Source organism: Chitinophaga silvisoli (assembly GCF_003412465.1).
GTDB classification, from domain to species: domain Bacteria; phylum Bacteroidota; class Bacteroidia; order Chitinophagales; family Chitinophagaceae; genus Chitinophaga; species Chitinophaga silvisoli.
Genome location: NZ_QTJV01000010.1, coordinates 230,686 through 288,356, shown reverse-complemented (window position 1 = coordinate 288,356; position 57,671 = coordinate 230,686). Strand labels below are relative to the sequence as shown.

General features: G+C 45.4%; 42 protein-coding genes (2 of these 42 only partly in view). 16 read left to right on the top strand and 26 right to left on the bottom strand.

Annotated elements, in window-relative coordinates; translation table 11 throughout:
* From DXN04_RS25510 to DXN04_RS25425, 18 genes are all read right to left on the bottom strand, one after another.
* Positions 1-789: the 5' portion of a LacI family DNA-binding transcriptional regulator gene (locus tag DXN04_RS25510; RefSeq protein WP_116856235.1), read on the bottom strand. 270 nt of this gene lie to the left of the window's left edge; 789 of the gene's 1,059 nt are visible here — the first part of the coding sequence; it begins with the start codon at positions 787-789; its stop codon lies off the left edge, out of view.
* Positions 790-820: 31 nt separating this feature from the next.
* A complete protein-coding gene (locus DXN04_RS25505) occupies positions 821-1,360 on the bottom strand; it encodes a hypothetical protein (RefSeq protein ID WP_116856234.1) in 540 nt (179 codons plus the stop codon).
* 1 nt (position 1,361) lies between these two features.
* The gene (locus tag DXN04_RS25500) at positions 1,362-2,183 is read right to left on the bottom strand and encodes a hypothetical protein (protein WP_116856233.1); all 822 of its coding nucleotides are present in this window, start codon (positions 2,181-2,183) and stop codon (positions 1,362-1,364) included.
* Positions 2,184-2,198: 15 nt separating this feature from the next.
* Positions 2,199-2,594, bottom strand: a complete 396-nt coding sequence (tssD, locus tag DXN04_RS25495) for a type VI secretion system tube protein TssD (RefSeq protein ID WP_116856232.1) — start codon at positions 2,592-2,594, stop codon at positions 2,199-2,201.
* 152 nt (positions 2,595-2,746) lie between these two features.
* Entirely contained in the window at positions 2,747-3,661 is a 915-nt protein-coding gene (locus DXN04_RS25490; RefSeq protein ID WP_116856231.1) for a PorP/SprF family type IX secretion system membrane protein, read from the bottom strand.
* 19 nt (positions 3,662-3,680) lie between these two features.
* Positions 3,681-12,626 carry an Ig-like domain-containing protein gene (locus tag DXN04_RS25485; protein ID WP_116856230.1) on the bottom strand — a complete coding sequence of 2,982 codons (8,946 nt, stop codon included), beginning with the start codon at positions 12,624-12,626 and terminating at the stop codon, positions 3,681-3,683.
* 9 nt (positions 12,627-12,635) lie between these two features.
* Positions 12,636-13,796: an ABC transporter substrate-binding protein gene (locus DXN04_RS25480; protein WP_116856229.1), complete on the bottom strand. Its 1,161-nt coding sequence runs from the start codon at positions 13,794-13,796 to the stop codon at positions 12,636-12,638.
* Position 13,797: 1 nt separating this feature from the next.
* Positions 13,798-14,385, bottom strand: coding sequence for a phage tail protein (locus DXN04_RS25475; protein WP_116856228.1), 588 nt, complete (start codon positions 14,383-14,385; stop codon positions 13,798-13,800).
* Between the two features lie 27 nt (positions 14,386-14,412).
* The gene (locus DXN04_RS25470) at positions 14,413-15,501 is read right to left on the bottom strand and encodes a Gfo/Idh/MocA family protein (protein WP_116856227.1); all 1,089 of its coding nucleotides are present in this window, start codon (positions 15,499-15,501) and stop codon (positions 14,413-14,415) included.
* A 262-nt stretch (positions 15,502-15,763) separates the two neighbouring features.
* Positions 15,764-17,107 carry an MFS transporter gene (locus DXN04_RS25465; RefSeq protein WP_233525684.1) on the bottom strand — a complete coding sequence of 448 codons (1,344 nt, stop codon included), beginning with the start codon at positions 17,105-17,107 and terminating at the stop codon, positions 15,764-15,766.
* 50 nt (positions 17,108-17,157) lie between these two features.
* Positions 17,158-19,455: a glycoside hydrolase family 65 protein gene (locus DXN04_RS25460; RefSeq protein WP_116856226.1), complete on the bottom strand. Its 2,298-nt coding sequence runs from the start codon at positions 19,453-19,455 to the stop codon at positions 17,158-17,160.
* Entirely contained in the window at positions 19,455-20,108 is a 654-nt protein-coding gene (pgmB, locus tag DXN04_RS25455; RefSeq protein WP_116856225.1) for a beta-phosphoglucomutase, read from the bottom strand. Before pgmB ends, DXN04_RS25460 begins: the two co-directional genes overlap by 1 nt.
* Before the next feature lie 22 nt (positions 20,109-20,130).
* Positions 20,131-21,978, bottom strand: coding sequence for a glycoside hydrolase family 13 protein (locus DXN04_RS25450; protein ID WP_116856224.1), 1,848 nt, complete (start codon positions 21,976-21,978; stop codon positions 20,131-20,133).
* A gap of 12 nt (positions 21,979-21,990) precedes the next feature.
* Complete coding sequence (locus DXN04_RS25445; RefSeq protein ID WP_116856223.1) at positions 21,991-23,028, bottom strand: SusE domain-containing protein; 1,038 nt, start codon at positions 23,026-23,028, stop codon at positions 21,991-21,993.
* A 17-nt stretch (positions 23,029-23,045) separates the two neighbouring features.
* Entirely contained in the window at positions 23,046-24,638 is a 1,593-nt protein-coding gene (locus DXN04_RS25440; protein WP_116856222.1) for a RagB/SusD family nutrient uptake outer membrane protein, read from the bottom strand.
* 18 nt (positions 24,639-24,656) lie between these two features.
* A complete protein-coding gene (locus DXN04_RS25435) occupies positions 24,657-27,614 on the bottom strand; it encodes a SusC/RagA family TonB-linked outer membrane protein (protein WP_116856221.1) in 2,958 nt (985 codons plus the stop codon).
* 327 nt (positions 27,615-27,941) lie between these two features.
* A complete protein-coding gene (locus DXN04_RS25430) occupies positions 27,942-28,949 on the bottom strand; it encodes a LacI family DNA-binding transcriptional regulator (protein ID WP_116856220.1) in 1,008 nt (335 codons plus the stop codon).
* Positions 28,950-29,076: 127 nt separating this feature from the next.
* Positions 29,077-29,430, bottom strand: coding sequence for a hypothetical protein (locus DXN04_RS25425; protein WP_116856219.1), 354 nt, complete (start codon positions 29,428-29,430; stop codon positions 29,077-29,079).
* Positions 29,431-29,586: 156 nt separating this feature from the next.
* Between DXN04_RS25425 and nirK the strand changes: the two genes are divergently transcribed.
* The 11 genes from nirK (at position 29,587) to DXN04_RS25370 (ending at position 40,697) form a co-directional block, all read left to right on the top strand.
* Positions 29,587-31,026 (top strand): copper-containing nitrite reductase, encoded by a 1,440-nt coding sequence (gene nirK / locus DXN04_RS25420; RefSeq protein WP_199415134.1) that lies wholly within the window; start codon positions 29,587-29,589, stop codon positions 31,024-31,026.
* On the top strand, positions 31,026-31,847 hold the full coding sequence (locus DXN04_RS25415; protein WP_199415133.1) for a formylglycine-generating enzyme family protein: 822 nt from the start codon (positions 31,026-31,028) through the stop codon (positions 31,845-31,847). Before nirK ends, DXN04_RS25415 begins: the two co-directional genes overlap by 1 nt.
* A 2-nt stretch (positions 31,848-31,849) precedes the next feature.
* Positions 31,850-32,413 carry an SCO family protein gene (locus tag DXN04_RS25410; protein ID WP_116856217.1) on the top strand — a complete coding sequence of 188 codons (564 nt, stop codon included), beginning with the start codon at positions 31,850-31,852 and terminating at the stop codon, positions 32,411-32,413.
* Between the two features lie 224 nt (positions 32,414-32,637).
* Entirely contained in the window at positions 32,638-33,213 is a 576-nt protein-coding gene (locus tag DXN04_RS25405; protein ID WP_116856216.1) for a TerD family protein, read from the top strand.
* 5 nt (positions 33,214-33,218) lie between these two features.
* On the top strand, positions 33,219-33,890 hold the full coding sequence (locus DXN04_RS25400; RefSeq protein ID WP_116856215.1) for a TerD family protein: 672 nt from the start codon (positions 33,219-33,221) through the stop codon (positions 33,888-33,890).
* Between the two features lie 3 nt (positions 33,891-33,893).
* A complete protein-coding gene (locus DXN04_RS25395) occupies positions 33,894-34,535 on the top strand; it encodes a vWA domain-containing protein (RefSeq protein ID WP_116856214.1) in 642 nt (213 codons plus the stop codon).
* An 18-nt stretch (positions 34,536-34,553) separates the two neighbouring features.
* Positions 34,554-35,189: a vWA domain-containing protein gene (locus DXN04_RS25390; RefSeq protein WP_116856213.1), complete on the top strand. Its 636-nt coding sequence runs from the start codon at positions 34,554-34,556 to the stop codon at positions 35,187-35,189.
* A gap of 9 nt (positions 35,190-35,198) precedes the next feature.
* On the top strand, positions 35,199-36,257 hold the full coding sequence (locus DXN04_RS25385; protein ID WP_116856212.1) for a TerY-C metal binding domain-containing protein: 1,059 nt from the start codon (positions 35,199-35,201) through the stop codon (positions 36,255-36,257).
* Positions 36,258-36,260: 3 nt separating this feature from the next.
* Complete coding sequence (locus DXN04_RS25380) at positions 36,261-37,499, top strand: PP2C family serine/threonine-protein phosphatase (RefSeq protein WP_116856211.1); 1,239 nt, start codon at positions 36,261-36,263, stop codon at positions 37,497-37,499.
* A gap of 3 nt (positions 37,500-37,502) precedes the next feature.
* The gene (locus tag DXN04_RS25375) at positions 37,503-39,029 is read left to right on the top strand and encodes a helix-hairpin-helix domain-containing protein (protein WP_116856210.1); all 1,527 of its coding nucleotides are present in this window, start codon (positions 37,503-37,505) and stop codon (positions 39,027-39,029) included.
* A 48-nt stretch (positions 39,030-39,077) separates the two neighbouring features.
* The gene (locus DXN04_RS25370) at positions 39,078-40,697 is read left to right on the top strand and encodes a hypothetical protein (RefSeq protein ID WP_116856209.1); all 1,620 of its coding nucleotides are present in this window, start codon (positions 39,078-39,080) and stop codon (positions 40,695-40,697) included.
* A gap of 15 nt (positions 40,698-40,712) precedes the next feature.
* On the opposite strand, the gene DXN04_RS25365 is transcribed toward DXN04_RS25370, so the two are convergent.
* The 4 genes from DXN04_RS25365 to DXN04_RS25350 form a co-directional block, all read right to left on the bottom strand.
* Complete coding sequence (locus tag DXN04_RS25365) at positions 40,713-43,130, bottom strand: hypothetical protein (protein WP_147320060.1); 2,418 nt, start codon at positions 43,128-43,130, stop codon at positions 40,713-40,715.
* Complete coding sequence (locus tag DXN04_RS25360; protein ID WP_116856207.1) at positions 43,093-44,163, bottom strand: hypothetical protein; 1,071 nt, start codon at positions 44,161-44,163, stop codon at positions 43,093-43,095. The genes DXN04_RS25365 and DXN04_RS25360 overlap by 38 nt, the downstream gene beginning before the upstream one ends.
* Before the next feature lie 79 nt (positions 44,164-44,242).
* Positions 44,243-44,518, bottom strand: coding sequence for a hypothetical protein (locus tag DXN04_RS25355; protein ID WP_116856206.1), 276 nt, complete (start codon positions 44,516-44,518; stop codon positions 44,243-44,245).
* Between the two features lie 211 nt (positions 44,519-44,729).
* Positions 44,730-45,278 carry a putative glycolipid-binding domain-containing protein gene (locus tag DXN04_RS25350; RefSeq protein WP_116856205.1) on the bottom strand — a complete coding sequence of 183 codons (549 nt, stop codon included), beginning with the start codon at positions 45,276-45,278 and terminating at the stop codon, positions 44,730-44,732.
* 124 nt (positions 45,279-45,402) lie between these two features.
* On the opposite strand from DXN04_RS25350, the gene DXN04_RS25345 reads away from it, so the two are divergent.
* The 3 genes from DXN04_RS25345 to DXN04_RS25335 are packed head-to-tail and all read left to right on the top strand — an operon-like array spanning position 45,403 to position 50,289.
* Complete coding sequence (locus tag DXN04_RS25345) at positions 45,403-47,781, top strand: DUF2339 domain-containing protein (RefSeq protein ID WP_116856204.1); 2,379 nt, start codon at positions 45,403-45,405, stop codon at positions 47,779-47,781.
* Positions 47,756-48,964, top strand: coding sequence for a hypothetical protein (locus DXN04_RS25340; protein WP_116856203.1), 1,209 nt, complete (start codon positions 47,756-47,758; stop codon positions 48,962-48,964). The genes DXN04_RS25345 and DXN04_RS25340 overlap by 26 nt, the downstream gene beginning before the upstream one ends.
* Before the next feature lie 53 nt (positions 48,965-49,017).
* Positions 49,018-50,289, top strand: coding sequence for a DUF2130 domain-containing protein (locus DXN04_RS25335; protein ID WP_116856202.1), 1,272 nt, complete (start codon positions 49,018-49,020; stop codon positions 50,287-50,289).
* Positions 50,290-51,021: 732 nt separating this feature from the next.
* Here the strand turns inward: DXN04_RS25335 and DXN04_RS25330 are convergent.
* The 3 genes from DXN04_RS25330 to pyrF form a co-directional block, all read right to left on the bottom strand.
* Positions 51,022-51,987, bottom strand: a complete 966-nt coding sequence (locus DXN04_RS25330; RefSeq protein ID WP_116856201.1) for an FAD:protein FMN transferase — start codon at positions 51,985-51,987, stop codon at positions 51,022-51,024.
* Positions 51,974-53,152, bottom strand: coding sequence for an acyl-CoA dehydrogenase family protein (locus tag DXN04_RS25325; RefSeq protein ID WP_116856200.1), 1,179 nt, complete (start codon positions 53,150-53,152; stop codon positions 51,974-51,976). The genes DXN04_RS25330 and DXN04_RS25325 overlap by 14 nt, the downstream gene beginning before the upstream one ends.
* Positions 53,153-53,272: 120 nt before the next feature.
* Positions 53,273-54,094, bottom strand: a complete 822-nt coding sequence (gene pyrF, locus DXN04_RS25320; RefSeq protein ID WP_116856199.1) for an orotidine-5'-phosphate decarboxylase — start codon at positions 54,092-54,094, stop codon at positions 53,273-53,275.
* A gap of 589 nt (positions 54,095-54,683) precedes the next feature.
* Between pyrF and DXN04_RS25315 the strand changes: the two genes are divergently transcribed.
* The gene (locus DXN04_RS25315) at positions 54,684-55,493 is read left to right on the top strand and encodes a sugar phosphate isomerase/epimerase family protein (RefSeq protein WP_158569141.1); all 810 of its coding nucleotides are present in this window, start codon (positions 54,684-54,686) and stop codon (positions 55,491-55,493) included.
* Between the two features lie 14 nt (positions 55,494-55,507).
* Positions 55,508-56,863, top strand: coding sequence for a Gfo/Idh/MocA family protein (locus DXN04_RS25310; RefSeq protein ID WP_116856197.1), 1,356 nt, complete (start codon positions 55,508-55,510; stop codon positions 56,861-56,863).
* A gap of 84 nt (positions 56,864-56,947) precedes the next feature.
* On the opposite strand, the gene DXN04_RS25305 is transcribed toward DXN04_RS25310, so the two are convergent.
* Positions 56,948-57,671, bottom strand: the 3' portion of a protein-coding gene (locus tag DXN04_RS25305) for an Mrp/NBP35 family ATP-binding protein (protein ID WP_116856196.1). The gene runs 374 nt beyond the window's last position; the window shows 724 of its 1,098 coding nt (coding positions 375-1,098); the start codon falls outside the window, past its right edge; the stop codon is at positions 56,948-56,950.

Sequence of the window (57,671 nt, the reverse complement as noted above, 5' to 3'; positions counted from 1 at the left end):
GGAAACGAAGACTACATCAAACTGATGCTTACGGAAAAGCTTCTTTAGTTCCGCTTGTATGGATTCATAGTCCGGCTCCCGTATATCCGTCTTCACGATATTTACGTCCGCGTGATGATTTTTAAAATAAGCCCTGAATCCCTCTTCTTTTACCAGCAGATGATGGTGCTGATCCATTTCCCTGGAAATATTTACGATCAGCACAGCCGATTGGGGAGGAAGGAGATACTTTGTCAGATGAGCTGCGAGATATCCACTTTTATGCAGATCCGGGCCTATATAGCACACCCTGTCACTATCCTTCAGATCAGAATTTATCAGTACGTAAGGGATTTGTTTTTCTGCACACTTTGCCACAAAGGCCTGTGCCTCCTGCTCAAACATAGGAGCCAGTAGTACACCATCATAATCTGTGCGCAGGATTTCTTTTGCCTTTTTGGTAAAGGTCTTCTTGTCGTTCTGGTTAAAGAAATAATGGTCTACGACTACGCCAAATGCCCTGATCTCATCAGCAGCCTGTTTGATTCCATTCAGGGGAGCCTCCCAGTAACCAGTCTCCCTGGACGATGAAGGGATCAGGGAAGCGATCCGCAATACCTTCTTGGATGCCAGGCGGCGGGCAATGACATTGGGCTGGTAGTCAAGTTCTTTAATGATCTCCAGGATCTTTTCTTTCGTGCTGGCAGATACGCCTGTTCTATTGTTCAATACACGATCTACTGTACCTATTGATACGTTTGCCCTGCGGGCAATTTCCTTTACGCCTACCGGACTTTCCTGTTTTTTCATCAAGGGGATTTATATAGCAAATGTATAATTATTAGAAATCATTTGCCACTACCCTGATTTCCCTGATCTCCTGATTTTGTGCCAGGTCGGATATAACGGGCCCCATCACCTCTATTTTCTTTTTCCGGTGCTGCTGATCTGTATACCAGCCCATCACCCCAGGAGGAGGTTCCTTTATTTCCAGCCGCATATTATATTCCTGCCAGGCACTATCCAGTTTTACCTCCAGCTCTTTCAATGGTATATTCAAACTGGTGCCATGAGCAGGCCACATTTCCACTCTTTCTACACTGCTATCAGGATTGTAGATCACCAGGCTAAAATCTTTACCTGTGAAGTGCTTAAAATCTCCATCCATCGTCACTTTCATACTATCTCCAGGAATGAACAGACCTGTGAGGAAATTGGTGGCACTATCCTTTGACAATGGAAGTGCTTCTGCTATTTTAAATACCTTTTCTGAAAGACTTAAGGGAGCCACCGGCGCTTTTTCCGTGCTGGCAGTTTTGCTATTGCTGCTACCGCAGGCAATGAGCAATACACAGCTCATAATGATCAGTAAACGCTTCATATCAACTTAATTTTGAGACCCTGTACACGGCCAGTTTACCACCACCATCCAGGCTGCTCATATTCGGACTTTTAGTTGGGAAAAAATGAAGTTCATGTGGTCCTTTAGCTGTATCACTTGTAAAAGATACCGGCACATTCACGACTGCGGCATAAGGGTGAATCTGAATGATAATACCTTTACGCACATATCCTAAACTGATAAGCCGGTCAATATCATTTGGCTTGATATGGATACATCCATGAGAATAAGCCAGGCTAATATTGTCCGGGAGTTTATTCCTGGTGTTATATGCAGTGGCGGCTTCATCCGGGGGCGTAGTATGAATAAAGTCACTCATGAGTTCGTCTTTATTCTTTTCGTAGACCCCGTTGTTATTATTGTCACGATAATATTTTACGGAGATGTGCCCGAAATCATTGAAGACCCAGGTGCCTGGTGTTGAACTGCCAAAACTGGAAGCCATGCCCTTATAATAATCCAGAATCGTCTTTCTTAACTGCAATTCCCATTCTGACCTTGGATAGCTCTTTTTATACGGCTCCAGCCATTGAGGGTTCAGTTCGCTCAGTTTCTTCCATGTTCCACCCCGGTTGATGTATACAGCATCTTTATCCACCCTCATGGGAGTACCCCATGGAATGGTAGAAAAGATCCATCGCCCTCCACTTACATGTTTTTCCACGCTGAGTATTGTGAATCTGCCTGCACGGGTAGGTGTATGTGCGCTTGCAGCCTTGTCCGGATGTTTGGTAATGTTTTCCTGAGAAAGTCCCCCGCGTGCATCTACTTCTAGTAGTCTTGTCAGCTGAAATCTAGCCATACGTAACAGTTTAGATTATGCAGTAGCAGGCCATGGGTTGTCGAAAGTAGACCCGCCCAGTTTTAGCTGTCTTGCGGACAAGGTAAGCTGAATCTCCATGGGCAGCTCACCTCTTGAAGAAAAGCTTTCATGATATTCTATACAGTAGGCATCCTCAAAAGCCAGTTCTTTCATCTTGGAGAGCGCATCGCGCCGGTAGAATATGATCTTGCCACTCTTTGTTTTGGTATTGGAGATCATCCATTCAAACAGGTCGGTGCTGCCGTCTGATTCAAGGGTGACAGTGACAAGACCTCCGATCGGACGGGCGGCTGGTTTACCATTATGATCTATGCTTTGGGTAAATGAGAAGTGGCAGTTGAGTACATTGATTTCTTCGCCATCTATTTGCAATACAGACTTGAATGACATAATCTACAGGTTTTTTAATTAATATGGTGAGTTTTAGGGTTGATTATGGGTTAAATGAGTACGAATTTAATGAATAATTTCATATTTCGGGTTTTCAAACTTTAAGCACTTGATATAAAAAAACCGGTTCCTTTCAGAACCGGTTTTTCCATTTATTTAAAGAGTCTTATGGTCGCCCCTATTTCAAACGCTCCGTCTACATAAGTCTTTATCCCTCCCGTTTGCGTTGTATACATGGCCTGCACCGTTACCGTTTGCCAGGCATTCACACCCATTCCTATTGTTACGCTTTTAGTACTATGGTACATCCCCATAATATTCGCAACATTGTTCAGGAAACTTACATTCACACCTGCATCCAGGATATTATCATACCCTTTCACGCCCCTGTATGCCAGCTTGGGTTCAATGGAAGTCACTTCATCTGTCTCCGGCAGGAATTTATAAGATACTGCCGTAAAGAAGATACCACCACCATCAGTACCCAGGTTATTCCCGGTAAACATGTTACGCACGTTAGGCAAAGCAGCCTGTATATTCAGGTGCCTGTCCGTATACCCCACCCCGAATTCTGCTTCAAAATAGTTATCCCTGCGGTTGAATGCACCGATAGATGGATCATTGGCATCACCATTCATTGCCTTTACATCCAGGCGTTGCACATTCCATACTGCCGATAAGCCGAAATGCAACTGCTGCTCTTCCAGACCTAAAGGAATGCGGTATGCATAAGTTAACGCAACTCGGCTGCGATTTATTAATCCTGCTTTATCACTCATTACCTGGGCACCGACTCCTACCCTGCTATTCACCTTGTAATCGGCAGAAGCGAATGCGGTGACAGGGGATCCGGAGATGCCGCCCAACTGACGGCGATAGGTTGCATTCAGGCGTAGCCCCTCTTCCAGGCCAGCCATGGCCGGGTTGGCCAGGTACTGGTTCTGGAAATATTGTGTGCCGGAGGGCTCCAGCAATGATTGAGAATTACCCAATGACTGTGCCTTACTTTCATGGGCCATGCAAAGACCTCCAAGTAAGAATAAGCATATATATTTCTGTAAGCTCATAACCTAAATGTTAATGGGATCAATGCTGGTCCCTGATGATTGTAATAAATCCTTTGGCAGGAGTGTTATAACCATCTGCTTTCAGGATGTAATAATAGGTACCTTCTGCAAGCGGACTACCATTGTAAGTCGCATCCCAGTTATTGCTGTAGTTCTTTGTATGATATACAACACGACCGGTACGGTCATAGATAGTCAGGTCATTGTTTGGATAGCGGCTCAGATCATTGATGATCCACTTATCATTCTTACCATCACCATTTGGTGAGAGCAGGTTGATAGCATCTATCTTAAATTCATTGACTACTGTGATAGTCATTGCCCCTTCATTCATACAACCATTATTATCAGTTACAGTCACAGTATATACAGTGTTCTCTATCGGTTTGATCTGGAGTGTAGCTGTTTGCTGACCACTTACTATACCGCTGGCATTTGACCATTCGTAGCTGTTACCACCGGTAGCTGTCAGGTTCATCGCCGTTCCTTTGGAGATCACGGTATCCTGATCTGCTGTAATGGTGACTGCTGGCAGGGCATTTACTTTGATGGCAAATGTTTGCGCCAGGGTATCTACACCTCCGTAGGCAGTACCACCGTTATCTTTCACGGTGACGGTTACATGGACTGTACCACTAATGCCTGGATTCAGTTGATAAGTGATCAGACCATTCGCATTTACTACCAGGGAGCTAAAGAACGGCTGATCGGCCCTTATTGCATAGCTCAGTGTTTGACCGTCTTCTACAGCAGAAGCACCGCTTGTCTGGATATTTTGCGCAGTAGTGATATCACATACTTCCTGATCAGCAACCGGATTCAGCGTTGGTGCCTGGTTTACCTGGCCTAATTGAACTGTAAAGGTCTTCTCTGTATAAAGACCATTACCCAGGGTAGCCCGGATTCTCACATTATACAGGTTCTTCACAGCGTAGTCCAGAATAGCGGCGGTAAGCAGCTGATCGCCGGAGATCGTGAAGGATGTATTGTCAGTGCTGCCGGCACCTGTTACCAATGTATAAGTATACACTGGATTTGGTTCTGCTGTCACAGCGGAAAGATGACCGACCAGTGTATTGACAGGCGTATTCTCAACGATGGTATTATTATCCAGGCTGATATCGGTCGGTGGCAGTGGTACATATATAACTGTTACAGCTACAGTATTCGCATTGCTCACATTGAGGCCGTCACTTACAGTAATGGTCAGCGATACTGTTGTATGAACGTTCGCATTCAGGGCTGCTTCGTCTTTTACTGAGAGTTCGCCCGTAGCTGAGTTGATGGCAAAGGCACCTGATGGATCATTCGTAATGGTCCAGTTTTGCAGGGCACCAATGGCATCAGTAGCGGTAACACTACCCAGCGTGGTACCTGCCGGGCTGTATTCATTAATACTGAATGTCTGGCCGTTGGCGATAAGCGGTGCTGTTACATCTGAAACTACTGTCAGTGTATCGGAAGCGCTGTTACCATTATCACCGATGTTCACCGCAACATCTGCAGGTAGATTGATGCTTACATTCCCATCAGCAGCCGGAGTGATTGTTAGGGTATAAGTGATGTTGTTACTTGTTTGAAGGTTGCTGGCCGTACCGTTTGTTACATTAAAGTCAGCAGCAGTTAATCCCGTTACTGCTTCGCTAAAGGTGGCTGTTGCACTGAATGCAGCATTCACCAGGGAAGGCGCATTATCAAGCGTAACTGTAGGATGAACTGTGTAGACATATACACCAGCGGTGCTTCCTATATTATTCAGGGTCTTCACCGCATCATTACCAAATATATCCCTGATGGTTCCTGTGATTGCTGCAAGCGCTATACCATCCAGGTCATTTTCTCCATCCTGTACGGTGTAAGAGAAGCTCAGTATATTAGTGCCTGTGCCTCCCGTATAAGTAGCATTTACTGTTGTATTACCAATTGTTACCGGTAAAACAGGTGTACCTGTCACATTTACAACCGCATTAAATTGAGCTGTAAAGTCAAGCGTCTGGGTAGCATGATAGTACGCATTTGCGGGAACGCTTACCTGGGTAATAACCGGTGCAATTGTGTTCACTAATACACCAGTCGTAGCAGGTGCTGCGAAGGTAAGTACTGCATCATTTCCGGCTGCATCTTTAATAGTACCACTGCTCAAAGCGCCGGTTACTATACCATCCAGATCCTGATCACCATTCACTACTGTATAAGAGAAGCTTAATGCAGATGTACCTGTACCGCCATTATAATCAGCATATACGGTACTGCTGCCCATCATAATCGCAATATGTGGTGTACCTGTTACCGTTACGGCTTCTCCAAATCTCACCTCAAAGTTCAATACATCTCCTGCCTTATAATAATCATTTGGTGGCACTGCTACACTCGTAACAACAGGTGCTGTCACATCAGCGACTACCGTCAGGATATTAGATGCCGTATTACCATTATCTCCTATGTTCACTGCCTTATCAGCAGGCAGCGTCACGGTTACATTACCATCAGCAGAAGGTGTAACAGTGAAGGTATAAGTAATATTATCACTTGTGTGCAGGTTGCCGGCTGTACCATTTGCAACCGTAAAGTCAGCAAGTGTCAGGCCAGTCACTGCTTCGCTAAAGGTAGCAGTTACTATATAAGGAGCGTTGACATTTAAACTGGATGTAGACAATGTGACTGTCGGATGTACAGTATAAACATATACACCAGCAGTGCTACCTGCATTATTCAGTGCCTTCACCGCCTCATTCCCAAATTCATCCTGGATTGTTCCTGTGATTGCAGCCAGTGAAATGCCGTCCCGATCATTCTCACCATCCTGTACTGTATAAGAGAATGCCAGTGTATTGGTACCGGTTCCACCAGTATAGGCTGCATTTACAACCGTACTACCAATGGTTATCGGCAACACAGGTGTACCTGTTACATTTACAATAGCATTAAATGTTACTGAGAAATCAAGCGTTTGACCAGCATTATAATAACCATTCGCAGGAACTGATACCGAAGTAACCACCGGCGCGATTGCATTAACCAATACGCCAGGTGTAGACGGTGCAGTGAAATTAAGGAGAGCAGCATTACCTGCCACATCCGTCATCGTACCGCTTAAAATACCTATTGCAATACCATCCAGATCCTGATCACCATTCACCACCTCGTAAGAGAAGCTCAGTGTAGAGGTACCTGTACCGCTCACGTAATCAGCATATACCGTTCTGCTACCCATTGTAATCGCAAGGCGTGGTGTACCTGTTACCGTTACGGCTTCTCCAAATCTCACCTCAAAGTTTAATACATCTCCTGCATTATAATAATCATTTGGTGGCACTGCTACACTCGTAACAACAGGTGCTGTCACATCAGCGACTACCGTCAGGGTATTAGATGCCGTATTACCATTATCTCCTATGTTCACTGCCTTATCAGCAGGCAGCGTCACGGTTACATTACCATCAGCAGAAGGTGTAACAGTGAAGGTATAAGTAATATTATCACTTGTGTGCAGGTTGCCGGCTGTACCATTTGTAACCGTAAAGTCAGCAAGTGTCAGGCCAGTCACTGCTTCGCTAAAGGTAGCAGTTACTGTATAAGGTGCGTTGACATTTAAACTAGATGTAGATAAGGTAACTGTCGGATGTACAGTATAAACATATACACCAGCAGTGCTACCTGCATTATTCAGTGTCTTCACCGCCTCATTACCAAATTCATCCTGGATTGTTCCTGTGATTGCAGCAAGTGAAATGCCGTCCCGATCATTTTCACCATCCTGTACTGTATAAGAGAAGCTCAGTGTATTGGTACCGGTACCTCCCGTATAAGTAGCATTTACCGTTGTATTACCAATTGTTACGGGTAAAACAGGTGTACCTGTTACATTAACAACCCCATCAAATTGAACTGAGAAGTTCAGTGTTTGAGCGGCATTATAATAACCATTCGCAGGAACTGATACCGAAGTAACCACCGGCGCGATTGCATTAACCAATACGCCAGGTGTAGACGGTGCAGTGAAATTAAGGAGAGCAGCATTACCTGCCACATCCGTCATCGTACCGCTTAAAATGCCTATTGCAATACCATCCAGATCCTGATCACCATTCACCACCTCGTAAGAGAAGCTCAGTGTAGATGTACCTGTACCGCTCACGTAATCAGCATATACCGTTCTGCTACCCATTGTAATCGCAAGACGTGGTGTACCTGTTACCGTTACGGCTTCTCCAAATCTCACCTCAAAGTTCAATACATCTCCTGCCTTATAATAATCATTTGGTGGCACTGCTACACTCGTAACAACAGGTGCTGTCACATCAGCGACTACCGTCAGGGTACTAGATGCCGTATTACCATTATTTCCTATGTTCACTGCCATATCAGCAGGCAGCGTCACGGTTACATTACCATCAGCAGAAGGTGTAACAGTGAAGGTATAAGTAATATTATCACTTGTGTGCAGGTTGCTGGCTGTACCATTATTTACAGTAAAGTCTCCTGCAGCTACACCTGTAACAGCTTCACTAAATGTAGCGCTTACCTCAAAGCCTTCTTTCACCAGAGTAGCAGCAGTAGCCAGTGTCACTGTTGGATGTACTGTATTAACAAATATGCCGACAGTTGACGGTGCTGTATAGGTCTTCACCGCCTCATTACCATATTCATCCTGAATAGTACCTGTGAGCGCTGAGACAGCAATACCATCCCGGTCGTTATCACCATCCACTACTGTATAAGTAAAGGTCAGAGTGGAAGTACCTGTACCCCCGGAATAAACGGCATCCACAATGGTATTACCGATCGTTACCGGCAATACAGGGCTACCTGTTACATTTACAATAGCATTAAATGTTACTGAGAAATCAAGCGTTTGACCAGCATTATAAAATCCGTTTGGCGGAACATTTACTGAACTGATAACCGGCGCTATTGTATTTACTAAAACACCGGCTGTAGAAGGAGCCGTGAATGTACGGACTGCAGCATTGCCCGCGGCATCCTTAATAGTACCATTACTTAATGTACCCACAACAATCCCATCCAGATCCTGATCTCCATCTGCAACTGTATAAGAGAAGCTCAGTGTAGATGTACCGCTACCACTTACATAATCAGCATATACGGTACTACTACCCATCGTGATAGCAAGACGTGGGGTACCGCTTACATTCACCGTTTCGTTGAATGTTACCGTGAAGTTTAGTACCGCACCGGATTTGCTATAACCAGCAGCTGGCACTGTTACACCCGTCACCACAGGCGCTGTAAAATCAGCCAGGGTGGACAAAGTATTAGAAGCAGCATTTCCATTACGCGCAATATTCTCAGCAGCACCTGCCGGTAAGCTTACTGATACTGTTCCATCCGTAAGCGGGGTGATGGTCACTGTATAAACGATGCTATCGCTTGTCTGTACATCACTGGCTGCACCATTGACAACGGTAAAGTCACTGGCAGACAAACCTCTTACCGCTTCTGCGAAGGTGGCTGTTACCTGATAAGCACCATTCACCAATGTAGCGGCGGACAAAGTCACTGTTGTATGTGTTGTATTCACCTTCACGCCAGGGAATGCCGGTGCAGGGTTAATATATACAAGTGCCGGATTACCCGCCTTATCCGTTAGCAATAAATTACTTAATGCAACGCCGGCTCCCATTTCTATACCATCTCCATCATCATCTCCGTCCGCTACCGTGTAAGTAAAGATCATTCCATTGTTACTATCCCTACCTGTATAGTAAACAGGCATGACACCAGAATTCAGATTCAAAGCCATGTATGGCTGCTCAGTTGTAATATTAAATACCAGCTCCTCACTAAAATGAACGACGAATTTCAACTGATCACCAGTATGATAATAACCATCTGCAGGTCCATCCAAACTCACGATTGCCGGAGGTGTAAAATCTGCTGTCACCTGCAGTTCATTCGAAACCGAATTGCCATTATCCCCAATATTCGCCGAAGCATCAGCAGGTAACTGAATTGAGACTGCTCCATCTACTGAAGGAGTCACTTCTATTGAATAAACAATATTGTCGCTTGTTGTTACACCGGATACCAGACCGTTTGAAATGGTAAAATCACCAGCCGTCAGTCCTGTCACCGCCTCACTAAAGGTAGCGGTCACATAGAATACGCTATTTACCACCGTACTACCAGAAGATAATACCACAGATGGAATAACCGTATTCACCAGTACACCATTTGTACTTCCCGCACCATTGATAGTAGTATTAGCTTCGTTACCATAACTATCTTTCAGCATGCCGGCATCTGCCGTCAGTGCTGTTCCGATCTGGATACCATTATTATCGTTATCACCGGCTACTACTGTGTAACTGAAAGTGAGATTCTTTGTACCACTACCACTTACATATGCAGCATGCACCACAGAACTACCAATTGTAACTGGCAGGTAAAGGTTTCCTGCAGCAGTTGAAACAGTGATTTCCTTATCAAAGCCCACTGTAAATTCCAGGGTAGTACCTGCCTTGTAATAAGCATTTGCAGGCACACTTACACTGGTAATCACCGGCGCTGTATTATCATAGTCTACATCAACGGCAGTGGCAGCATTCGTATTTCCACTCTGGTAGGCGGCCGCCGCATCAGCATTCAATGCAATATGCAGGGTACCTATGCTATTAGCAGGCACCGAAATGCTGATTGTATAGGAAGAAGTATAACCTGCTCCCGGAGAAACAGCAGTTACTGCCGCACCTGCAATTCCAGTCAATGAGAACGAAGAGGCATTCACACCATTCACAGATTTATCAAAATTCAGCGTCACCGTCATCGTTGTTTCATTGGATGTAGCTGGCGCCGTCAGGGTCCCTACCGGGCGAATACCATCTACCCGGATTGCCGTAGCACCGGATGTAAATAACGAATCCAGCAGATTACCTGCCTGATCTGTCAATACATTATTATTTACCCGGATGGAAGCACCTAATTTTATGCCGTCGTTGTCCAGATCACCTTCCTGTATTGTATAAGTGAATGTCCATTGGTTTGTGCCGGCACCGGATGCATATACTGCTTTCCTGCTGGTAGTACCAATAGTCAGATCGATATAAGGTAACCCTGTTCCGGCATTATCTGAGTACACAGGCTCACTTGCGGTCGCCGTCAGCGAGATGACCTGTCCTATATAATAGGTACCATTTGCCGAAGCACCGACGGTTTGGATGACAGGGCTTATATAATCCACATTCCAGGAATAGGAAGCAGAAAGCCCGGTATTATCTGCAAGATCTTTTGCCCGGATCTGAATAGTATGCATACCTGTAGACAGTCCACTCAATGTAAGCGGAGAAGTGGCCGCTACAAAAGGACCTCCATCTATACTGGCGGCATAACTACTCACCGGTTCATCCGCTTCAAAACTAAAGGTAGCAGACGACTGATTAGAAGGGTCTGCTGGCTTGCCCGTAATTAAAACAGTAGGTGCTGTCTGGTCCAGCGTTATTGAAGCACTGGTTCCCTTCACATTGCCTGCATTGTCTTTCACCTGCATATATACCTTCTTCACACCATCTCCTGTACCCAGTGTATATGATTTGCCGGAGGCAAACGTTTCATAAGTACTCCAGTTACTGCTATCTGCAGAGAATCTCATTTGCAAAGGGGTACTTGCATCTGTAGTCGTTGCTGACAATGTCACAGCTACCGCATTGGTCATGGTAGCTCCGCTATTAATAGCCAGTGAAATTGCAGGCGGCGTTTTATCAATAGTGGCTAAATCGCCGGTAGTGAATGGCACATTTAACAAAGCAGGTGTAATACCTGCACCTGTAACCACCAGGTTCATAACACCATCTCCTGTACCCGTATTTACAGTTACAGTATATGTCGTAGCATCCACCTGGGATACGCCTGCAACACCAGCTCCTGTCAGACCAGACGTTGACAGCGAAAATGCATTCGTAGTAACACCTGATACACTTGTATTGAATACCACGGTATAGCTCACTGAGCTATTATTGGTAGGTGAAGCACCATTTCTCGTTACACTCATCACCTTGGGTTCTGCCATTCTGATAAGGCGACCATTTCCACTGGCAAAAGGATCTGTTGCATATATCACCCCATTGCTGGTAACAGTCAACCCTGTAGGATATCCAACACCAGAAATTGTTAAAGAGGAATCCAGGATCGTACTGGCTATTCCCGGGTAGCCATAGGGATATTTTACAATGGCCGCCTTACCTTTACTCACCGCTTCAATCGTATAAAGATTATTGCCAGCATCTGATGCAATGGCAGAAAATTCTTTGCCTGTTGCCAGCGTAGATACAGAATAAGTGGGATAATCCAGCTTCAGGAAAGCCCCGGCAGGATGAGCGGCGCTCTCCATGAAGTCAGTAATATAAACGTTGTTATAAGAATCTGTAGCCAGCCCCCAGGGGTAAGAAGTACCTGCTGCCGGCACGCTAAGACCATCGTATATAGTTGTACCAGGATTGTTTTCCGCTCCCGGAAAATACTTTACAACATCAAACTTGGCGGTAGAACTGTTATATTCTATCGCGTGCAGGTAACCAAATCTGTCTACCGTAATAGCAGAAAAATACCTACCCGATTGTACCACGATTGGTATATATGAAGGGCTTAACAGTTTGATGATCTGGCCATTCCCTGTTTCAAAGGAGTTCAGTACAAACACATCTCCGGTTGAGTTCACAGCCAGGCCCCAGGGATTATCACCCTGAATGGCAGTACCATGGCTCAACCCTGAGTAAATCACAGTAGGGGTACCTGTGCCTCCTGTAAACTTCACTACATCATACTTGTTTGTAGTACTGTTCAGTTTAGTGGCATAGACATTATTAGCGGCATCTCTTGCAGTAGCTGTATAGACACCCCCTGTTTCTACAGTGGACAGAACGGCCTGTGCCTTACCCGAAAGGAAGGTGATTACAGCTACGATGATCAAGAGTAAAACCCGGATACATCGTGTAAAGGTAGAATTCATATAAACCTGTTAAATACAGAGAAAAGGGTTCTGCCAACCGGACACATTCTCTTTGTGAATGATCTGTAAGCTGGCATCGTCATGACGAATTCCTTCGCCCTGGTCAAGAATGATTTTATTTATCTTTAGGGTAGTAGTATGTAGCTTCACAATATTGGACACAGGCAATCCTAATCCACTGGAAGGATGGAAGCCTTTCTCTCCCCTGGGGCCACGTATCGTGTTTGTGAACAGTTGTGCCTTTACCTTGTCCCAGTCCCCTGTTTGTGCATAGGGCAATAATTCTTTCCACACCAGCCCTGCTTCATAACCCATCAATCCATAAATATTTGCAGGCTGTTGTGCTTTGCTTTCAAATGTCTTTACAAACAACTTGTTCTCTTTGCGCTCATCTTCCTTCATCCACGTGAGTGCACTATAGAGTTCCAGTTCCAGGTGCTTTACATCGTCCAGGATATCTTCATAAGCCATTGTCTCTACAACTGTCAATGGTACTTTCTTGTGGAAACGGCTTTCCTTCCATGCATGCAGAAAACGTGTTCCCATATCTCCTACAAAAATTGCATGTACATAGGGAGGTGGATTTCGCTCTATCTCTGCAAAAAATTCAGTGAGGTCCAGGGCACTTGTATTTCCTGGATTATCAGGCAGGATGGTCACCCTGAGCTCCTGTGCACCTGCACCGAATGCGCCCTGCTGAAAGGAATTGGCTAAATGATATCCTGATTCATAGATTGGCATCACGATATGGCCTGCATTACCAAAACGCTTTTGCGCCCAGCGCCCCAGGGCATACTCTGACTGCCAGATCTGATGAGAAGCATAAAAAATATCAGGGCTAATCGCCGAATGATCAGGAATCAATTCTCCCATGTCGAAGAAGAAACCTAATTTTCGCTGTGCCTCTACCACCGGCATAAGCGATGGTAGTGATTTATAATTTATTAGTCCGGACAAGACATCTGCCTGATTAAAAAATAACAACTTTTTAGCTGCCTCGGTGGTGGCCTTAGGACCACCACCTTTGGTAAACTCAGGCAGAACCTGCACCGTACGCTGACGGGCAGGATCCAGTCCCATACCCACCATCCAGCCTGTCACCAGGTGTGCTGAGTAAAAAGGATATACACCACTATAAGGTGTTAAAAAACCAAGATTCAGTTGCTTCATACTATGAACGGGAAGGATAGATCCCCTGCATTGCAATACAATAGTTGACTGTCAGGTACGGCTGAAGAATAGAATGGGGCTGACTGCCTCCGGACACTCCTGCCACAATACCGCCAGATACATCAGCAGGCATTAAAGTCACATCCGATACAGTATTATATCCATTTACAGTGAAGGTGTTTACGCCGGCACCGATGGTTGGTAATGCCGCAGGCACCTTAGTTGCCGCAGGTACATTGCTGGTAGCAGCCTGTGTACTCGCTTTGGGAGCAGCTGTCAATGTATGTGTCATATTATGCGTATGCATAGGCATCTGGCCGGCCGTAAGGGTGATTGATTCTACTCCTCCAAACTGGCCCAAATCGTATTGAGAAAGTCCAGGACCTTGTCCCATACCTATAGGAGCCCTGCCACGCAGATCAGGTATGCCAAAAGTCGTTTGACCATTGCCACCATAGGTGGTACCCAACAATGCAAATACGGCTGTATTCTGGGCAATTGATAAAAAAGTACCATTGCATATTTGCCAGCCATTAGGTGCAAAATTAAAAGCGAAAACGCATATCATCGCTAAATATGGTTCATCCATTCTACAGGAAATTTATGTGGTGATTAATTAAATAAGACGATAATCAGGAAATGCAAAGATCTTCCCTCCCTGAGTGGCAGACTGCCGGCCCAATAAAGCTATCAGGCTACTATTAGCTGCTGTATGCACAGACTGTTGAGGTACGGAAGACTTTAAAATTTTAAATAGTTCATTTAATGCTGATGCAACCGGAGAAGCTGCATGTTGTTGTAGGTGTAGTTGATCTTCCTCCCATTGGTTATCACTCATCCGCATAGATCGTGTATAATCAATCCAGCTACCGCCAGTACCATGAATATGCGTACCTGTAGTATATCCCTTTTCAGTCTGGAGATACACCTGCTGTCCATTTGTAGTAGTAAGACAAATCAACGGAATCTCCCCTTTTTTTACAAGCATCTTATGCTTACCCGTTTTAGGATTTACTTTGTGCACTACATAATCCATTTGCTTTGTAGTAGCAGCAACCGTTTTAATTTGATTGCCGGGGCCTAACAGCCCTTGTAAAAACAAAGAAGGATATAAGGGGTAGGTGTCTGCCTGGGGTGGCAATACATCATAAGGTGCACCTGCAATCACTTGATCCAATGTTCCGAAATCGACATCAGCAATCGCCTGCAGGTCATGCCGATAGCTTTGCTCATCCAGTGTAAAGTAATGACGACCAGTTTGTTGACTGGTCTTTACAATGTCTTTGTGCTCTTCTACCGTCTCTCCCATTACAGGACCACAAGCCACATGCTTACCTGCCAGCATAGCTGCTTTGGCAATAGTGTAATGTGTATGTGCCGGGGTAGCAATGATCACGACATCCACCTCATCACTGGCCAGCAGCTGCTGCCATGAATCAAATACCAGCGGACGGTGAAATCCTTTAAATAATTGTAGGCCTTCCTGTAAGGAAGCTTTGTCTGCATCACATATGGCAGTGATAGTCAGATCTTTTTGTGTAAGTGCTGCTGACAGATACAGGCGGCCCCAGATACCAGTGCCTATAAATCCGATACGCAAACCTTTACATACATTTTTAGAGAACAGAGACGACGGCATGACGGCAAGTGCGGGCACGATCAATGCGACGTTTCTGAAAAATTCTCTCCTTTTTTGATTGTGCATTCGACAATTAGGGATAATGATTCAAATCGTTTACTACTTATGGTTTTTCCAGGAATGAGGTTAAAAATCGAATTACTATAGTAAGAAATGGTCCGCAAATTTATATAGAAATAATTCAAATATTAAAATATTTTTTTTGAGGCGGGTGTATCCAATTGAATTTCATTTCTAAACCATTCGAATCCCCATTCCCGGCGGCACCCCTCATAAAAAAACCGGGACCCGCTTACGCAAATCCCGGTCAAACTTTAGGTTATTGTATTTAGGCTCTCTGTTCTTTCACATTCAACACCGCTACCGCTGCTATTATCATAAATACGCCCCCCATCACCAACGCATAAATAGGCTGATCGTGAAAACAATACCTGACGATGAGGCCACCGAACAAGCCATTCACTATCTGTGGGAATGTGATAAAGAAATTAAAGATACCCATGTACACCCCCGTCTTATGCGGAGGTATCACACCAGATAGGATAGCATAAGGAGTTGATAAAATGCTTCCCCACGCAAAACCAATACCGATCATAGGCAGTACCAGCAGGTCGGGAGATTGTATAAAAAAGATGGAGATCAGTGATACCCCACCCGCTATCAGCGAGAAGGCATGCGTGACCCGACGATTTGTTTTACGCGCTATAGTAGGCAGGATCAGTGAATACACCGCAGATACCGCACTGTAAATACTGAATAAAAAGCCTACCTTATTGCCCGCATCTGCATAGCTGGATGATGAAGTATCACCCGGCATCACATGATAGATGTGCTCTGCCACCGCGGGCGTGGTAAACACCCACATAGAGAACAAGGCAAACCAGCTACAAAATTGCACTAACCCTAACTGCCGCATTGCTGAAGGCATCGCTGCAAAGTCTTTCACAATGGTCCCCAACCCGGAAGAAGCAGCTCCCTCTTCTGATCCGGGATTAAACTGCGCAAACTCCTCCGGACTATATTCCTTACTCATGAAGATGGACCAGAGGATGGTGGCAATCAATACCACCGCACCTATGTAAAAAGAATAGATCACATTATCAGGCACTACCCCGGGTGCCGCAACCTTGGATATATTAAAATACTCCGCCAGCAGGTAAGGTAGGGAGGAACCCAATACTGCACCTGCACCTATCAGGAAAGTTTGTACTGAAAAGCCCATACTCCGCTGCTCATCCGGCAAATTATCAGATACCAGTGCACGGAAAGGTTCCATCGCCACATTGATACTCGCATCCATCAGGGTCAGCATCCCTGCTCCTATCAGCATTGGTGGTAACAAATATGCCAGCATAGACGAATTCGGTAACAGGATCAGTGCCATCGCTGTCAGCAATGCACCCACCAGAAAGTAAGGACGCCGCCGCCCCAACCTGTTCCAGGTACGATCACTGTAATGCCCTATGATAGGCTGTACAATCATTCCGGTCACCGGTGCGGCCAACCAGAATAGGGATAAATGTTCTACCTCTGCGCCATAGGTCTGTAGGATACGGGATGCATTCCCATTCTGTAATGCAAAACCAAACTGTATTCCGAAAAACCCCATGCTCATGTTCCAGATCCTGGCCGCAGATAAACGTGGCTTCGTCATGCCTTTCATGGAATTCATATTTTTCTGAAAGCGGTGCTTTCACGCAATGGAATTCACCGCTTTCATCATTATTTGTTTCTGTTGTTCAACTGTACAACAGTACCTGCTTTCACTATATATGTCTCATCATATACCTTCACAGCTACATCGCCTCCTTCTTTGTTCTCTATCACCACACGGTGCTGGTTGATCTCTACCTTCAGGATATTCGTTCTGAAACGAATACTGAATGCAAAGGATTGCCACTTGCCCGGCAGGAAGGGTGTAAACTGTAACTGACCATCACGTACACGCATACCTGCAAATCCTTCTACCACACTCATCCAGGTACCTGCCATGGAAGTGATGTGCAGCCCATCTTCTGTATCGTTGTTATAATCATCCAGGTCCAGGCGTGAAGTACGCAGGTAAAACTCATATGCTCTCTCACCATCGCCCAGCTTCGCCGCCAGGATCGCGTGAATACAGGGAGACAATGAACTTTCATGCACCGTACGTGGTTCATAGAAATCAAAGTTCCTGCGCAGCGTATCCATGTCAAACCTGTCTTCCAGGAAATAAAATCCCTGCAATACGTCTGCCTGCTTGATAAAGCAACTGCGCAATATTCTATCCCAGCTCCACTTCTGGTTCAACGGCCTTTGTGCCGGATCCAGGTCTTTTACGAGAATCTGTTCTTTATCCAAATAACCATCCTGCTGCAGGAAAATACCACGTTCAGCATCTTCAGGATAGTACATATTATCTATGATATGTTGCCATTGCTTCACTTCGGTACCAGCATCAAATGCCGTTTTTTTAATTATTGCATCTGTTGCATGCGCCAGTGATTCAATCGTATACTGTAAACACCAGGTCGCCATGGTACTCGTATACCAGTTGTTGTTGATATTGTTCTCGTACTCATTCGGACCTGTTACACCCAGCATTACATATTGCCTGCGGGCCTCACTCCAGTTCACTCTCTGTGCCCAGAAGCGTGCTATACCAATCAGTACTTCCAGTCCATATTCAGCCAGGTAAGCTGTATCTCCGGTATAACGGATGTAATTGTAAATCGCAAAAGCGATCGCTGCATTCCTGTGAATTTCCTCGAAGGTGATCTCCCACTCATTATGACATTCCTCTCCATTCATAGTCACCATCGGGTACAAGGCAGCCCCTTTGCCAAAGCCTAACTTCGCCGCATTTTCTATCGCTTTATCCAGCTGGTTATAACGGTACACCAGCAGGTTCCTCGCTACCTGCTGCTCTGCAGTAGCCAGGTAGAAAGGTATGCAATATGCTTCTGTATCCCAGTAAGTAGACCCGCCGTACTTCTCACCCGTAAATCCTTTGGGTCCTATATTCAAACGTGCATCTTCGCCTGTGTATGTCTGGTTGAGCTGGAAGATATTGAAACGGATCCCCTGCTGTGCAGCAGCATCTCCGGTAATCACAATATCACTCTCCTGCCACTTGGCCGCCCATGCAGCAGCCTGTTCCTCCAATAGTCGCTCAAATCCTTTTGCGGCAACTGCAGCTACTACCTTTTTACATGCAGTCACCAGGTCAGCCCGGGAATGATTCTCTGAACTCAGATTGGCCGCATACTTCACGATCACAGTCGCCTGATCACGCTTTGCTGCCACCGTCACCTTAGCACCTACAAATTTATCTTTTTGTACAGGTGAAACGGCTGATGCCAGTTGGTTGCCTCCCTGATATACATGGAACAGCATGCCGGTACACACATCAAAACCTGTCTTCCTGGTACGTAATGTAAGGTAAGCACTATTATCCTGTACACTTCCCTCTACCAGGTCCCAGAATCCCTCGTCATAATTTGAGTCCTGGTTCCTGATAGCTCCGTCTATAAAAGAAACGATTTCAATTTGGCCGTCAAAGTTTAATGGTGTGATGCTATAACGCAATGCTCCCGCCTCATCATCAACAATACTGCAAAAGCGGGTAGCGCGAACAGCCAGCTTTTTACCTGAAGATAAAGTAGCTGTAAACGTACGCTCCAGGTAACCTTCCTTCATATTCAACACACGACGGAATTCACTCACTGTTGCATGATGTAAATCCAGTACCTCGCCGTCAATACGAATCTCCAATCCTATCCAGTTTGCAGCATTCAACACCTTGGCAAAATATTCAGGGTAACCATTTTTCCACCAACCCACACGTGTCTTGTCAGGATAATAAATCCCTGCTACATAGCTACCCTGCAATGTTTCGCCTGAATAAGTCTCTTCAAAATTGCCCCGCTGCCCCATACGGCCATTGCCAAGGCTGAAGATACTTTCTGAGATTTTGTTGTAACCCGGTATAAATCCTTCTTCGATGATATTCCACTCATCTACCTTTATATACTGCTTCATTATTTTAAATTTTTTAAACGCTGGAGGCTCATGTCTCCAAGGCTACTGACAATCATATCTGCATCCTGCAAAACATCTGCGGACCCGATACCTACAGCTTTCATGCCTCCCGCCTTTGCTGCCTGTACACCTGCTACTGCATCTTCAAATACCACACAATAAGCAGGATCTGCATGCAAACCTGCCGCCCCTTTCAGGAATACTTCCGGATCCGGCTTGGAAGCTGTTACAGCATTCCCGTCTACCACTACGTCAAACAATGCAGCCAAACCAACTTTTTCAAGAATAGTACCTGCATTCTTACTCGCTGACCCCAATGCCGTCTTCACCCCTGCTTCCCGCAGACTTTCAAGAAATTCCCTTGCTCCCGGTAACACTTCGTCCGGCTGCATATGACGGATCATATCTACATACCAGTCATTCTTCCGCTTCGCCAGCACAGCCTGCTCTTCGGCAGACTTCTGCACACCACCGATTTCAAGTATGATTTCGAGGGAGCGGGTACGGCTAAGGCCTTTGAGTAATTCATTTTGTTCCTCTGTGAAGTCAAATCCCATTTCATTTGCCAGGCGTTTCCAGGCTATATAATGGTATTTGGCGGTATCCACTATTACTCCGTCAAGGTCGAAAATACATGCGTCTATTCTGTCCATATCATCCGTTTAAGTTGGTTGCTCAGTGCGCCAGTTCCAGTACCAGTGTCGTGGTAGCTGGTACATGCAGGCTATCTGAAAGGCTATAGTTTTTTTCAGTTACTATATCGTGCGCGTTGGAAAATCCGTTGGTTCTTTCTTTGAATCTGCTTACATCAATGGTGACAGGATCAGTGTTTGGATTGAGCACGATCATCACTGTCTTGTCAGCATTGTACCTGAAATAGGTATATACATTGTTCTGCGGAATGTATTGCATCAGTTTCCCGGTTTGTACTACAGGATTATTCTTCCTGTAGTTCGCCAGTTTCTGAACATAATCATGCAGTTCATTTTCTTCTTCATTACGACCTGCTGCGGTAAACTTGTTTACCTTATCATTCTTCCAGCCGCCCTTGAAATCTTCACGTACCAATCCATCAGGTGCACTGAAATTCTTCATACCAATTTCATTGCCGTAATACAACTGGGGAATACCGCGGGTAGTCAGCAGCCACGCCAGCGCAGCTTTGTACTTACCCTTGTTCTCTCCGATTACTGAATAGAAACGGCTCAGGTCATGGTTGTCCAGGAAGACCACATTACGCATTGGATCCTGGTATTGGTAATCAGATGCCAGTGTCGTGTACAATTTTACAGCCCCATCATCCCATGCGGCTTTGTCATTCATGGCACCCGTGATGGCCCAGAGTGAATTGAAATCTGTCAGGCCGGGCAATTGCGTATCCAAATGCTGGTTCACCGTTTTACCCTGTGTAAAATAAACCTGGTCTGCTACACCTTTCACCCATACTTCTCCAAAGAAGGTAAAGGCCGGATAAGCATCCTTGATGGCCTTACCCCATGCCGCCATAAATTCACCATCATTGTAAGGATAGGTATCCAGGCGGAATGCATCTACACCTGCATACTCGATCCACCAGATATGACTTTGTGTGAAATAATTGCGTACAAAAGGATTGCTCTGATCCAGATCCGGCATGTGGTTATCAAACCAACCGTTGGTCATGATGTCCTTATCATATTGTGATGCATAAGGATCAAAGTCAGGCTGCGCCCTGAAACTGGAACGGGTGAACTCAGGCCACTGGTGTACCCAGTTTTTCATCGGCATATCTTTCATGGTCCAGTGCTGGCTTCCAATATGATTATGCACCAGGTCCATGACTAATTTCATCCCGCGTTTGTGCAGACTATCAGCCAGTGTTTTGTATAATTCATTTGTACCATAGCGGGGATCTGTACGGTATTGTTCCGTAGCAGCATAACCATGGTAAGAAGCCTGCGGCTGATCGTTGGTGATCATAGGTGTCATCCACAAAGCAGTGGCACCCAGCTCCTGCAGGTAACCCAGATGATTGATGATCCCCTGCATATCACCACCATGGCGATAATACATAGAGTCCCTGTTCAGGGTCGTCTCCTGCATTCCTTTGATCACATCATTGGTAGTGTCCCCGTTTGCGAAGCGATCCGGCATAATAAGATATATCAGATCGCCCGCAGTGAGGCCCTGTGCTTTCGTGCCAGTATTCCTGGCTTTCAGCTCGTAACTAAACACCAGATCCTTGCTCCCCTTCTTCACGAATCTGATCGGGAAGGTACCCGGGGCAGTGGAAGGATCAATATTAAGATCAAGAAACAGGTAGTTCGGGTTTTCCACTTTATTCACCTTCAGGAGTGTTACCCCGGGATATTCCAGTTTGACGTCTCTTTCTGCGATCTTATTACCATGTACTATCAGTTGTAAAAAGGGCTGTTGCATTTTCACCCACCAGTTAGCAGGTTCAATACGCTCCAGGCTGGGAATTTGTGCCATTGATGTACCTGCCATCAGCAGCAACATCGTGATCCACCGAATCTGTTTCATGCTGTTATTCTATTATTGAGCTTTGAGAGAATAAGTATAGTTACCCGGGTTGCTTAAGTTGATACTTATAGTATAAGTACCCGCTGCATCTACAGTAATAGCGCCTGTGGTACCAGTTGCCAGTGTACCATTGTTACTTACATCACTCAGGGTAATGGCATCTGCATTATTGGCTCTGAAGTAGAAGGTACCCGCACCCAGTGTGGTTGTTACAGACCATGTACCGGTACTGCTGCTGTAGGTCATTGCTGCATCTGAACCACCAGATACTGCGCTGCCATACACACTCCAGCTCGTATTGGTCATTGTGTATTTCATCTGGTTGATGTCCACCGTCAGGCGATAATAACCACCTGCTGCCACAGCAATATTGCCACCACTGGAAGAGAGTGTTCCGCTGCCACCATCCCCATAATTCACATCCCAGCTCTTGGCGGTAGTCACCTTAAATTCGGTAGCACCGGTCAGGTACATATAACCTTCATAAGTACCATCATTCTTTACAGAAGCTACGCTATCCAGACCAGCATTGTCAAATGCCCAACCTTCGTATGCACCCGGCAGGTACAGGTAAGTATACACCTTAGGTACATAGTAAGGAGTTACAGTCAGGGAAATACTATCTGAATACACCTCATCTCCTACGGCATCTACCGCTGCTTTTACACGGATTACGAGCTCATGCTCACGACCTGCTGCCAGGCCCAGGTTATTGATCACCTGGTTCAGACCAGCTACTGTATAAGCTTTCGTCAGTGTACCGGTACCAATAGTTACATCTGTAGCATGCTTAAAACCATTGCCTTTTTCATCTATCTGCAGATAGTAAGTCACGATGGATTTGTACCCCCAATCCTCAGAGGCTGTCCATTTATAAGTCACTGCTGCTTTGGAAGCATCTGCTTCCGTAAATACGAATACGGAATCAGTGGCAGTAAACGCCGGTTTAGTACCGCTCTTCACCTGGGTGAAGCTGCCGTCCTTTTTACAGGAGAACAGGGCCAGCATACTAAAGCTGAGGATGTATATATTTTTGAAACGGAACTTCATGATAGAAAATGTTTTGATTAGTAACCACTGTTCTGTTTGAGATTAGGATTAGCCACCAGTTCTGTAGCAGGAATCGGGTACAGGTTACGGAAGTCACCTACCGCTGCACCAGCTGCTACCCCTCCTTTCCATGGCCATACATATGTACTGCCGGTAAATAAACCGTAACGGATCAGATCTGTTCTGCGATAACCTTCCCAGTAGAATTCACGGCCTCTTTCATCCAGGATGAATTGCAGGGTGAGCTGCCCACTGGTAATATTGCCGCTGGCATCACCATAAGCTCTTGTACGAAGGGCGTTTACATAAGTCAGCGCATCGCCGGTGTTGCCACCACTACCACCTCTTAATACAGCTTCTGCATAGTTCAGGTAAGCTTCCGGTAAACGGAACAGCGGGAAGTCAGTATCTACGAACGTAGTGCTGGAACCTCTACCACCGGTAGATGTTTTGTTGCTCCACTTGGTGACAGCATAACCATCTGTGAAGGTGGCCAGGTCATTGATTTCCAGGTTTTGTCCGCTGGTGTAAAACATCGCACGACTATCCGTAGCACCTGTTACATCAGGGAACAATTTTACCAGTGCACTGGTAGTACGTAAACCTGCCCATGCACTGCTTACACCATGATCAGCAGGAGTCATCGTACCGCCTATTGATGCGCAGGTCAGGTATGTAGTACCACCATAAGTCTGTGTTCTGGCACCGTCATAGTTGGAAGTAAGCAGGAACTCTGTTCTGGAAGTAGCATTATTATCTGCCATGAACATGTTTGCATAGTTGTTCACCAGTGAGAAACCTGCGTTGATCACTTTGGAACTATAGGTGATAGCATCCGTATAACGGTCAGTACCGGTATATACTGCTGCATTCAGGTACAACCTGGATAAGAGCATCCATACACAAGCCTTGTCCGCACGACCATACTCATTCGCTCCAGGATCTACCAGCTGGCTTTCGAGGTCTTTCAGTTCTGATTCAATATAAGTGAACAGTTGTGCACGGGTCACCTGGTTAGGATAATAGTAAGATACCTGGTTGGTATCGGTAGCGAAAGGTACATTGCCAAACATATCCATGGCATGATAGTAGCTCAGTGCACGCAGGAACCTGGCTTCTGCCCTGAAGGTCTTTGCCGTTTCAGCATCGCTACCTGTAATCCCGTTGCTGCTCAGCTTCGCATCAGATGTCTGACGGATAAACTCATTACACTGGGAAATCTGGTAAAAAAGACGGGCAAACATGGCAGTGATGAAGTTGTCATCAGCTGTCCAGTTCATCCTGTGGAAGTTTTGAATAGTACCATCATTCCATCCCATCACCGTTTCGTCTGTAGGTAATTCCTGCATCTGGAAATAAGCACGGATGTAGTTGGAAGTACCTTCATCAATCCCACTGATATCAGCACTACCGGTAGGCCCGGTTTGTCCTGTAGTAGCCAGACCTGCATACAGCTTGGCCAGGATACTTTTGTAATTACTGAATTTTGTATATACACTGGCCGTAGTTTCTTCCGTGATAGGATTTCGGTCCAGGTCTTTTGTACAAGCTGCCAGACCTCCGATCATCACCGCGGCAAGCATTGTATTATATATGAATTTCCTGATCATAACGTTCCTGTTTGTTAATTAGAAATCGAGGTTTACGCCCAGGGAATATACACGAGGACGTGGATAGAACCTATTGTCTATACCGCTGAACACTTCCGGATCCTGACCACTGTATTTGGTGATCACGAATACGTTCTGTACGTTGGCATTCACCCGCACACCAAGTTTTTGATGCCATACACGGCCAAAATCATATGCCAGGTTCAGGTAATCCATACGCACAAATGAGCCATTCTCTACATAGTAATCAGACCAGTATTGTGGATTCGCAAAACTTGTCTTCAATACACTGGAAGACATATTTGCCAGGAATGCCGCATTCTGGAAAGACTTGTAGTTGCCGAAGTTGGAAGCCTGGTTGTTGTAGATGTAGTTACCAATGTTGCTACGCAGACTGAACCCAAGGGTCCACTCTTTGTAATTGAAGTTAGAATTGAAGCTCAGGTACAAAGTTGGATTTGGTGATTTGTAGCGATATTTATCCGCTGCTGTAATAGCACCATCACCATTTCTGTCTTCATATAAACCTTCAATTGGTTTGCCGTTCTTATCGTAGATCTGTTTGTATACGTAGAAGGAATTGATTGCATAACCAGTTGAATTGATCTGGATCGTATTACCAGTACCCCCGTCGATGCCACCTGTAGCAAAACCTACAGCTGTATCACTCTTCACTTTGGAGAGAGACAGGATCTTGTTGTGGTTGTAGGTAATATTAAACCCTGCATTCCAGGAGAAGTCCTTCGTCAGGATTGGCGTAGCATTGATGATGAATTCCACACCCCTGTTTTCCAGGCTACCTACGTTTGTGAACAAAGTGTTGGTCAGGTTCGTACCTGCAGGAGCAGTCACCGTTGCCAGCAGATCGCTTGTTTTCTTATAGTAGAAGTCTACACTACCGTTGATGCGGTTATTCAGGAAACCATAGTCCATAGCGATGTTGTAAGTGGCTGTCTGTTCCCACTTGATGTTCTGGTCATAACCTGCAGCACGCAATGTTTGATAGTAAGCATCCCCCAGTTGGTAGGAAGATGCAGCATCACCCCATGTATAGCGGGATACGGCAGCATAATCCTGCCCGATATCTTCCTGGCCGGTTACACCATAACCCAGTCTCAGTTTCAGGTCAGAAAGTACTTTTGAATTCTTCAGGAAGTTCTCATCCTTAATTCTCCACGCCAGTGCTACAGAAGGGAAGTTACCCCAGTGTTTCTGGAAACGGGAAGTACCATCACGACGCAGGGTAGCAGTCAGCATATACTTCTCGTTGAAGGTATAGTTCAAACGACCGAAGAAGGAAACGAGTGTATGCTGTGATTTGCTATAGTTACCTGCGGCAGTAGTAGTATCACCGGAACCATCCAGGGTAGCAAATGCTGGTGTGGTAGTGATGAAATCCTGGTAAGAATAACCGGCAGTGGCACTCACTGTGCTCTTAATTGCCTTTAAAGATTTATTATAGTTCAGGTAGAAATCAAACAGTTTATCCTGTTTTTCCTGTTCGTAGTGATGGAAGGAACCACCCTTACCATTGTAATAAGACAATGCAGCGTAAGCAGGAATATCTGTATTACCGGTACCTTTAGAGTAGTCATAACCCAGGTTCATATTTGCATGCAGGTCAGGCAGGAAATGGAACTTGTAGTCGAACTGTAAGTTGCCGATACTTCTCTTCACGGTAGATGCATCATTCTTCAGTTTCAGCATACCCAGCGGGTTTCTTGTAGCCAAAGCAAACAGTGCATCATTTTGCATCCACTCATAGTAACCGCCGAACTTGTCATTACCGGAGTAAACAGGTTTGGTAGGATCAAAAGCATTCGCGGCATTGATTGCTCCCTGATCAGCGAAACGGTTGTCAGCCACAGATCCTTTCAGGTTCAGGTTAATCTTCAGGTGATCGTCGAAGAGACTTGGAGAGAGGTTGACCGCGCCGGAGGTCCTTTTCAGGTTAGATGTTTTGAGGATACCATCCTGGTAGAGGTGACCTACAGATACACGGTAAGGTAATTTTTTCCAGGAACCGCTGATGCTCAGGTTATTGTCAGAGCTCAGTGCAGACTGGTAAATTTGTTTCTGCCAGTCTGTATTATCAGTACCCAGCATGGCAATCTGTGCATCAGTACCATGTGCTTTTACGATATCAGTAAATTCTGACGCGGATAATACGGGTGAAAAGCTGGTTACTTTAGACACCGCATTGTTGGTGCTGAAAGCAAGTTTCAGTTTATCGCCAGCACGACCTTTCTTGGTAGTGATGATCACCACACCATTTGATGCACGGGAACCGTAGATGGCAGTTGCAGATGCATCTTTCAGTACGCTGAATGATTCGATATCATTCGGGTTCACCATTGCCAGTGCATTGGAAGAACCGCTCACATTACCGTTTTCAACAGGTACTCCATCAATTACAACCAGCGGATCGTTGGTAGCATTCAGGGAGGCACCACCACGTACACGAATGGTACTACCGCTACCTGGTGCACCACCATTGGAAGTGATCAGTACACCCGGTACTTTACCAGTGATGAGTTGTTCAGGAGAAGAGGCCGGGCCTTTGTTAAAATCTTTCGTAGATACGAGGGCGATGGATCCGGTCAGATCGCTTTTCTTCTGCGTACCATAACCGATCACCACTACTTCGCTTAATCCTTTGGTATCAGTTTTCAGTTGAATGTTAAGATCTACATTTCCGCTTCCTACAGTGATGGCTTTTTCTACGGCTTCAAAGCCTGCCATTCTTGCTACCAGTACGTAACTACCGGCACTTATACCATGGATAGTGTAATGACCTACACTATCAGCTACTGCATTTTTGCTGGTGCCTTTAATAAAAAGGATGGTTCCCGGTACCGGACTGTTCGTGTCGTCCGTAACGGATCCGCTGATACTTCCTGACTGGGCGTATACGCCTAAAGTGATCAGGATAAAACACAACAGCAGCGCTAACCGGGTAAAGTGTGTTCGTTTCATTTAACGTTTCATTTTAAAGACAAGGAATTGCTGTTACGCTACTGCCTATGCAGCGCGTTTAATGAAAAGACAAGAAAATGGCTGTAGAATTCCTTATTAGAATTCAGTGCAATTTTTCATTGTTGTATGGGAAGGGATAAGTATTATTCATAAGCAGGTCCCAGTCCCCCCTGTTGTTCATCCGTAAGTTCTAAGTTGAAAGCATATTGTATCTGTGTTGAACATTTCCGGGAACGTTCCCGGAACGTGGAATAAAAATGATTTATGCTGCTAAAGTATACAATTTTTTGTTTTTCCTAACATTTTGTTTCATTTTTTTTCTTTTGCTTACACTTTTGCCGACGAATAACGCGGGATGAGCTTGGAACCCAATATGATATGATTGTTCTGGGGAGGGGTCCCTTCCAGTACTTTGAACAGCATTTCTGCAGCATGGGTGCCTAGATCATAGGCTGGCTGGGTAATGGTGCTCAATGCAGGATTGAGCAGAGAGGCAATTTCCAGGCTGGAAAAGCTCACCACTTTCACATCCTTCGGGATATTGATACCCTGATCATGGCAAACGTAATAACTTGAAATAGCCAGGCGCTCTACTGCCGTGAAGAGACCGTCAGGCCGCTCATGCACCAGGAAATCTGTCAGGATCTGGTAGTTTTTGTCGTAGTCATTGCTACAATCCACTACCAGCTGTTCCTGGAATGGAATACCGGCATCCTGCAAGGCATCTCTGTAACCCTGCATACGGATATTACCGATGGACATACTTTTATTGATTACCAGGAAAGCAATCTTTTTACAACCCGCCTCTATAAGGTGACGGGTGGCTGAAAATGCACTCGCATAGTCATCAGTGGTTACCTTCGGTACATCTATATCATCATAGACCCTATCGAAGAATACCAGGGGAATCTGTCTGGTACCCGCAGTCTTCAGGTAACGGTGGTCATTGGCTTCCCCGGAGGCAGACATAATGATCCCATCTACACGGCCATTGTACAGCTTTTCGACGAACATTACCTCTTTATCATAATCATCATCCGTGAGGTAAATCAATGTATAGTAGTCTTTCTCTCTTGCTACACGTTCAATGCCATGGATGGCCTGGGAGAAGAAGTTATTCGCGATTTCCGGTACGATGATGGCGATAGTATTACTTCGCTTATCCCGTAAGTTGCTGGCATGGTGGTTTGGCTGGTAGTTGAACTCCTTTGCTGCAGACAAAATTCTTGCTTTAGTTTCAGGATTGATGTCACTATTACCCCTGAATGCCCTCGAAACAGTAGAAGTGGATAGGTTGAGCTTTTCTGCTAATCGTTTTATATCAACACGCTCCATAAAAGTTGGTTTTTGAACCTAAGAGGACCAAGGTAGAGAAAATAGTGGAATTGGAAAAACGATTCATTAGGTTACAGGTCAACCCGGCTAAGGATCGTGAAGGTTAAAAGTAAGAAACCCATCCCTCCTAAGCATGATACACCCAGATAAAAATAAGACTGCAACAGAATGAAAGCAACACAATTTGTATAATACTAATTCGCATCACCTTTTTCCTGTCAAAGCCCAGCCACCTTTTAAATAAAAGCGTTAACAGCAATGAAATCACTGATATAATACCAATCAGCACCAGGGCATATTTTACGAGGGAGAGCAATAACTCATTATCATCTATACCAGGTGATACAGCGGGAGATTCAAGAAAACTAAAAAAATACCCCGCCGTCTTATTCAAAAAATATAACCACCCCATATAATAGGCAGCACCTGCATTCAACCCCAACAACAATAAATAATATATCACCTTGACTATTATCTTCATACCCACAATATACACTTTCCTCCCTGACCACAATCATTCCCCTGCCTAACCAATGTGTTTGTCCCCCCAGATTTCCCAACCTATTTTTGAACCAACGAATAAAAGATAAAAATGTCTTTTATTCTATACCCGATAAGCAGCTCAAACACTTATACCATGACCAGACTCAAATTTCTATTCTGCGTATTCCTCAGCGCATGGTTGCTGAACGCCTGTTCCAGCTCCACACCAGAACAAACTAAAATACCACCTACGGAAATAAAAGTCGTAGGTGAAAGCATCGCCGAACTCACCTCTCCCCCACTAGTACCGAAACCAATAGGTAACAGGGAAGCGACCAAACTCATTGTAAACATGGAAATTGTTGAGAAAGAAGGGACGATGGCCGATGGTGTAAAATACCTCTACTGGACTTTCAACGGCACCGTGCCCGGTAGCTTTATCCGTACCCGTGTGGGCGACGAAGTGGAATTTCACCTGAAAAATCACCCTAACAATAAACTGCCTCACAACATCGACCTCCATGCCGTAACCGGTACTGGTGGCGGTGCTGCCTCCTCCTTCGTGGCCCCCGGTCATGAAGTGACCTTCTCCTTCAAAGTGCTGAACCCTGGCCTCTTCGTATACCACTGCGCCACCGCTCCTGTAGCTATGCACATTGCAAACGGTATGTATGGCCTGATCCTCGTTGAACCGGAAGGTGGCCTGCCTCCTGTCGATAAAGAATACTATATCATGCAGGGGGACTTCTATACCAAAGGTAAAAATGGTGATCCCGGTCTGCAACCATTCGATATGCAGAAAGCCGTCGACGAACGTCCTGATTACGTTGTATTCAACGGCCGTGTAGGTTCACTCACAGGTGATAATTCACTGAAAGCTAAAGTTGGCGAAACCGTACGTCTCTTTGTAGGTAATGGTGGTCCTAACATGGTATCCTCCTTCCACGTTATCGGCGAAATCTTCGATCATGTAAATGTTGAAGGCGGCGGCCTGGTTAACCACAACGTACAGACGACTTTAATTCCTGCAGGTGGTGCGTCTATCGTGGACTTTAAATGCGAAGTACCTGGCACTTTTGTAATCGTAGACCACTCCATCACCCGTACTTTCAACAAAGGCTCCCTGGGCATGCTGACTGTGACCGGCGATGAAAATAAACAAATCTATTCCGGTAAGCAAACCGAAGGCATCTACCAGCCTGAAGGCAGTACCATCCAGAACATGCCTGGTGAAAAAGTACCTGATGCACCTAAAGCGACCAGTCATGAAGAAAGAGTTGCACTGGGTAAATCTGTCTTTGCTAAAACTTGTCAGGCCTGCCACCAGGAGAATGGTCAGGGTATTCCAAACGCCTTCCCTCCCCTTGCAAAATCTGATTTTCTCAATGCAGATGTAAACAGGGCGATCGGCGTAGTACTGCATGGTAAAACAGGCGAAGTAATGGTGAATGGAGCTAAATTCAATGGCGTAATGCCAGCACAGGTACTGAGTGATGAAGAAATAGCCAACGTGCTCACGTTCGTTTACTCCAGCTGGGGCAACAAGAAACAGGAAATTAAACCGGCAATGGTTGCTTCTCAAAGAGCTCACTAATGAAAACAACAATCCTTTCTGTCACAGGTATCTGTTTCGCCGTATCCTGCACCCGCGTTCCGGCGCAGCAGGAGATGACCACCCCCATGCTACAGGTTACCCTGTCACCTGTAAATGATACCGTAAAGATGACTGAAGTGAAAAGTGGCGTTTACACTCCCTTCTTTGGCAAAAAAGATACTTCAATTTTGGTACGGGGATTCATGATGGACGTGGTCCCCGTCACCAATAGCCGCTTCCTGGAATTTGTAAAACGTAATCCGCAATGGCGGCGTTCACAGGTAAAACGCATCTATGCAGAAAGCAATTACCTGTTGAACTGGACGAACGATACCACGCTATCGCCTGCTATGGATCCGGAAGCACCCGTGACCAACATCTCCTGGTTTGCGGCCAAAGCTTACTGTGATGCTGCCGGTAAATCACTGCCCACTGTAGATCAATGGGAATATGCCGCCATGGCTGATGAAACGACTGAAGATGCACGCAACAAAACATCCTACAACAAAGACATTCTCAGTTGGTATGAAAAACCCAACACCGCCGGCAATCGTGTGCACCAGACACCTGAAAATGTATGGGGCATTGCCGATCTGCATGGATTGGTCTGGGAATGGACGGCCGATTTTAATGAAGTAATGTTATCAGGTGAATCAAGAAAAGATGTATCTAACGATGCAGCTAAATTTTGTGGCAGTGGCTCCATAGGTGCGACCGACCTGATGAACTATGCGGCCTTTATGCGCTTTGCCTTCCGTGGAAGTTTAAAAGCAAATTATTGCGTACAGAACCAGGGCTTCAGAGCTGTTAAAAACCTGTAATTATGAAAAGGATCATCTGCTTACTCTTTGCTTTTTGCATGGCATGTAAGCACCCCGCACCAACTCCTGATAAGGTATCCGATGAGTCGATTTTTAACCTGAGTGCTACCTGGCATACGGAAAAAGGGAAATCTATCCAGCTGAAAGAGCTGAAAGGGAAAGTACTGGTAGTGGTAATGATTTATACATCCTGCAAAGTAGCCTGCCCAAGACTGGTCGCTGATATGCAGGACATTCGTAAAAATGTGGGTAACAACGATAAAGTGCAATATGTACTGGTAACAATCGATCCGGAAACCGATACACCTGCAAAACTAAAAGAATTTGCAATTTCGAAAGAGATGGACGGCGATGAATGGACCTTTCTGCAAGGCAATCCTGAAACGGTCCGTGAATTCGCTAACGTGCTGTCTGTTAAATATAAAGAGATCTCACCGATGGACTTCTCTCATTCAAACATCATCAGCGTCTTCAGTCCCCGAGGGGAACTACTGCATCAGCAGGAAGGCCTTGGAGTCAATAACAAAGAGACGATAGCTGCCATCTTACAAGCAGCCAACCATTAACAGTAGGAGCTCGTATTAAAAGTAAGCTGGTGGCCTGAAAAATTCAAAAATGAATATTCTTCCATCAGGTATCCGGATTAATTCCCGGATATTTACTTTTGATATAAGCTCTTTTCCTTTTTAAGTTAATATATATTTATATTTGTCAGTATATTTACCTATAATGCGAAAGTGAAAAGGGACAATTATTGTTAACACTAACCCGAACTATAAATACCCAAATTATGGCCATCAATTTACAGAAGGGACAAAGAATAAACATCGGCTTAAACAAGATCACTATCGGATTAGGTTGGGACCCAAATGACGGAACCGGATACGCTTTCGACCTGGATGCCTCCGCATTTATGCTGGACGACAAACGCCTCATTCCCGCCGAAGGCTTTTTCGTATTCTATGGTAATGCCGATTCCGATGATATCTCATTACACCACTCCGGCGATGATCCTACCGGTGGCAACAGTGATGGTGGTGATGATGAGAGTATCAAAGTAGATCTCTCCTTAGTAGACGACCGTGTCCAGGAAATTCTGTTTGTTGTGACCATCCACGAAGCCCAGCAACGCAGGCAAACCTTTGGCCAGGTACGCAACTCCTACATCCGCATCGTCGACGATGCAAACGGTCAGGAAATAGCCAGGTACGAACTGGGAGAAGACTTCTCCATCGAAACAGCTGTGGAATTCGGACGACTCTACAAGCGGAACGATCAGTGGAAATTTGAAGCATCCGGTATCGGCTACAGGGAAGACCTCGCTTTCTTCCTCTCCCGGCATTTCAAGGGACAAATCATTAAATAATCCATATGGCTATCAACCTGCAAAAAGGTCAAACCATTGACCTTAGAAAAAATGATCATGGAGATGCGATACACGATCTTTCTACTGTAACGATTGGATTGGGATGGGATGTGAGGAAACAGGAAGGCGGATTCTTCAGCAAGCTTTTCGGCAACAGCCAGGATGCGGAATACGATCTGGATGCCATCGCATTCCTCCTGGATGCAAATGGTAAAGTGGCAAACCTGGGAAAAACCATGCGTACCAGCGATGGCAGAAATGTAGGCCTCCACGAGGGAGATGTCATTTTCTTTAATTCCATGCGTCACCCCTCAGGGCATATCTGGCTCACAGGCGATAACAGAACCGGTGCCGGCGACGGCGATGATGAACAAATCATTGTAAAGCTCAACTCGCTGGATCAACGCTATCAACGCATCATCTTTGTAGTGTCCATCTATCAGGGACAACGCAATAACCAACACTTCGGCCTCATCGAAAACGCTTTCATCAGGGCAATAGATACCAATGGTAAAGAAATCACCAGGTACAGCCTCTCAGGCGATGCAACGCTGAACGGCATGTGCTCTATGGTCTTTGCAGAAGTATACAGAAAAGATGATAGCTGGAAGTTCAGGGCCCTCGGTGAGCCTTATCAGACTGATAGTTTTGTTGAAATCCTGAAAAAATACATGTAAATCATGAGACGTTTACCCGTTTATTTACTGATAGATACCTCCGGATCTATGGCAGGTGAGCCTATTGAAGCTGTAAAGAATGGTGTGCAGGTGATGATCAGCTCTCTGCGACAAAACCCACAGGCCATTGAAACCGCCTTTCTCAGCGTCATTACCTTCGATACTACTGCCAAACAAATCATTCCGCTCACTGACCTGGTATCCTTCCAGATGCCGGATATCAAAGCATCAGGTGTCACTGCATTAGGCGATGCCCTGAAGCTCTTAAGCACCTGTCTTGACAACGAAGTGAAGAAAACCAGCGCCGAAAGCAAAGGTGACTGGAAGCCCCTCGTCTTCATCATGACCGATGGTATTCCCACCGACGATAACTGGCAGGATGGCCTGAATGAATTCAAAAAACGCAAGGTAGGCAATACCATAGCCTGTGCTGCCGGTCATAGTGCCGACCCTAAAATACTGAAACAGATCACGGAAAATGTAGTAAGCCTCGATACCGTAGATAGCGCCGGCGTATCCAAATTCTTTGCATGGGTAACCGCTTCTATCGGCGTAGCTTCTATGAAAGTGGAAGACAGCGGCAAAGAAGTGGGCGGCATCAACGAACTACCTGCTCCCCCTTCTGAACTGAATATTGTAACCTGATAAATACTTTAACCATACATGAGAAGACTACCCGTTTATCTGTTGCTGGATACCTCCGGATCTATGAACGGTGAACCCATACAGGCATTGAACAATGCATTGAGTGGTATGATCGCTAACCTGCGATCAGATCCACTAGCTATGGAAACCCTTTGGATCAGCATCATCACCTTCGATAAAGAAGTAAAGGAAGTACTGCCACTGACAGACCTACCCTCCTACAATCTGCGGGAGATCACCTGCCCGAAAAGCGGCCCTACACATACCGGACAAGCCCTTGAGTTTGTCTACGGAAAAGTAAAACAGGAGATCCGGAAAGGTACTGATACCCAAAAGGGCGACTGGCGACCGTTGCTTTTCATCTTCACTGATGGTAATCCAAATGATCTGTACCTGTACCAGGAAATGATTCCACAAGTCAAATCACTGAACTTCGCATCCATAGTCGGTTGTGCCGCAGGCCGCCTGTCGAACGATGAGTTCCTGAAAGAACTCTGTGATGTAGTCGTACACCTGGATGTAGCAGATAGTACTACCCTGAAAAGCTTCTTTAAATGGGTATCAGAAACCATTGAGCATGGTAATAAGAGCATGGGTACTACAGATACCATTGATCTGCCGCCTCCTCCTGATGAGATTCATTTTGTTATTTAAACCAATCGTATGCGAAGACTACCTATATATTTCCTGATTGATGTATCTGAGTCAATGGTGGGCGAACCGATCTCACAGGTGGAAGAAGGGATCTCTACCATTATCCAGGCCCTGAAAACCGACCCTACTGCCATTGAAACAGTCTGGATCTCCATTATCGCATTTGCTGGAAAAGCAAAGACCATCCTCCCCTTGCAGGATATCATCAGCTTCTATCCACCTAAGTATCCCATTGGCAGCGGTACATCGCTGAGCAATGGTTTAAGACACCTGATGAATGAACTGGATAGCAATGTTAAGAAGACCACTCCTACCACTAAAGGCGACTGGAAACCGCTTATCTTCCTATTCACCGATGGTGTGCCGACTGACAATACAGATCCCGTGATCACTGAATGGAAACAGAGATGGCAAAGATCTGTGAACCTCGTGGCTGTGTCCTTCGGCAGTGAAGCCAATGCAGGTATCTTAGCTCAGCTGACAGAACATGTGCTGTTCTTCAAAAATGCCAACATCGATTCTTACAAATACTTCTTCAAGTGGGTGACGGCATCTATCACTACCACCAGCGTAAATATTGAAAGCAATGGTACAGGCATAAATTTAGAAAAAACAGATAATGACTGGCTGTCTAAAATAGATATCTCCAAAAGCGCTCCTGTCATGCAGCTGGTAGACGATAACTATGTAGTGTTACTCGCAAAGTGCCAGCAATCCAGCCGTCACTACCTCATCAAATACAGGAAAAATATCGGTAATAATACCTGGGGAGATCTGCAGCTCCAAACCCGTTCTTACTTACAGGTGGGCGCTTATCCTTTGAAAGATGATTATTTCGAATTGTCTGATGCCTCAGCCGGCAACCATAAGATCAATACGGCGGAACTGGTCGGTGCACCTACCTGCCCCTGCTGCAGCAACCAGTTTGCCCTGGCGCAATGCAGTTGTGGCAAGATTCATTGTATTGGCTATGAGGAAATGAATACCTGCCCATGGTGTGGCAAGACATCCAGGTATGTCGTGGTAGAAGATGGCGGAGGATTTGATGTAAACCGTACACAGGGCTAAATAATGAAAAAGAGCAGAATTAACGATATCATAGCAGCACATATCAGTATTCCGAACGGGAGTGTGAATAAGCCTTACCAGGCGGTAGTGGATTTCGAAAAATGGAATATGGGAGATGTGATTTTCTCTGAATGGAAAGGATTAGCCGATATTGGTTTAACTTATAATAGTGAACGTAAAACAATTGAAGGTAATCCTACTGTAAGCGGGGACCATAAAATACAATTACATTTCTGCCTGGAAGGTGAACCTATCCATGTCAAGATCTTAAACCTGATCATCAATCCAGATCCGAGAAGTTTGTGGAAAGATCTTCCAAGTGATGTGAATGATCCTTATGCAAAGCCAGATGATGCCACAGCCTATGCCCTGATGGGTGACAGGAAGTTGGTGGTATCTTCTAAACGTGGCCGCTCGCATAAGAATGCAGGCACTTTCAGAGACGATGATTTTGCCTTTTATAATTTTGATGAAAAGGGATGGTCCCTCATAGCAGTGGCTGATGGTGCCGGTAGCAGCGCGTTTTCAAGAAAAGGCGCTGAGATAGCCTGCAATGCGACCATTGAATATTTCAAACAATACTTTGCGGAGAACAAGGAAAAAGAAATAGAAGACGCCGCCCCCGATGCCATTACCGCTATCGCTAAAAAACACATGTACCAGGCTGTGAAATATGTGTACGGTCAAATAAAAGAAGAAGCAGAACAACATGCTGCCGCAAACCCTGCCCTGTTCAATCATAAAAACAAGACAGTACTTGAATACTACCATACTACCCTGATCTTCGCACTCTTAAAACGATTTGATTTTGGTTACCTCATGATGACTTTTGGCGTAGGGGATTGTCCAATCGTATTATTGAAAGAAGATGAGGTAAAATTATTGAACCGCCTGGACGTGGGCGAATTTGGCGGAGGTACCAGGTTCCTCACGCAGGCAGCAATCTTCCATTCAAAAGAAATTCCCATGGAATCGAGGTTTAACGTCTCCATAGAACAGGATTTCTCTTACCTTTTCTTAATGACCGATGGTATTTACGATCCTAAATTCGAAGTAGAAAATAATCTGCAGCACCTGGCTCACTGGAAGGATTTTATGGAAGACCTGCATGGGAATAATGAAGCAAAAGCAGAGGTTGATTTTTCCCAACCATTAAATGAGGTAGCCCAAAGTTTATCCGGCTGGATGGACTTCTGGAGTCCCGGCAATCATGATGACCGAACATTGGCAATAATATACTAGGCTATGGCTGTAAAAGTTGTGAATTCGATAATAAATCCTGGAAAGACGTATCAGTACATTGATAACGGCGACCCGATGAAGGGAGGCATGAAAGATGTATACTTCAGTCCTGACAAGTCGTACGTAGTTGCTATTTACAGAACCGACCCTGATTACAATTCCAAAGAACGGCTCAGGAAAATCGTCACACAGTACTTTGACAGCTTCTTTAATAAAGAAGGTGGCAGCTATTACAAATCGCTTTACAGCTGGCCGGTAGATGTCGTAGAGATAGATAAAAAAACAGGCATCATCGTGCCCGTTTACAGCAGCAACTTCTTCTTCAAAAAAGGCTATGCCAACAATGACCTGCTCAGGGGCCGGGAAAAAGAAGGTAAATGGTTTGCCAGTGCCCGCTTCAGATCACCTAAGTCAAGAACAAAACTGGATGATTCCGAATTAGGTGACTGGCTCAGTTATTTCCAGGTAGGCGTTAACATTGCCCGGGGTGTAAAGCGACTGCATGCCGCTGGCTTAGCACATTCTGACCTCTCTTATAAAAATGTATTGATTGATCCGGTCAGTAAAACAGCCGCCATCATCGACATTGATGGCCTCGTTGTTCCTAATTTATATCCCCCCGATGTATTGGGAACAGCGGATTTCATTGCTCCTGAAGTACTGGCTACAAAGCACCTGGGAAAAAATGACCCTGCACGTAAACTCCCCAATCGCTTAACTGATCTTCATGCCCTGGCAGTATTGATCTACATGTACCTTTTTTACCGCCATCCCTTACGCGGAGGTAATTATTTCGGACCCATAGAATCAGAGAAGGAAGAAGAGCTCTTAATGGGCCAAAAGGCTTTGTTCATTGAGCATCCTACGGACAGCAGCAACCGGAACTTTGTACGGGAGTATGGGGATAACATGGCAATCTATTATCCATGGACGGACCTGAACAAAACGCCTTACACCATAGCCGGCCCTTACCTGAAAGAACTCTTTGACCAGGCATTTATCAAAGGACTGCATGATCCCGTACAGCGGCCTACTGCCGATGCATGGGAACAGGCACTCATCAAGACCAATGACCTGAAGTTAAAATGTGCGAATGCCACCTGCAATCAGAAATGGTTTATCTATAATAATACCAGGCAAACCTCCTGCCCCTTCTGTGGCACACCCTACAATGCCAGCATTCCTGTACTGGACCTGTATTACCAGTTTAAACCCAATGTATGGAAGCCGGACAATTTAAGACTGGTTGTCTATCACAACGCGACCTTACATTACTGGCATGTCAACAGGAATATTCTAAGAAATGAACGCCTTAACAACAACCTGAAAGAAAGGGTAGGCTACTTCTCTTTCCACAATGGTCAATGGCTGTTTGTGAATGAAAAATTAACCACTGCAAAGGATATCACGCGGGGTGTGGAGATAGAAATAGGTACATCCGTGGTATTGGAAGATGGGATCAAACTTTTATTGTCGAGGGAAGAAGGGGGAAGAGTAGTGATCATTACATTTGCAAATACAAAGGAGTAATTAATTGAACCATACAATTCTTACAAAGTACTAATCCATCCACGTAAAATGATCAGGTTACTCAATATTCTGCTCCGTATAGCTGGTGTATTTGCCATCCTTCTATTATCCGGCTTCTCTTATTTACGCTTTGCAAAAGTCAGGGGCAATGCGCTCAAAATTAACACCTGGGAGAAAAGGGTGAAACAATACATGGATCTCCCCCAAACCAGCGTATACCTGGCCAGTGATAAAGACATCTATATCGCCGGGGAAAACCTCTGGTACAATGCCTTCATCCTGGATGCACAAACAGTGGAACTTTCCGAACTGGATCACATCCTCTACCTGCAGCTGGTCAATACCGATACGGATTCTACTGTCTGGAAAGAAATGTACCCGGTAGTCCATGGCACCTCCTCCGGTCATGTTTACCTGGCCCCGGGCCTCCCGGCAGGTAAATACATCCTAAGGGCCTATACTGCACATTCTTTCTTCCGGGATCAAAAAAATCTATATGCAGTGGCTCCAGTTCAAATCGTAAAGGAAGCCGCTGCTATCAAAAACTATGGCCGCCCTGCAGCAACAAGCTCCATCGAACCAGGAAAAAGACTCAACATCCGGATCTCCGGCATCCAGGCCGCCTACACCTCCAAAGAACTGGTCAGCTTAAAAATCACCAGTACCGATGCCACTGGCAAACCCATGCCGGCAGTAATCAGTGTAAGCATCTTTGACCGGCTATTTAACAACCCGGCCATCGATCATGATATTACATCTTACTATTATGAAAAGAAAGAAAACTATCTTACTAAACAGCCTTTTCTACCTGACAGCATCTCCGGACAGGTGCTGGGTAAAAAGATGACAAAGCAATCGCTGATGCTGTTTAACTACAATAAAAGCGTCACACATTTTCTCTCTACAGACAATAATGGAAAGTTTTTCCTGGATGCAGAAAACCTTTCCATCGGTCAGCGATTTTTTATAAAGTACTTTTCAGAAAAAGACCTGCACTTCAAGATAGCCGATCCTTTTGATACGATCTTAGCACTGCCTGTCACAGACAGGTATAAAGAAAAAACACTCCTCAATACAGATCATGAGGTAGCTACTAACAGACTTCAATACAACAACCTGCTTAAGGAAATTGTAGTCAGATCAACAGGCAGGGAATTCGCAGATCCATATCTGGGTTACTTAGACAGCATTGCAAAATTTGAAGGCAATACGGATTTTGTAGGTCAATGCGGCTGGTTAAATTGTCCGGCCTGTGGCAGTGGTACCAAACCCATAGAAGGCCAGGTCTATTCAGAATTGAAGCCTGGTAAAAAAATATCTGTCAGCAGTCATCCTTTTTCATTCGGTGGGGATGACTATATCAAACAGCCTTATCACTATCCAAAATACGCTGAAGCAGCACTCCTGGAAAAATTTAAAATGGTGGTGACTAAAGGTTTTTACCAACACACCCCATTCTATTCTCCTGATTACGAAAAAGAAGACAGGCAACTCAGTGATACACGCAATGTACTTTACTGGAATCCACTCATCATTACTGATCAAAATGGTGAAGCCATCATTCAATTTTATACTTCTGATATCAAAGCCGCTTTCATAGGAAGAGTAGCGGGTGTCAGCCTTCATGGTTATGTAGGTTCGGAGCAATTCAGCTTCCCTGTAAGATGAGATGCGCCTGCCTGGTTATTTCACATCCGGACACATCATCTTACTCTCCGCATATAGATTCGTACCTCCATACCGTTGCTTCAACACATCCAGGTAATGTGAATGAAACGCTTTTTCATCACTCCTGGAATAATCATAAACCGGCCCGGTACTAAACTTCCTGTCCTTTACATAAGCCGCCCTATCCTTATCGCACACACTCATCATCAGCAACACTTTCGCACACAACTCCTTCTGCCCCTGCCCATTCGCCAGGGCCTTTTGATACATTCCCATTGCTGCCTCACACCTGTAGTACGCCGCCTGGTAATTCCTGTTCAAATCGCTATGCGCATATTCATCCCATCCTATTCCATAATAGTAATCTGCATTCTCTCCTTTGCCATAATTCGCCAGCATCCAGCAACGCCCTCCAAAGGAAATATTATACAGTGCATTCCCCATCCTGTAATACAAGCGTGCAGTCTGCGGTGCCTGCTTCAGACTGTCACTCAGCAGAACGATATCCTTTAATATAGCCCGCTTATCTGCCATGGCATAGGCTTTTTTATGCTGCGTTTCCCCAGGTACCAGGTAATCCGGACTACCGATATACTTCCGCGTCAGGAACATACTATATTCATAATTATCCCGCCAGAAAAACGGGTTCATCTGCTCGGCCACGGCCAGCGCCTCATGGAAACGTTCCTGCCTTACCAGCAGTGATAGTTTCAGGTCTTTATAAAAATCATCAGGTGCCCAGACCCTGGGTGAAATGAACTTTTCAAACGCTGATTTACGCTTTGCATGCTTAAACGCCAATAGTTTATCCACATCCTCAGGCACTGCATGCTGATCGAAATAAGAAATCCTGCGATAGCTGATCTTTGTTGTATCCTCCTCATACACAAAACCATGGTATCCATTCACCAGCATATCCGCCCGCTGAAACAGGAGCCCGGCTGTGATCACATCCTGCTGTTTTTCATATTGCTGACTCATCATCAGCAATAAACAGGGTAATCCATTATCTATATCTCCCTGATAAAGGTCCTGGTCTCCCCGCAGTTTAGCACCTAACTGCAGCAGTTCATTCAACTGTACAGCAAAAGTTGCTTTTACAGAATCGCTTTTTAAATCAGCTGTATGTATAGCGGCGGCCAACTGCTCGGTGATCCATTGACGGCGATACAGTTTATTGCTGCCTGGATCAATGTTATGCAGACAAGCCAGTGCCCTTGTATATTCGCCATCCATATTATAAAGGTGTGCTACCGCCAGGGCATAGACCAGGTGATTACTATCCGGCTTTGAGAGAATGCTTTCCAGGTAAGTTCTCACTGTACGCAGGTAAACCTGGTCCTTCAGCAGGTTTTTCTTTGCATAATATGCATAAGTGGTATCCAGTGTTCTTTTCTCCCAATTTTTCTCCGCCCCGTAAGTATTCTCCTTAATCCGGGAATTAAATCCAAGCACCTGCGGACTCATCACCCAATCCTCCAGCTTATTCACTTCTCTCACCACCAGCATGGGTAGGTATTGATACCGGGGAGCCGTTCTGTGGATAGCCTGGATAATGTGCAGCGCTCTGCCGGGCTCCTTCAATCCCCTGATAAACCAGGCGGCCGGAAAGTTGGGATCTTTCCTGAGCAAAGTATCCAGCTCCTTCGTGCTAAGCGTGGTATAGATATATGCTTTCTTCTCCTCACTTCTTTCAAAAGTCTGGCAGAGCAATTTCACCTTGTCATCCTGACTAAAGGCATAATACAGCATGCCCCAGTCCGCCACAATGGTGGAATGCCCTTTCAGGTAGGTTTCGTACATCACGGCCAATGAATCCCGCTTACCTGCACCTCCATAATAAATCAGTTTCACCAGCTGGAAAGCATAGCGCTCCTTTAAAAAAGGATTGCTTGTCCTGGCAAATGCTTCTTTGCCCTGTTGATAGAGCTTTTTCGTTTGCTCCGTTCCCCCATTGTCATTGCCGGTTTCCCATGGGTCATAATTGCCAAACTGGTTAAACTCTACCTGCTTTGCAAATGCCATATAATCCAGGAAAGGCTTATTGGCAGGCTGCAGCAAGGCCTGTAAAAAAGAATTATCCCTGATGGTATCCCATTCATGATGGCGGTAAGCATACAAAAAGTCATCAGGACTCATCTCGTATTGGATACTATAAATATCAGGAATCCGGCCCCCCAACTGTTGCTGCCATTCCCGGCAATTGCGCTGGTAATCTTTCTTCTGAGGATCGCCATCACGCAATATGCTCAGGTTGATATTGTAATTGAGGTCTTTCAGCCCCGGCGCATTCGACAGCTCAGGCTGAAACAGGACAAAGCGGTAATCATCATAGATATAATTCGGGCCACAACTCCAGGTCCGCATCCAGGGGATAAATAATAATAACAGTGTACTAATAATCTGCAAAAGTCTCTTGTATGATGTCTTCATATGCAGCAATTGAGTTTGGGTCCCAATGATAAAATGTAACATGCCTGTATGCGGGCACTTTTCGCATAGCCAGATCAATGGCGGATTTCAGTGTATTGGAATCAGGGTATTCCCGGCGCAGCAGGTCTCCCTCCCTGAAAAACCGGCCATCCAGTGTGGTATCCCTGCTGATCAGGCTTTTGGAATTGAGAATCCCCACCTTCGTCACCTCGTCTCCATCGTGCACAATACCCCTGAACTGATTGCCCCTGAACCAGGCGTACCAGCCAAAAATGGGGAAAGACACATCCAGGGGCAGCGGATAATGTGTGCCCACCAGGTAGGAAGTCAGTACCTTTTTATCAAAAACGGAATTAGCGGTAGCCAGTTTATCGATGCGGTCCATATTATAGCACATCAACATCCCCCTGTCAATGGGCGGAATGCCCATTTTGCGGTAGTATTTATAGGGATAAAGCCGAATGGTAGCCGAGAGCTCCTTTTCCTTATTTAGCGCCTTAAAAGCCCGGAGAAAGTGGAAATATTTATCCTTCGTGGCTGGTGTCCAGTCACAGTCAATCTGGACCTCTTTGTGCAGACCTTCCCTCCTGGCAATGATCTTTGGTTTCTCCTCCAGCCAGTTCATGCCTACCTTGTACGCCTGCCCCGCTGCATGCTCTTCAAAACCGGCAGTCATATCATTAATTTTGGCCGTTATCTTGCCCGCCAACCACTCACAGCTGTCTTCGCCCATAGTTTCGAAGGTGCGGTTCGTGATGAATACGACAGGGCAGTAAGTGCCATTGACCATAGGTGTGATATCTGAAAAGTAATAACGGGCACCTTTGGGTACCGGCATCCCAAGTGCCTCACTCCAGTCCACATCGAAGTAATGGATGTAAAAGTGATCAACATGTAATTTCCTGATAAGTCCTGTATCAGTAGACGGGTCGGACTCATTATCGAATTTCCAGTAATAAAAGGCATGGGACCCCTGTTTGGGTTGATGTGCACAACCCAGCAAAATAGGTAACAATAAAATGAGGTAACGCATGAAAAGGAATTGCCCTATAAAGGTAGAATTCCCTTAGATATCAATGGTGGGTAAAATTCAAATTCACACAAAATGGTGATTACTTCATCCTGTTCAATCCGTTCATCACCCCGGCAATATCTTTCATCACCCGCCTGGTCTTATCTGCATTTCCTTCAGCTTCGGCAAACGAGTTCTTAAGTACCAGCAGACTATCCATAATACTCGCAGAGCAGGTTCCGTACTTTTCCAGGATGGTGAACACTTCCTCCAGTTGAGGAGCGGCATAGCTATGAATTTTGAATGTATAAGGCGGGTCAAGAAAGTACAATTTGATCTCCGCCATCCGCACAGTATCCGTATTATTCATTTTCATACTGCAAAGGTACGACAAATAAAAAAACTGGCAGGGATGATTCCTGCCAGTTTAGTACAATCCATATTGTGCGCGCAATATGTCTAATTGTTAAAAAATCTCTTTTTTTAGTTCAGTTTTTCATAAATGCCTGTGCTGTGGAAGATAAAAAAACACATTGTAAGGGAAAGATGGCATGTGGTTTATTCGAAATCATCGCATAGTGTTAATTCTAATATATCTGTTGCCATATGCCCGGATAGTCTACCACATATCCGTCCTTGTCTACAATTAACTCTGAAATGTAGCCAGAGTCTTCATTTTCATACTTGTAAATCTGACTACCCTTGTTGAGGTACCGCTGTTTCACTGTTTTAATGACACCATGTCTTACATCCACATACACTACCTTAATGTCCTGCCCCTCACCTTTTGTGAGCTGCAGCCTGTTGATAGGCAATGTATTTGTAAAAGGGGTAAAAGAGATGTCAACATCTATGCAGCCATCAAAGGCTTCCAGGTGTTCTCCCTTTTCATTTAACCACTGTTGTAATTCATTCTTATACAACTCAATGGTATAATTCTGCTCAGACATCACTTCTATGAATACAGTCTGTGCCTCCCAACGTGGATTGAGTGTGAGCGTATACCTTACCTGCCAGGGCTTTTCGTAGCCTTCGCCGGTAATATATCCCTTGACGGTAGTCATCTCTTCCTTTTCAATACTGACAAACTCAGTCAGATTGAGCATACTGTTTTTCCAAACTTTTATCTTTTGCATATCTTAATTTATGAATTTTAATCGTTCTCTTCAAATAGAAATGCAAAAACTTAACTTCAATATAATTGCAGAAGAATAGATTATATTTGATAACAATATATTTCCTATACATATTTACTTCTGTATGCTTGAAACTATCATTTTGTTACTCCTGATTGTTATTCTTGTGTTCGTCCTCCTTACTAAAAGTGAAATGCAGGCACAAATGAGGGCTCTCCACTTCCGGCTGGACGAACTAAGATCAGCTCAGCGGGAAAGGGACAATACAACGGTTATCAACACCGCTCCTCCTCCGGTTTATACGCCACCTCCTGCTTATACACCAGCACCGGCACCCGGGCCTGAAGCATCACCACCACCGCCACCACCTGTAATTAAACCTGTGCCTGTGCAGGTGAGCGAACCAGCACCAGAGAGGGAGGAAGTAATTGCTACAACAACTATCCACGTTGACCTTACTCCTCCGCCCGCACCCGCTCCCACCTTCTGGGAGAAGTATCCCGACCTGGAGAAATTCATTGGTGAAAACCTCTTCAATAAAATTGGAATCGGGATCCTGGTCATCGGTATCGGGTTCTTCCTGAAATACGCGATAGACAAAAACTGGATCAACGAAACAGGCCGTACCTTCATCGGTATCTTATGCGGCGGCATCCTGCTTGGTATTGCACACCGTATGCGTAAATCCTTTGCTGCCTTCAGTTCTGTGCTGGTAGGCGGTGGTGTGGCTGTATTGTATTTCAGTATTACAATTGCATTTCAGCAATACCATCTCATCGGTCAGACACTGGCCTTCATCATGATGATCCTGATCACTGCATTCACCGTGATCTTATCGATCAGCTACAATCGCGTAGAACTGGCGGTGCTCGGCATTTTAGGTGGCTTTACAGCGCCCTTCCTCGTGAGCACCGGGAGTGGTAGTGCAGCTGTATTGTTTACATATATTCTCATTCTGAATATGGGTATGCTGGTGCTCGCTTATTTTAAAAAGTGGCACCTCGTCAATGTCATATCTTATCTCGCTACAGTGCTCTTGTTTGGCACATGGCTCTCTTACAGCATCAGCACCGAAACACCGGCCAAACCAGTTCCTTATATCACTGCACTGGTATTTGCCACCCTGTTTTACATCATCTTCTTCCTGATGAATGTGGTGAACAAAATTCGCCTGCACATGAAATTCAAGGCACCGGAAATGGTCCTGCTGCTCAGCAATACCTTCCTGTACTATACTGCCGGTATGGTAATCCTGTCACACCTTCATGGTGGTATGTTCCAGGGCCTCTTCACGGCTATGATTGCTGTCTTCAATTTCATCTTTGCTTATGTGCTGCGCAAGAACAAGTATGCTGACCGGCTCCTGATTTATTTCCTGATCGGCCTGGTCCTCTCCTTCCTGAGTCTTGCAGCACCTATACAGTTGAATGGGCATTTCATCACCTTGTTCTGGGCAGCAGAGAGTGTATTGCTCCTGTACCTGTACCAGCGTTCTGGTATTAAGCTGATGAAAAATGCATCGCTCCTTGTATTGATTCTTACAGCGATCAGCCTGATCATGGACTGGTGTAAGGTGTACAACTACCACATGACAGATATGGCACCGGTGATCAACAGGGGCTTTGTGACAAACCTGGTTTGCATCGCAGCATTATATCTCTACATTAAATTCCTGGCCAGGGAACAGGAAGATAAGTTCCTGCCCCTAATACCATTGCCACAGCTGAAATTATCGCTGAACATTTTATTCATTGCACTGATTTATGCTACTGTACAACTGGAAGTATATTTCCAGTTCTATCACTATGCAGCACCCATCGCAGGCCTGATGTCGCACTTCGTTAACTACATTAGCCTGTGTATATTACTGTATATCAGCAGCAAGGGGCATGTACTGTTCAGGTATATCATCATGGCGCTCACATTCATTGCATTCCTGGTATACATCGGTGATAACAGCACTGCGATCGGGTTCCGCAATGCATGGCTCAGCGGGGAGAAATATGGCAGTTTCTTCGGATCCTATTTCATTATTCCTCCTGTTGCTATTGCCATGGTGTATATGCTTTGGAAATACATCAAACCCCTGTTCAGCAATAAACAGGTATTCCTGCTGCAGGTGCTGAATACACTGGTGGTATTGTTTACAATCAGTGCATTGCTGGATCACCTGGTAGTACTGATCGCTTTCCATCCGGGTGCGAATATTCACAACATTGTTCATAGTAATCAAAAGACAGGCTATAGCATCTTATGGGGTACCTATGCTTTTGTACTGATGTTCCTGGGCTTAAAATGGGCCGACAAAAATGTGCGGATCATCGCGATTGGACTCTTTGGTATCACTATCCTGAAACTTTTCCTCATCGACATCAGCAGTCTTTCTGAAGGTGGTAAGATCGCCGCATTTATTTCACTTGGCGTGTTACTGCTGATCATTTCCTTTATGTATCAAAGATTGAAAAAAATCATCCTGGATGACAAACAAGAACAAGAAGTTTAGTGCATTCTTCATCATATTATTCCTGTGCAGTACATCCTTGACTGCACAGGATTTTTCAGCTGGGCCTTCCAAAAAATTCTCCTGGCAGGCAGTAATCCACAAAGTAGACAGGAGCGGGTTTTATAATATCCTGCTCGATCCAACATTGATGGCCCATAGCGAGGCACCCGATTATGCGGATTTCCGGATTTACCAGGATAAAAAAACAGAAGTCCCCTACCTGTTGAGAACAGCGCCTATCCGCTATGATATTGCAGCTGTCAGATCTTTCCCGCTTATAGAAAATAAGCAGGTGGCCAACGGCACTTCTTCTTTTATTTTCAGTAATGAAACCGGCAACCCGATAAATTATGTAACACTCGGAATCAAAAACTCCTGGGTGAAAAAACACATGAATGTGACCGGGAGCAATGACCTGAAACAATGGTATGGCCTGGTGCCTGAATTTGTGTTTGATCCTGCTAATCCGCAGATCCTGCTGCCATCTACAGATTATAAATACATCCGTCTGCTCATCAATGATTCAGGCAGCGCACCACTCAATATTACAGGTGCAGGTCAGTATTATAACGAGGTAAAACAAACCAGGGCACTGACCGTTCCTTCCGGTAAAATGATCATCAGCAATGCCAACAAAACAACTACGATCAAGCTGGCGTTTGCACATGAATACGTGATCGACAATCTTCTTTTCAATATCACAGGGCCCTCCCTCTATAAGCGACAGGCCTGGGTAAACGGGGAATCGTTCACACTGACTTCTACCAAACCGAATGAAATTGCGTTGTTTCATGCACTCAAAACGGATACCCTCCTTATCCACATCGAAAACCAGGACAATCCTCCTTTAACAATTGAGGGCATAGCAGCCTGGCAACTACCGCGATACCTCACGGCCTACCTGGAAAAAGACAAATCATACCAGATCCTGATGGGCAATCCGAAACTTCCTGCCCCACAATACGATCTCTCCTATTTTGCGGATAGCCTCAGCAGGGAATTGCCAGAGATCACGATTGATAATGGGAGCATGCAGGCTATTGCTAAACCGGCAGGCGTAGCAACACAAGGTTTCACGCTCTTTAGCAGCAAGGGGTGGATCTGGATCGCCATTGTCGGCATCATCGTTCTGCTGGGCTTTATGGCCCTCCGCATGCTCCGCGATATGCAGGAAAAAAAGTGATACGCACATCCAATGCGTAGCGGTCCATGTACTTTTATCGTAACTTCGAAGTCATGGGAACATCAATCACTTGCCCTAATTGTAGGCACCAGTTTGTCATGGAGGATGCATTTGCAGCAGAAATTGAAAAAGAGATGCGCGGTAAAATGGCAACCGAATGGACCAAACGTAAGAATGAACTGGAGAATGAAAGGCAACAGCTGGCACAATTCCGCCAGCAGGTAGAACTACAAAAGCAATCACAACAGGAAGAGCTGAGCAGGTTACTGGAATCAGAAAAAAGTAAGCTGCAGGCTACCCTGTCTGAGCATATCCGTAAGAGCGTATCCGCTACTTATGAAAACCAGTTGCAACTACTGCAACAGGCCAATTCCGAAAAGGATGAAAAACTGAAGGAAGCCAGGCAACAGGAGCTGGACTTCCTGCGTAAAGAACAGGAATTACTGGCCAAAGAGCAGGAAATAGAAATCTCTATCCAGAAAAAACTGCTGGAAGAACGGAACCTGCTCACGGAGAAAATTCGCCGTGAAGAGGCAGACCGTAACCTGCTGAAAGAGCATGAGCACCAGCTGAAACTGGCTGAACTGGCGAAACAGCTGGAAGATCAGCGCAAGCTGGCAGAAGAAATGCGTCGTAAAGCAGAACAAGGTTCTACCCAGTTGCAGGGCGAAATACAGGAACTCGTGCTGGAAGAATTGTTGAAAGGCGCTTTCCCCTTCGATGAAGTGATGGAAGTGGGTAAAGGAGTGAGAGGTGCCGACTGTATCCAGCTGATCAGGAACCAGTTCGGACAGGAATGTGGTAAGATCATTTATGAAAGCAAGCGTACTAAAGACTTTGCAAGGGACTGGCTGGAAAAGCTGAAGGCGGATATGCGTAGCCAGGGAGCGGATATCGCAATCCTCGTTACACAGGCCATGCCGAAAGATATGGAGCGCTTTGGAGAGAAGGAAGGCGTATGGATCTGTACATTTGCAGAAGTAAGGGCACTGGCACATGTACTTAGAGAAGGTATTATCAAAGTGGCCGGTGCACTCAAAACACAGGAAAACAGGGGTGATAAGGTGCATATGCTCTATGGTTACCTCACCAGTGGCGAATTTGCAGAGCAATGGAAGGCCATCCGCGAAGGTTTTATGGCCATGAAAATTTCTATCCAGAAAGAGAAAGATGCGATGGAGAAGATCTGGAAGGCAAGAGAAAAGCAGTTAGAGAAAGTATTGCTGAATGCTGCACATATCAAGGGCTCCATTGAAGGCATTGCAGGAACGGACTCCGTGGATCTGAAATTGCTCGAAGATGCCGCTGATGCCATGCTGGATTAAAAAAAACAGCTGCCTGGTATCTAAAAATATTAAAAGCGCTTTGCCTCAGGGTAGAAGCGCTTTTTCCATTTAAAAATGAATCATATTCCACAATTATACTTAAAAGTGTAGCTTTCCTGCTACAGTTAGTTTCATCCCTTATTACTCACACTTTTTCCCTTCCTTCCATATTATTTAGCAATCCCGACCATATCAATATATGACAACAATAAGAAAATCAATATGTTAATTTTAAGGATACATTAACAGAACCTTGCTAAATTTACTACACGATATTGGCTATAAATACGTTGTATGTATAGTAATAAGCCGGTTTGGCATATTTCATGTTGTAACAATATAACACCGCCAGAGAAGCATCTGATTTAACAATCGATTTACTTTCGTTGATTTACTGAATGAGTAGACAGGGTTTAACTTATACACTGGTTTTTTTTTGCACAGGGGATAAATTTTTAGATCTTGGTAACTGATTTTTATTAGATTAGCGAAACCGTACTATATTATTGTTCCGTATATAATAATACGTTGGTGTGCTAACTAATTTCGTGAGTAATTCTTGCCAGCGTTCTTTAATTGAAAAATCACCCTTTTAGACGAAAAAAGAATTTGTGTTTTATTACCCAGGTAATAAATTGACTGATATACGTATGGGTGGTTGAGAAAAAATGGATTTTCGCATATTCTATAAAAAACCAAAGTATGAGAGGGCTGCTATTTTTAGCAGCCCTGTTATTTAGGAAAGCCCGGTGAAAAAGCCTCCTGTATATTCCCTTCGGTATCTTTATAAATAAAACCTGCCTCTAGCTGTAACTCCGGGTGCTGCTTTATAAATGCAAATGAGCGTTTCACTCCCATTAAGATCAGGGCATTGTCAAATCCATCAGCAGTGATTGCGTTTGTGGCCAGGACGGTGACACTGATGATGTTATTGTGGATAGCTTGTCCGCTCCGCGGGTCAATGGTATGGGCGAAGCGCTTAGCACCTGAATCGAAGAAACGGCGGTAGTTTCCACTGGTGGTAACCGCACTGTTGATTAAAGGAATGATACGCTGCTGCTCGCCTTCGATGCCTACAGTCCAGTATTGCTGATGTGCATTTTTTCCTTTCGCACATAGCTCTCCTCCTACATCTACAAGGTAATTATGTATGCCTTTGCTATCCAGAAACCGGCCGATTACATCGGTGGTATACCCCTGGGCAATCCCGTTACAATCAATGGTCACCTTCGGTTTTGTGCGGGATAATTCCGTGCCTTTCACTTCTAAATACTTATAACCTACGTAGCTTAAGACAGCATTGATTGTATCGGGAGAAGGGACTTTTCTTTCAGCAGGCTGATGAACGCCGAAGCCCCAGGCATCTACCAGTGGTTTCACTGTGATATCAAATGCCCCCCTGGTGATTCTACTGATTTCAAGTGACCGGGCAATGACTGCCTGCATATGTGTATCCATTTGTACATGGCCCTTTTCGTTGAACTGGTTGATGAGCGAATTAGGTTTGTACAAAGACAAGGACTGATCGATTACTGCAAAAATGGAATCGATCTCAGGCTGCAGGGAGCTCGTATCTGAAGCTATATATTTGATGACATAGTAAGTGCCCTGCGCCTTTCCTTCCAGTACTGTTTGAGCAAGGGCTGTGAGGGGCAGGAATAAGAACAGGAATAAGAAGCGCATATCAATGAAAAGCATCGAGTCCGGTGATATCCTGACCGGTAATGAGTAAGTGAATTTCGTGGGTTCCTTCGTAAGTGATGACGCTTTCGAGGTTCATCATGTGGCGCATGACGGGGAACTCGCCGGTGATCCCCATTCCGCCCAGTATCTGGCGGGCATCGCGGGCTATCTGGGTAGCCACGGCGCAGGAATTGCGCTTGGCCATGGAGATCTGGGCCGGGGTGGCTTTACCTTCATTTTTCAGTACACCTAAGCGCCAGTTCATGAGCTGTGCTTTTGTGATTTCGGTAATCATTTCAGCCAGCTTTTTTTGTGTAAGCTGGAAGCCTCCGATAGGACGGCCAAACTGCTCTCTTTCTTTGGCATAACGCAGGGCGGTGTCGTAGCAATCCATAGCAGCACCGATTACACCCCAGGCAATGCCGTAACGGGCAGAGGAAAGGCAGCTTAGAGGACCTTTGAGCCCTTTCACATTGGGGAGGATATTTTCTTTGGGTACTTTCACATTGTCGAAAACAAGTTCGCCGGTGGCGCTTGCCCGAAGGCTCCATTTCCCTTTGGTTTCAGGGGTGGTAAAACCTTCCATACCTCTTTCCACGATGACACCTTTTATAATACCTGCTTCATCTTTGGCCCATACGACAGCGATCCGGGCAAAGGGGGCATTGGAAATCCACATTTTTGCGCCATTCAGGATGACATGGTCACCGTCTTCTTTGAAATGGGTAACCATTCCGGAGGGATTAGAGCCAAAATCAGGTTCGGTGAGTCCGAAGCAGCCCATCCATTCGCCGGTGGCGAGTTTTGGGAGGTATTTTTTCTTTTGTTCCTCACTGCCGAAGGTGTAGATAGGGTACATGACGAGGGAGCCTTGTACGGAGGCGGTGGAGCGGATGCCGCTGTCGCCTCTTTCGAGTTCCTGCATCATGAGACCGTAGGCAATGTGATCCATGCCTCCACCGCCGTATTCCTGGGGGATAGTGGGCCCAAAGCAACCGAGTTCACCAAGGCCAGGGATGATCTGGGAGGGAAAAGTGGCTTGCTGGCAGGCATCTTCGATAATGGGGGAGATTTCTTTCTTTACCCATTGTCTGACAGCGTCGCGCACCATGAGGTGTTCGGGTGTGAGCAGGTCGTCTATCCGGAAGTAGTCGGGGGATTGAAACAAATCTTTCAGCATGTGGAACAGGTTAGATAAGGAATCAATTTAACTAAAAAGAAGGATATTAAGCATAAAAAAACACCGCCTGGAGGCGGTGTTTTTTTATGCTTAATAAATTACCAGGGACGATGATTTAATTTATCCCGCGGCCAGCGCTACATCCAGGTACTCGGCCATTTCCTGCTGTAAAGCCTGGGCAGCTACGCGTGCATCCTGCGCAAAATCTTCTCCATTGCCAGCATAAATAATAGAGCGGCTGGCATTGACCAGCAGACCGCAGTCTTTATTCATGGCTACGGCAGAAATCTCCTGCAGGTTGCCGCCCTGTGCACCTACGCCGGGTACCAGGAAGAAATGATCAGGCACCAGTTGGCGGATATATGCCAGCTGCGCACTCTGGGTAGCACCAATCACGAACATCATATTGTCCGGGGTACCCCAGCTCATGCCTGCCTTCAGCACTTTCTCATACAGCATTTCATCTCCGCTGGGTGTAAGCTGGAAATCCTTGCTGCCTTCATTGGAAGTAAGACCCAGCATAATGGTCCATTTCTCATGGAAAGAGAGGAAAGGCTGTACACTGTCACGCCCCATGTAAGGCGCTACAGTAACGGCATCGAAATTATATGTCTCAAAGAATGTCTTGGCATACTGTGTAGAGGTATTCCCTATATCTCCGCGTTTGGCATCGGCGATGGTGAAGTGTGTGCTTGGGATGTACTCAACAGTGCGTTGCAGTGACTCCCAGCCACGGATACCCATACATTCATAAAAGGCAGTATTGATCTTGTAAGACACGCAAAGATCCTTAGTGGCATCGATAATTGCCTTGTTGAATGCAAATACCGGGTCTGCATGTGAAAGCAGGTGACGGGGAATCTTCGTGATGTCTGTGTCTAAGCCAACACAGAGATAAGATTGCCTCTCCTTGATCAGATTCACCAGTTCGTGTCGGTTCATATAAATACTTATTTGGGGCGCAAAGGTAAGTAAAACTTATTCAATGCGGGCGTGATGAGTGATATTATACAATTTTGTTATGACTGCATGGCCTGGCCTTCCTTGATCGTAAAAGTTAAAGTTCTGGTAAATTTTTTAAAAAATGAAATGAACATTCAGTGATTGAGCAGGCATTTCTTTTTCTGCTTAAAGAATCATTGGCTGAAGGACGGTCTGAATTGAAGTCGTCTTCGAGATTAACAGGTCACTAAAAGGTCACCAAAAGGGCACCAAAAGGTCACCTCATTATCCAGGGGATATTGAAGTGACCTTTTGGTGTCGAACAAGCATCGAAGAAGCATCGAAGAAGCATCGAAGAAGCATCGAAGAAGCATCGAAGAAGCGTCGAAGAAGAATCGAAGAAGGATCGAAGAAGGATCGAAGAAAGATTGGGAACGGATAAACTCTTCAAGCCCCTAAATCCCCTACCGCTTATCAATTAGATTTTTGTATTTCTAAATAATGTTCCTAACTTTTCCCTCCACGTTATATGGAAAGACATATGAAAAACTCCCCCATCCGGCTATTATGCCTTTTTTTATTCATTTGTTTGCAATCGGTTGCACAAACCCGGCTGCCCACCTTAGGTGTCACCACTACCTACAGAAATGATTCCCTTTTACACGCCGCCGGTTTTGACTATATTGAAGGCAGCGTTGGCAAACTCCTCTCCCCCGATATTCCGGAAGACAGTTTCCAGGTTTTTCTCAACGCCGAACCTAAAATGAAATGCACTTTCAATACCTGCAATGGCTTCATCCCCGCGGAAATACCCATCGTAGGACCCAGGGCAGATGAACAAAAGATTCTGACTTATGTAGATAAAGTAATGCAGCGGGCCCAAAAAGCCGGCGTATCCATGATCGTACTAGGCAGCGGCAATGCCCGCAAACTGCCCGAAGGGTGGACCCCTGAAAAGGAAAACCCACACTTCGTAAGCATCTGCCGGAAAATAGCCGAAACTGCCGCCAGGTATAAGGTGGTCATCGCCATCGAAAACCTGAATAGTACAGAAACAAATTATATCAACACCCTGGCGGATGCGAATGCCATCGTAAACGCTGTCAACCATCCGAATTTTAAACTCACAGCAGACATTTACCACATGCTGAAGGAAAATGAACCTGCTGCGAACATCGAGAAAGCCAAAAAGAACCTGGTCCATTGTCATATTGCAGAGAGAGAAAAACGGACGGCACCCGGTGTCGCCGGCGACGAAGTGAGACCATATATCGCAGCCCTGGCAAACATTCATTATAAAGGCGGTATTTCTGTTGAAAGCCGCTGGGACCCAATGGATGTACAAGCTGCCCCGGCACAAAAATATTTACGTCAACTCATCCTAGAACTGTATCAATAAAAAATTAAATTCCAATGAAATCACGTCGTGAATTCCTGAAACAATCCCTGCTGGCAGGTGCAGGCGTTTCTATCACCGCTATGGGCATGCCGGCCAGTAGTTATGCCCGCATTATGGGAGCCAATGACAGGGTAAATATAGGATTGGTCGGATTTTCCGATCGCGCACGCCAGACCCTTCTGCCCTGCTTCTTTAACAACAACAAAGAATTGAATTTTGATATCATCGCCGTATCGGATATCTGGAAACGGCGCAGGGAAGAAGGCCAGGCCTTTATCTCTAAAAAAGCAGGTCATGATATCCAGGCATGTGTTAACAACGATGAACTGTATAAGATCAAAGATCTGGATGCTGTTATCATCGCTACTGCCGACTTCCAGCATGCTTACCACACCATCGAAGCCGTAGGTCAGAAAAAAGATGTGTATTGCGAAAAACCATTTGCTGAAACAATGGACGATGCCCGCAAAGCACTGAAAGCAGTGAAAGACTCCGGCAAAATATTCCAGGTAGGTACACAACGTCGTAGCGGCGATAGCTATCATGCTGCCAATAACTTCATCAAAGAAGGCAAATTCGGGCCTATTACCATGGTTGAAATGACCTGGAATGTAAACCAGCCGGGCAGATGGCGCCGTCCTGAGTTAGTGAAGGAAATCAGGCAGGAAGATACTGACTGGACCCGTTTCCTCGCAGGCCGTCCGAAAGATAGCTGGGATCCGAGAAAGTACCTTGAATATCGCCTGTTCTGGCCTTATTCTTCCGGGATCTTCGGTCAGTGGATGACTCACCAGATTGATACTGTACACTGGTTTACAGGGCTGAAACATCCTCGTAGTGCCGTAGCTAATGGTGGTATTTATATGTGGAAAGATGGCCGCAAAAATGCAGATACTATTACTGCGGTATTTGAGTATGGACCAGAGAATGATCCGACTTCAGGTTTCCAGGTACAATATAGCTCCCGCTTCTCTAACTCTGCCGGCGGCGTGAAGGAAATGTACTATTCTAATGGCGGTACCATTGATATCGATAAGAACAAGATTTCTCCAACTGGTGGTCTTACAGAACATGAAGCCCAGGAGATGGGAATGCATGCAAACCTGCTGCCTGAAATGACGCTGAGTAGCGGTGGTAGTTCTGCTGCTACTGGTGCGAATATGGGTGGAGATCCCCTGACGAATGCGCATGTACGTAACTGGATGGAGAGTGTGAGGAGCAGGAAGCAGGGGAATGCGCCGATTGAAGCAGCTTATTCACATTCCATTGCGCTGATTATGGCGAATGCGGCGTATAGAACAGGACTGAAAGCGACTTTTGATGAGAATAAACAGGATGTAATAGTAGGTGGTAAGCCTTTTATTATATAATTACAATGTAGATAGCAAAAAAATAGCTTCCGCCTTCGGCAGAAGCTATTTTTTTTTTGCTTTGGCCTGCGGCCTGCTTAAAATTTATACAAATACTTCTACAATCTTCGTAGGCGCTACATTCGCATTCCTCATCGCAATACTTCTTGCCGCCGTACTTGCAAATCCCATAAACGCCAGCTTGGTAGCATCTTCTCCTCCCAGCATAGCCGGTACACCCTCATCTCCACCTTCACGAATGCTCTGTACAATCGGAATCTGACCCAGGAATGGAATCTCCAGGTCTTCTGCCAGGCGCTTACCGCCATCTTTACCAAAGATGTAATACTTGTTATTTGGCAGTTCAGCCGGTGTGAAATAAGACATGTTCTCCACCAGACCGATAATCGGTACATTGATCTGAGGACCATCGAACATTGCAATACCTTTCTTGGCATCTGCCAGCGCCACATCCTGCGGAGTGGTCACAATTACAGCGCCGGTCACAGGTACCGTCTGTACCAGGGTCAGGTGGATATCACCAGTGCCGGGAGGCATATCAATTACCAGGTAATCCAGTTCTCCCCAGTGTACGTCGGTGATGAACTGCTTAAGGGCACTGCTGGCCATTGGACCACGCCAAACCACCGCTTGCTTCTCATCGATCAGTAAACCGATGGACATCAGCTTGATACCGTGCTTCTCCAAAGGAACGATCATGCCTTTTCCGTCTACATTCGTCATCATGGGACGATGACCACGAACCCCAAACATAATAGGGACTGAAGGTCCGTAAATATCTGCATCCATCAACCCTACTTTGGCACCG

What these genes read in the sequence shown, in the direction of transcription:
- DXN04_RS25505 (WP_116856234.1), bottom strand. Translation starts at nt 1,360, where the DNA reads ATGAAGCGTTTACTGATCATTATGAGCTGTGTATTGCTCATTGCCTGC.
- DXN04_RS25500 (WP_116856233.1), bottom strand. Translation starts at nt 2,183, where the DNA reads ATGGCTAGATTTCAGCTGACAAGACTACTAGAAGTAGATGCACGCGGG.
- tssD (WP_116856232.1), bottom strand. Translation starts at nt 2,594, where the DNA reads ATGTCATTCAAGTCTGTATTGCAAATAGATGGCGAAGAAATCAATGTA.
- DXN04_RS25490 (WP_116856231.1), bottom strand. Translation starts at nt 3,661, where the DNA reads ATGAGCTTACAGAAATATATATGCTTATTCTTACTTGGAGGTCTTTGC.
- DXN04_RS25485 (WP_116856230.1), bottom strand. Translation starts at nt 12,626, where the DNA reads ATGAATTCTACCTTTACACGATGTATCCGGGTTTTACTCTTGATCATC.
- DXN04_RS25480 (WP_116856229.1), bottom strand. Translation starts at nt 13,796, where the DNA reads ATGAAGCAACTGAATCTTGGTTTTTTAACACCTTATAGTGGTGTATAT.
- DXN04_RS25475 (WP_116856228.1), bottom strand. Translation starts at nt 14,385, where the DNA reads ATGGATGAACCATATTTAGCGATGATATGCGTTTTCGCTTTTAATTTT.
- DXN04_RS25470 (WP_116856227.1), bottom strand. Translation starts at nt 15,501, where the DNA reads ATGCACAATCAAAAAAGGAGAGAATTTTTCAGAAACGTCGCATTGATC.
- DXN04_RS25465 (WP_233525684.1), bottom strand. Translation starts at nt 17,107, where the DNA reads ATGAATTCCATGAAAGGCATGACGAAGCCACGTTTATCTGCGGCCAGG.
- DXN04_RS25460 (WP_116856226.1), bottom strand. Translation starts at nt 19,455, where the DNA reads ATGAAGCAGTATATAAAGGTAGATGAGTGGAATATCATCGAAGAAGGA.
- pgmB (WP_116856225.1), bottom strand. Translation starts at nt 20,108, where the DNA reads ATGGACAGAATAGACGCATGTATTTTCGACCTTGACGGAGTAATAGTG.
- DXN04_RS25450 (WP_116856224.1), bottom strand. Translation starts at nt 21,978, where the DNA reads ATGAAACAGATTCGGTGGATCACGATGTTGCTGCTGATGGCAGGTACA.
- DXN04_RS25445 (WP_116856223.1), bottom strand. Translation starts at nt 23,028, where the DNA reads ATGAAGTTCCGTTTCAAAAATATATACATCCTCAGCTTTAGTATGCTG.
- DXN04_RS25440 (WP_116856222.1), bottom strand. Translation starts at nt 24,638, where the DNA reads ATGATCAGGAAATTCATATATAATACAATGCTTGCCGCGGTGATGATC.
- DXN04_RS25435 (WP_116856221.1), bottom strand. Translation starts at nt 27,614, where the DNA reads ATGAAACGAACACACTTTACCCGGTTAGCGCTGCTGTTGTGTTTTATC.
- DXN04_RS25430 (WP_116856220.1), bottom strand. Translation starts at nt 28,949, where the DNA reads ATGGAGCGTGTTGATATAAAACGATTAGCAGAAAAGCTCAACCTATCC.
- DXN04_RS25425 (WP_116856219.1), bottom strand. Translation starts at nt 29,430, where the DNA reads ATGAAGATAATAGTCAAGGTGATATATTATTTATTGTTGTTGGGGTTG.
- nirK (WP_199415134.1), top strand. Translation starts at nt 29,587, where the DNA reads ATGACCAGACTCAAATTTCTATTCTGCGTATTCCTCAGCGCATGGTTG.
- DXN04_RS25415 (WP_199415133.1), top strand. Translation starts at nt 31,026, where the DNA reads ATGAAAACAACAATCCTTTCTGTCACAGGTATCTGTTTCGCCGTATCC.
- DXN04_RS25410 (WP_116856217.1), top strand. Translation starts at nt 31,850, where the DNA reads ATGAAAAGGATCATCTGCTTACTCTTTGCTTTTTGCATGGCATGTAAG.
- DXN04_RS25405 (WP_116856216.1), top strand. Translation starts at nt 32,638, where the DNA reads ATGGCCATCAATTTACAGAAGGGACAAAGAATAAACATCGGCTTAAAC.
- DXN04_RS25400 (WP_116856215.1), top strand. Translation starts at nt 33,219, where the DNA reads ATGGCTATCAACCTGCAAAAAGGTCAAACCATTGACCTTAGAAAAAAT.
- DXN04_RS25395 (WP_116856214.1), top strand. Translation starts at nt 33,894, where the DNA reads ATGAGACGTTTACCCGTTTATTTACTGATAGATACCTCCGGATCTATG.
- DXN04_RS25390 (WP_116856213.1), top strand. Translation starts at nt 34,554, where the DNA reads ATGAGAAGACTACCCGTTTATCTGTTGCTGGATACCTCCGGATCTATG.
- DXN04_RS25385 (WP_116856212.1), top strand. Translation starts at nt 35,199, where the DNA reads ATGCGAAGACTACCTATATATTTCCTGATTGATGTATCTGAGTCAATG.
- DXN04_RS25380 (WP_116856211.1), top strand. Translation starts at nt 36,261, where the DNA reads ATGAAAAAGAGCAGAATTAACGATATCATAGCAGCACATATCAGTATT.
- DXN04_RS25375 (WP_116856210.1), top strand. Translation starts at nt 37,503, where the DNA reads ATGGCTGTAAAAGTTGTGAATTCGATAATAAATCCTGGAAAGACGTAT.
- DXN04_RS25370 (WP_116856209.1), top strand. Translation starts at nt 39,078, where the DNA reads ATGATCAGGTTACTCAATATTCTGCTCCGTATAGCTGGTGTATTTGCC.
- DXN04_RS25365 (WP_147320060.1), bottom strand. Translation starts at nt 43,130, where the DNA reads ATGAAGACATCATACAAGAGACTTTTGCAGATTATTAGTACACTGTTA.
- DXN04_RS25360 (WP_116856207.1), bottom strand. Translation starts at nt 44,163, where the DNA reads ATGCGTTACCTCATTTTATTGTTACCTATTTTGCTGGGTTGTGCACAT.
- DXN04_RS25355 (WP_116856206.1), bottom strand. Translation starts at nt 44,518, where the DNA reads ATGAAAATGAATAATACGGATACTGTGCGGATGGCGGAGATCAAATTG.
- DXN04_RS25350 (WP_116856205.1), bottom strand. Translation starts at nt 45,278, where the DNA reads ATGCAAAAGATAAAAGTTTGGAAAAACAGTATGCTCAATCTGACTGAG.
- DXN04_RS25345 (WP_116856204.1), top strand. Translation starts at nt 45,403, where the DNA reads ATGCTTGAAACTATCATTTTGTTACTCCTGATTGTTATTCTTGTGTTC.
- DXN04_RS25340 (WP_116856203.1), top strand. Translation starts at nt 47,756, where the DNA reads ATGACAAACAAGAACAAGAAGTTTAGTGCATTCTTCATCATATTATTC.
- DXN04_RS25335 (WP_116856202.1), top strand. Translation starts at nt 49,018, where the DNA reads ATGGGAACATCAATCACTTGCCCTAATTGTAGGCACCAGTTTGTCATG.
- DXN04_RS25330 (WP_116856201.1), bottom strand. Translation starts at nt 51,987, where the DNA reads ATGCTTTTCATTGATATGCGCTTCTTATTCCTGTTCTTATTCCTGCCC.
- DXN04_RS25325 (WP_116856200.1), bottom strand. Translation starts at nt 53,152, where the DNA reads ATGCTGAAAGATTTGTTTCAATCCCCCGACTACTTCCGGATAGACGAC.
- pyrF (WP_116856199.1), bottom strand. Translation starts at nt 54,094, where the DNA reads ATGAACCGACACGAACTGGTGAATCTGATCAAGGAGAGGCAATCTTAT.
- DXN04_RS25310 (WP_116856197.1), top strand. Translation starts at nt 55,508, where the DNA reads ATGAAATCACGTCGTGAATTCCTGAAACAATCCCTGCTGGCAGGTGCA.